Source organism: Mesorhizobium wenxiniae (genome assembly GCF_002284535.1).
Lineage (GTDB): Bacteria > Pseudomonadota > Alphaproteobacteria > Rhizobiales > Rhizobiaceae > Mesorhizobium > Mesorhizobium wenxiniae.
Map to the genome: position 1 here is coordinate 169,350 of NZ_NPKH01000039.1, position 56,944 is coordinate 226,293.

Annotated in this window: 52 protein-coding genes and 2 tRNA genes (2 of these 54 only partly in view); 22 read left to right on the forward strand and 32 right to left on the reverse strand. The window is 61.7% G+C overall.

The window, feature by feature from the left end:
* Positions 1-1,028: the 5' portion of a GMC family oxidoreductase gene (locus CIT31_RS31040; protein ID WP_095521664.1), read on the reverse strand. It extends 601 nt beyond the left edge of the window; 1,028 of the gene's 1,629 nt are visible here — the first part of the coding sequence; the start codon lies at positions 1,026-1,028; its stop codon lies beyond the left edge, outside the window.
* A gap of 213 nt (positions 1,029-1,241) precedes the next feature.
* On the opposite strand from CIT31_RS31040, the gene CIT31_RS31045 reads away from it, so the two are divergent.
* Together CIT31_RS31045 and CIT31_RS31050 are read left to right on the forward strand one after the other, a co-directional pair.
* Positions 1,242-1,919, forward strand: coding sequence for a FadR/GntR family transcriptional regulator (locus tag CIT31_RS31045; protein WP_029353619.1), 678 nt, complete (start codon positions 1,242-1,244; stop codon positions 1,917-1,919).
* A gap of 46 nt (positions 1,920-1,965) precedes the next feature.
* Positions 1,966-3,501: a GMC family oxidoreductase gene (locus tag CIT31_RS31050; RefSeq protein WP_206073438.1), complete on the forward strand. Its 1,536-nt coding sequence runs from the start codon at positions 1,966-1,968 to the stop codon at positions 3,499-3,501.
* 85 nt (positions 3,502-3,586) lie between these two features.
* On the opposite strand, the gene CIT31_RS31055 is transcribed toward CIT31_RS31050, so the two are convergent.
* The 6 genes from CIT31_RS31055 to CIT31_RS31080 form a co-directional block, all read right to left on the reverse strand.
* Complete coding sequence (locus CIT31_RS31055) at positions 3,587-4,414, reverse strand: inositol monophosphatase family protein (RefSeq protein ID WP_095521665.1); 828 nt, start codon at positions 4,412-4,414, stop codon at positions 3,587-3,589.
* Positions 4,404-5,294 carry a tRNA 2-thiocytidine(32) synthetase TtcA gene (gene ttcA / locus CIT31_RS31060; RefSeq protein ID WP_095521666.1) on the reverse strand — a complete coding sequence of 297 codons (891 nt, stop codon included), beginning with the start codon at positions 5,292-5,294 and terminating at the stop codon, positions 4,404-4,406. Before ttcA ends, CIT31_RS31055 begins: the two co-directional genes overlap by 11 nt.
* 240 nt (positions 5,295-5,534) lie before the next feature.
* Complete coding sequence (gene rpsD, locus CIT31_RS31065; protein WP_029353615.1) at positions 5,535-6,152, reverse strand: 30S ribosomal protein S4; 618 nt, start codon at positions 6,150-6,152, stop codon at positions 5,535-5,537.
* A 358-nt stretch (positions 6,153-6,510) separates the two neighbouring features.
* Positions 6,511-6,699: a DUF3008 family protein gene (locus CIT31_RS31070; RefSeq protein WP_095521667.1), complete on the reverse strand. Its 189-nt coding sequence runs from the start codon at positions 6,697-6,699 to the stop codon at positions 6,511-6,513.
* Between the two features lie 62 nt (positions 6,700-6,761).
* A complete protein-coding gene (murI, locus tag CIT31_RS31075; protein WP_095521668.1) occupies positions 6,762-7,574 on the reverse strand; it encodes a glutamate racemase in 813 nt (270 codons plus the stop codon).
* A 150-nt stretch (positions 7,575-7,724) separates the two neighbouring features.
* Positions 7,725-8,576, reverse strand: coding sequence for an RNA methyltransferase (locus CIT31_RS31080; protein WP_095521669.1), 852 nt, complete (start codon positions 8,574-8,576; stop codon positions 7,725-7,727).
* Between the two features lie 217 nt (positions 8,577-8,793).
* Between CIT31_RS31080 and CIT31_RS31085 the strand changes: the two genes are divergently transcribed.
* On the forward strand, positions 8,794-10,005 hold the full coding sequence (locus CIT31_RS31085) for an NADP-dependent isocitrate dehydrogenase (RefSeq protein WP_095521670.1): 1,212 nt from the start codon (positions 8,794-8,796) through the stop codon (positions 10,003-10,005).
* Between the two features lie 110 nt (positions 10,006-10,115).
* A complete protein-coding gene (locus tag CIT31_RS31090; RefSeq protein WP_095521874.1) occupies positions 10,116-10,742 on the forward strand; it encodes a glutathione S-transferase family protein in 627 nt (208 codons plus the stop codon).
* Between the two features lie 16 nt (positions 10,743-10,758).
* On the opposite strand, the gene CIT31_RS31095 is transcribed toward CIT31_RS31090, so the two are convergent.
* From CIT31_RS31095 to recA, 3 genes are all read right to left on the reverse strand, one after another.
* Positions 10,759-11,538, reverse strand: coding sequence for a PhzF family phenazine biosynthesis protein (locus CIT31_RS31095; RefSeq protein ID WP_095521671.1), 780 nt, complete (start codon positions 11,536-11,538; stop codon positions 10,759-10,761).
* A gap of 57 nt (positions 11,539-11,595) precedes the next feature.
* On the reverse strand, positions 11,596-14,262 hold the full coding sequence (gene alaS / locus CIT31_RS31100) for an alanine--tRNA ligase (protein WP_095521875.1): 2,667 nt from the start codon (positions 14,260-14,262) through the stop codon (positions 11,596-11,598).
* Between the two features lie 254 nt (positions 14,263-14,516).
* Positions 14,517-15,614, reverse strand: a complete 1,098-nt coding sequence (gene recA, locus CIT31_RS31105; protein WP_008875470.1) for a recombinase RecA — start codon at positions 15,612-15,614, stop codon at positions 14,517-14,519.
* A gap of 274 nt (positions 15,615-15,888) precedes the next feature.
* Between recA and CIT31_RS31110 the strand changes: the two genes are divergently transcribed.
* Positions 15,889-16,827 carry a carbohydrate kinase family protein gene (locus tag CIT31_RS31110; RefSeq protein ID WP_095521672.1) on the forward strand — a complete coding sequence of 313 codons (939 nt, stop codon included), beginning with the start codon at positions 15,889-15,891 and terminating at the stop codon, positions 16,825-16,827.
* Positions 16,828-16,846: 19 nt separating this feature from the next.
* Here CIT31_RS31110 and CIT31_RS31115 read toward each other — a convergent pair whose 3' ends face one another.
* Complete coding sequence (locus CIT31_RS31115; protein ID WP_029353596.1) at positions 16,847-17,170, reverse strand: TfoX/Sxy family protein; 324 nt, start codon at positions 17,168-17,170, stop codon at positions 16,847-16,849.
* Between the two features lie 94 nt (positions 17,171-17,264).
* Between CIT31_RS31115 and CIT31_RS31120 the strand changes: the two genes are divergently transcribed.
* Positions 17,265-17,762, forward strand: coding sequence for a GFA family protein (locus CIT31_RS31120; RefSeq protein WP_095521673.1), 498 nt, complete (start codon positions 17,265-17,267; stop codon positions 17,760-17,762).
* Between the two features lie 87 nt (positions 17,763-17,849).
* Here CIT31_RS31120 and sufA read toward each other — a convergent pair whose 3' ends face one another.
* The 8 genes from sufA to CIT31_RS31160 all read right to left on the reverse strand — a co-directional run bounded on the left by sufA (position 17,850) and on the right by CIT31_RS31160 (position 25,306).
* Positions 17,850-18,230 (reverse strand): Fe-S cluster assembly scaffold SufA, encoded by a 381-nt coding sequence (gene sufA / locus CIT31_RS31125; RefSeq protein ID WP_095521876.1) that lies wholly within the window; start codon positions 18,228-18,230, stop codon positions 17,850-17,852.
* 110 nt (positions 18,231-18,340) lie between these two features.
* On the reverse strand, positions 18,341-18,733 hold the full coding sequence (locus CIT31_RS31130; RefSeq protein WP_095521877.1) for an SUF system Fe-S cluster assembly protein: 393 nt from the start codon (positions 18,731-18,733) through the stop codon (positions 18,341-18,343).
* A gap of 5 nt (positions 18,734-18,738) precedes the next feature.
* Positions 18,739-19,980 (reverse strand): cysteine desulfurase, encoded by a 1,242-nt coding sequence (locus CIT31_RS31135; protein ID WP_095521674.1) that lies wholly within the window; start codon positions 19,978-19,980, stop codon positions 18,739-18,741.
* Positions 19,981-20,073: 93 nt separating this feature from the next.
* Entirely contained in the window at positions 20,074-21,342 is a 1,269-nt protein-coding gene (gene sufD / locus CIT31_RS31140) for a Fe-S cluster assembly protein SufD (protein ID WP_095521878.1), read from the reverse strand.
* A 40-nt stretch (positions 21,343-21,382) separates the two neighbouring features.
* Positions 21,383-22,138 (reverse strand): Fe-S cluster assembly ATPase SufC, encoded by a 756-nt coding sequence (sufC, locus tag CIT31_RS31145; protein WP_095521879.1) that lies wholly within the window; start codon positions 22,136-22,138, stop codon positions 21,383-21,385.
* Complete coding sequence (locus CIT31_RS31150; protein ID WP_095521675.1) at positions 22,138-22,419, reverse strand: hypothetical protein; 282 nt, start codon at positions 22,417-22,419, stop codon at positions 22,138-22,140. The genes sufC and CIT31_RS31150 overlap by 1 nt, the downstream gene beginning before the upstream one ends.
* Before the next feature lie 4 nt (positions 22,420-22,423).
* Positions 22,424-23,941: a Fe-S cluster assembly protein SufB gene (gene sufB / locus CIT31_RS31155; RefSeq protein WP_095521676.1), complete on the reverse strand. Its 1,518-nt coding sequence runs from the start codon at positions 23,939-23,941 to the stop codon at positions 22,424-22,426.
* Between the two features lie 186 nt (positions 23,942-24,127).
* Positions 24,128-25,306, reverse strand: a complete 1,179-nt coding sequence (locus CIT31_RS31160; protein WP_095521880.1) for a cysteine desulfurase family protein — start codon at positions 25,304-25,306, stop codon at positions 24,128-24,130.
* 258 nt (positions 25,307-25,564) lie between these two features.
* On the opposite strand from CIT31_RS31160, the gene CIT31_RS31165 reads away from it, so the two are divergent.
* Complete coding sequence (locus CIT31_RS31165) at positions 25,565-26,239, forward strand: alpha/beta hydrolase (RefSeq protein WP_065008118.1); 675 nt, start codon at positions 25,565-25,567, stop codon at positions 26,237-26,239.
* A 5-nt stretch (positions 26,240-26,244) separates the two neighbouring features.
* Positions 26,245-26,913: an FMN-binding negative transcriptional regulator gene (locus CIT31_RS31170; RefSeq protein WP_095521677.1), complete on the forward strand. Its 669-nt coding sequence runs from the start codon at positions 26,245-26,247 to the stop codon at positions 26,911-26,913.
* Between the two features lie 113 nt (positions 26,914-27,026).
* Here CIT31_RS31170 and CIT31_RS31175 read toward each other — a convergent pair whose 3' ends face one another.
* Entirely contained in the window at positions 27,027-27,359 is a 333-nt protein-coding gene (locus CIT31_RS31175) for a lipid-A-disaccharide synthase N-terminal domain-containing protein (RefSeq protein WP_029353575.1), read from the reverse strand.
* Positions 27,352-28,080 (reverse strand): glycosyltransferase family 2 protein, encoded by a 729-nt coding sequence (locus tag CIT31_RS31180; protein ID WP_095521881.1) that lies wholly within the window; start codon positions 28,078-28,080, stop codon positions 27,352-27,354. The genes CIT31_RS31175 and CIT31_RS31180 overlap by 8 nt, the downstream gene beginning before the upstream one ends.
* Before the next feature lie 321 nt (positions 28,081-28,401).
* Between CIT31_RS31180 and tyrS the strand changes: the two genes are divergently transcribed.
* Positions 28,402-29,655, forward strand: coding sequence for a tyrosine--tRNA ligase (gene tyrS / locus CIT31_RS31185; protein ID WP_095521678.1), 1,254 nt, complete (start codon positions 28,402-28,404; stop codon positions 29,653-29,655).
* Positions 29,656-29,668: 13 nt separating this feature from the next.
* Here the strand turns inward: tyrS and CIT31_RS31190 are convergent, their stop codons facing one another.
* Positions 29,669-33,052 (reverse strand): YhdP family protein, encoded by a 3,384-nt coding sequence (locus CIT31_RS31190; protein ID WP_095521679.1) that lies wholly within the window; start codon positions 33,050-33,052, stop codon positions 29,669-29,671.
* A gap of 95 nt (positions 33,053-33,147) precedes the next feature.
* Between CIT31_RS31190 and CIT31_RS31195 the strand changes: the two genes are divergently transcribed.
* The 8 genes from CIT31_RS31195 to CIT31_RS31235 all read left to right on the forward strand — a co-directional run bounded on the left by CIT31_RS31195 (position 33,148) and on the right by CIT31_RS31235 (position 41,773).
* Positions 33,148-33,615 carry a peroxiredoxin gene (locus CIT31_RS31195; protein ID WP_095521882.1) on the forward strand — a complete coding sequence of 156 codons (468 nt, stop codon included), beginning with the start codon at positions 33,148-33,150 and terminating at the stop codon, positions 33,613-33,615.
* 186 nt (positions 33,616-33,801) lie between these two features.
* Positions 33,802-35,076, forward strand: a complete 1,275-nt coding sequence (locus tag CIT31_RS31200) for a M23 family metallopeptidase (protein ID WP_095521680.1) — start codon at positions 33,802-33,804, stop codon at positions 35,074-35,076.
* Between the two features lie 187 nt (positions 35,077-35,263).
* On the forward strand, positions 35,264-36,430 hold the full coding sequence (locus tag CIT31_RS31205; RefSeq protein ID WP_095521681.1) for an ROK family transcriptional regulator: 1,167 nt from the start codon (positions 35,264-35,266) through the stop codon (positions 36,428-36,430).
* Positions 36,427-37,191 carry an ATP-binding cassette domain-containing protein gene (locus CIT31_RS31210; RefSeq protein ID WP_095521682.1) on the forward strand — a complete coding sequence of 255 codons (765 nt, stop codon included), beginning with the start codon at positions 36,427-36,429 and terminating at the stop codon, positions 37,189-37,191. The genes CIT31_RS31205 and CIT31_RS31210 overlap by 4 nt, the downstream gene beginning before the upstream one ends.
* Positions 37,192-37,230: 39 nt before the next feature.
* Positions 37,231-38,271, forward strand: a complete 1,041-nt coding sequence (locus CIT31_RS31215) for a sugar ABC transporter substrate-binding protein (RefSeq protein ID WP_095521683.1) — start codon at positions 37,231-37,233, stop codon at positions 38,269-38,271.
* 156 nt (positions 38,272-38,427) lie between these two features.
* Positions 38,428-39,423, forward strand: a complete 996-nt coding sequence (locus CIT31_RS31220; RefSeq protein WP_095521883.1) for an ABC transporter permease — start codon at positions 38,428-38,430, stop codon at positions 39,421-39,423.
* A 13-nt stretch (positions 39,424-39,436) separates the two neighbouring features.
* Positions 39,437-40,207, forward strand: coding sequence for an SDR family oxidoreductase (locus CIT31_RS31225; RefSeq protein WP_095521684.1), 771 nt, complete (start codon positions 39,437-39,439; stop codon positions 40,205-40,207).
* A gap of 450 nt (positions 40,208-40,657) precedes the next feature.
* Positions 40,658-41,773 (forward strand): hypothetical protein, encoded by a 1,116-nt coding sequence (locus CIT31_RS31235; RefSeq protein WP_095521686.1) that lies wholly within the window; start codon positions 40,658-40,660, stop codon positions 41,771-41,773.
* 35 nt (positions 41,774-41,808) lie between these two features.
* Here the strand turns inward: CIT31_RS31235 and nadE are convergent, their stop codons facing one another.
* From nadE to asnB, 4 genes are read right to left on the reverse strand one after another with little or no spacing between them, the layout of a single operon-like run.
* Positions 41,809-42,816: an NAD(+) synthase gene (gene nadE, locus CIT31_RS31240; protein ID WP_095521687.1), complete on the reverse strand. Its 1,008-nt coding sequence runs from the start codon at positions 42,814-42,816 to the stop codon at positions 41,809-41,811.
* Positions 42,813-44,360 carry a class I adenylate-forming enzyme family protein gene (locus CIT31_RS31245; RefSeq protein ID WP_095521688.1) on the reverse strand — a complete coding sequence of 516 codons (1,548 nt, stop codon included), beginning with the start codon at positions 44,358-44,360 and terminating at the stop codon, positions 42,813-42,815. The genes nadE and CIT31_RS31245 overlap by 4 nt, the downstream gene beginning before the upstream one ends.
* Positions 44,361-44,382: 22 nt before the next feature.
* A complete protein-coding gene (locus CIT31_RS31250; RefSeq protein ID WP_095521884.1) occupies positions 44,383-44,643 on the reverse strand; it encodes an acyl carrier protein in 261 nt (86 codons plus the stop codon).
* Positions 44,644-44,660: 17 nt separating this feature from the next.
* Complete coding sequence (asnB, locus tag CIT31_RS31255; protein ID WP_095521689.1) at positions 44,661-46,598, reverse strand: asparagine synthase (glutamine-hydrolyzing); 1,938 nt, start codon at positions 46,596-46,598, stop codon at positions 44,661-44,663.
* A 728-nt stretch (positions 46,599-47,326) separates the two neighbouring features.
* Here asnB and CIT31_RS31260 point away from each other — a divergent pair.
* Entirely contained in the window at positions 47,327-47,812 is a 486-nt protein-coding gene (locus CIT31_RS31260; RefSeq protein ID WP_095521690.1) for a pentapeptide repeat-containing protein, read from the forward strand.
* Between the two features lie 180 nt (positions 47,813-47,992).
* Here the strand turns inward: CIT31_RS31260 and CIT31_RS31265 are convergent.
* Positions 47,993-48,068 (reverse strand) — tRNA-Val (locus tag CIT31_RS31265).
* Between the two features lie 215 nt (positions 48,069-48,283).
* On the opposite strand from CIT31_RS31265, the gene CIT31_RS31270 reads away from it, so the two are divergent.
* A tRNA-Asp gene (locus CIT31_RS31270) sits at positions 48,284-48,360 on the forward strand.
* Positions 48,361-48,452: 92 nt separating this feature from the next.
* Here the strand turns inward: CIT31_RS31270 and CIT31_RS31275 are convergent.
* Together CIT31_RS31275 and CIT31_RS33995 are read right to left on the reverse strand one after the other, a co-directional pair.
* Complete coding sequence (locus CIT31_RS31275; protein WP_095521885.1) at positions 48,453-48,983, reverse strand: DUF1003 domain-containing protein; 531 nt, start codon at positions 48,981-48,983, stop codon at positions 48,453-48,455.
* 128 nt (positions 48,984-49,111) lie between these two features.
* Positions 49,112-49,723: an EF-hand domain-containing protein gene (locus CIT31_RS33995; protein ID WP_133116241.1), complete on the reverse strand. Its 612-nt coding sequence runs from the start codon at positions 49,721-49,723 to the stop codon at positions 49,112-49,114.
* Positions 49,724-50,152: 429 nt separating this feature from the next.
* Between CIT31_RS33995 and CIT31_RS31285 the strand changes: the two genes are divergently transcribed.
* A complete protein-coding gene (locus CIT31_RS31285) occupies positions 50,153-50,938 on the forward strand; it encodes an ion transporter (RefSeq protein WP_095521692.1) in 786 nt (261 codons plus the stop codon).
* A gap of 298 nt (positions 50,939-51,236) precedes the next feature.
* Here CIT31_RS31285 and rbsK read toward each other — a convergent pair whose 3' ends face one another.
* The 3 genes from rbsK to CIT31_RS31300 all read right to left on the reverse strand — a co-directional run bounded on the left by rbsK (position 51,237) and on the right by CIT31_RS31300 (position 53,809).
* On the reverse strand, positions 51,237-52,196 hold the full coding sequence (gene rbsK, locus CIT31_RS31290; RefSeq protein ID WP_095521693.1) for a ribokinase: 960 nt from the start codon (positions 52,194-52,196) through the stop codon (positions 51,237-51,239).
* Positions 52,197-52,200: 4 nt separating this feature from the next.
* The gene (locus tag CIT31_RS31295) at positions 52,201-52,653 is read right to left on the reverse strand and encodes an RbsD/FucU family protein (protein ID WP_095521694.1); all 453 of its coding nucleotides are present in this window, start codon (positions 52,651-52,653) and stop codon (positions 52,201-52,203) included.
* Positions 52,654-52,750: 97 nt separating this feature from the next.
* The gene (locus tag CIT31_RS31300; protein ID WP_095521695.1) at positions 52,751-53,809 is read right to left on the reverse strand and encodes an ABC transporter ATP-binding protein; all 1,059 of its coding nucleotides are present in this window, start codon (positions 53,807-53,809) and stop codon (positions 52,751-52,753) included.
* A gap of 294 nt (positions 53,810-54,103) precedes the next feature.
* Here CIT31_RS31300 and CIT31_RS31305 point away from each other — a divergent pair, with 294 nt between their 5' ends.
* Together CIT31_RS31305 and CIT31_RS31310 are read left to right on the forward strand one after the other, a co-directional pair.
* Positions 54,104-55,768: an ABC transporter substrate-binding protein gene (locus CIT31_RS31305; RefSeq protein ID WP_029353498.1), complete on the forward strand. Its 1,665-nt coding sequence runs from the start codon at positions 54,104-54,106 to the stop codon at positions 55,766-55,768.
* A 100-nt stretch (positions 55,769-55,868) separates the two neighbouring features.
* A protein-coding gene (locus tag CIT31_RS31310) for a carbohydrate ABC transporter permease (RefSeq protein WP_029353496.1) crosses the window boundary here: on the forward strand, positions 55,869-56,944 show its 5' portion. It continues 46 nt past the right edge of the window; 1,076 of the gene's 1,122 nt are visible here — the first part of the coding sequence; its start codon is at positions 55,869-55,871; its stop codon lies off the right edge, out of view.

The following is a 56,944-nucleotide window of genomic DNA, read 5'->3' on the forward strand; positions in this document are numbered from 1 at the left end:
ACGACCCCGCCGGGCACGTCTCCCGAAAAACCCTTGCCAGTGAGATAGGTCTTGACGAAATCCAGCCCGATACGGTCGGCCCGCATCATCTTCAGGAATGGTCCCGGCTGCTTGCGCCGGTACATCAAAATGACCGAAACATGGTCCTGCAGGTTCTTGCCGACCTGCGGCCGGTCGACTTTCGTCTCGATACCATGCGCGGCGAGCTCGCCGCCATCGCCGATCCCCGACAGCATCAGCAGCTGCGGCGTATTGATGACGCCGCCGGCAAGCAGGACCTCACGCCGCGCCAGCACCTGGTGGGTCGCGCCGCCTCTGGTGTAGGCGATGCCGGTCGCCCGCCCATCCTTCAGCAGGATCCTCGTCGCCATCGCGCCGGTCAGCACCTTGACATTGCTGCGGCGCATGGCGGGACGCAGATAGGCCGACGCCGTCGAGCAGCGGCGACCGTTTGCGATCGTCATCTGCAGGCGGCCAAAGCCTTCCTGCACGGCGCCGTTATAGTCGTCGGTCTGGGGGTATCCGGCATCCCGGCCGGCTGTGGCGAAGGCATCGATCAGTTCGTCCTTGTAGCGGCAGAACTGCGTGTTCAGTGGCCCGCTGCCGCCGCGATAGTCGCTCTCGCCCTTTTCCCAGCGCTCCTGCTTCTTGAAATAGGGCAGCACCTTGTCGAACGACCAATCGGTGAGCCCGCTGGCCGCCCAGCGATCATAGTCGCCACGATTGCCGCGCACATAGGCCATGGCGTTGGTGGAGGAGGAGCCGCCGATGACCTTGCCGCGCGCGCATTCGACCTTGCGTCCGCCGACATTGGCCTCGGGCTCGCAGAAATACATCCAGTCGTGACGGCGCTCGGTCAGGATCTTACCCCAGCCGAGCGGGATGTGGATCATTGGATCGCGATCCCAGTCCCCGGCTTCCAGGAGCAGCACGGAAACATCAGGATCTTCGCTCAGGCGGTTTGCAAGCACGCAGCCGGCTGACCCGGCTCCGACAATGACATAGTCGAATGTTTCTCCAAACGGCATGCACGGTCCTCGGGAGAAGGACGGCCCCGCCGAGATGTGAGCCGTCAAAAGAAACAACTGCGGCACTCAACCATCGCGCAACTGGAGTTGTCAACCACAGGGCGCAGATGTAGATTGGTTGAGTTGGTTGAGTGCCGTGTTCATCGATTCTGTGTCACAATATGATATCAGGACGCTGAGTCGACCGCCGCCGATCAGACAGGAGATTTGGTTTTGAGCGCATTCGAGCCGCAGATCGTATCATCGGATCTCGACGACATCATCGCAGCGGTCCGCCAGTTGCAGCAGGATGGCGGCAAGCTTCCTTCCGAGCGTGACCTAGCCGAACATCTGAACGTAAAGCGCCATCAGCTTCGCAAGGCGCTCGAGTTACTGCGCCAATCAGGTGATTTGAAACCGGCGCGCGCCAGGCGTGCGCCAACCGCCCTGCCCCGATACGGCGAAGAGCTCGTCAGGGTAACCAACCCTATCGAGGTTCTGGAGTTGCGCCTGCTCATGGAGCCGGGCCTCGCCCGGCTGGCATCGCTGCGCGCCTCCTCGTTCGAGACGGCCCGGATCATTGACGCGGCAACCACGCCGGAGAATGCCTCGTCGGGCGCGGTCGATTTCGCTTTTCATTCCGCCATCGTCGCTGCCGCCCGCAACCATCTTGCCGCCGAATTCTATAAGATGCTGCGTCAGGTCGGGGTCGATGCGCGGGTGAAGATCGCACGCACCGCAGCACCCACCTGCCCTAAGCGGATCGCCGAGCGCGACGGCGAACATCGTCTGATCGCCGAAGCGATCTCGAAACGCGACCCCGAAGCTGCCGAAGCGGCCATGCGCGCGCATTTGCTGTCCGTGCAAAGACGAATCACGGAACGGTCGAATGCCGGCGCGTTCGCGGCATGAGCGTTGCGCGTTCTAGCCAGCAAGCCTGCTCGCGGGGCCTTTCAGATTGATGCGTCATTTCGACGTGCTGGTCGTCGGCGCGGGATCCGCTGGCTCGGTGGTGGCTAGCCGGCTAAGCGAGGACAGCTCGTGCCGGGTCGGCTTGATCGAAGCCGGGACCATGCCGTCCGATCCCGATATCGCCGACCCGCTGAAATGGACGATGCTGCAGGGCCGCGCCTATGACTGGGCCTATCGGACGGTGCCGCAACCTTTTACCGCAAACCGCGTCCATGAATGGCCGCGCGGAAAGATCGTCGGCGGTTCGAGCTGCCTGCATGCCATGGCCTATGTGCGTGGCCATCCCGATGATTTCCAACCCTGGGCAGTGGCGGGCGGCGAGCGCTGGTCCTTTTCGGGCTTGTTGCCAGGCTTCGTCCGCAGCGAAGCTTTCACCGCCTTCGACGCGCCGTCGCGCGGCCGCAGCGGACCGCTGGACGTCTATCTGCCGGATGCGGAGGTCAGCCCCGTCGTCCGCGCTTATATGGCCGCTGGACAGGCCATGGGGGTCCCCGTCCTGACCGACCACAACAGCGGCGAGCTCGCCGGCACGAGCCCCAATTCGCTGAACATCCGCGCCGGCAAGCGCCTGAGCGTCGCCGACGCCTATCTGCCGCCGGAGGCCATGACGCGACCGAACCTCGCTCTCCTAACCGACCACGAGGTCGAGCACCTCGTGCTGGAAGGCCAGCGGGCCACGGGTGTGGCTGTCGTGTGCGACGGAGCGAGCATGACGATCTCCGCCGACAGGGTCGTTCTTTGCGCCGGCGCGGTGTCGTCGCCGCTCATCCTCATGCGGTCTGGCATCGGCGACCCGGATACGCTGAAGCGGGCGGGGATACGCTGCCTCGCCGACAGACGCGATGTCGGCCGCAATCTGCAGGATCATCTGCTGGCCCTTGGAAATGTCTACAGCACGAAAAGACCGCTGCCGCCGTCGCGCCTGCAGCACTCGGAATCGCTGATGTACCTGCACGGCAGCGATCCGACCCGTTCGACGGGAGGCCCCGATATTGTGCTCGCCTGCGTCGTTGCTCCATCAGCCGCGGGTGGCTTGAATGCACCATCCTATGGCTCGGCTTTCACCATTCTATGCGGCGTCACCCATCCGACCAGTCGTGGACACATCGCACCGGGCGGGCCGGGCCGAAACGATGCACCGATCATCGACCCGCATTATCTCGAAACCGAGCATGACCGGGCGGTTTTCCGGACGGCGCTGAAGGCGGCGCGAATGATTGGTCATCATGCAGCGCTGGACGAGTGGCGCGACGTGGAAGTTCTGCCTGGATCACCGGTGCAGTCGGACGACGACCTTGACGCTTTCATCGCCAGCGCCGCCTCCACACATCATCATCCTGCCGGTACCTGCCGGATGGGCGGGGATGCCGACGCCGTCGTCGACCCGGATTTGCGGCTCAACGGCTTCGACAACATCTTCATCCTCGACGCGTCGGTGATGCCGACGATCCCGAGCGGACCGATCAATGCCGCCATAGTCGCCATCGCGGAGACCTGGGCGTCAGCTCCACCTCGCGCATGACCCCGAAAATCGGATCGTATCGAGCGCAACTCGGGCAAATCGAGATCGGCCGGGCGTGGCCCGAACCGGATCGATGCCGGACGGCCTATTCCGCCCAGAGTTCGCGGCGCAGTTCGCGCCAGCTTTCTTCGTCCGGTGCGACAAGAAGGCCACCTCCGACATGCGAAGGCAGATAGGCGCTGCCGTCGAAACGCGCCGCGTAACCACCTGCCTCGGCATGGATCAGCACACCGGCCAGGTGATCCCACGGCATCAACTTGTTGTAGACAACGAAGTGGGCGTGGCCGCTCGCCAGCAGGCGGTATTCGTGAGCCGCGCAGCGATAGCCGAATTGCGACAAGGATTTCGTCTGGTTGCGCGCCAGCCGTGACCGGTCCGGCTCAGGCATATATTGCCAGGACACCGCGCCGGTCATTTGCGAGATCGGCGCAGGCTCGGCGACATGCACCTTCTCCAGAGTGCCATGCGCATGCCGTATGTGGCTGCCAGCACCCTTGGCGCCGATCAGCCAGTCCTTGCCGACGGGATCGTGAATGATGCCGCCGACGGTCTCGCCCTTCACGACGACGCCAAGCATAACGCCGAACAGCGGCACGCCCGAGGCGAAATTGAAGGTGCCGTCGACTGGATCGATGACGAAGGCAAGATCGGCTTCGCCGAGGCCCTGGAGCAGCGCCGGGTCGTCGGAGCAGGCTTCCTCGCCGACGATCATCGCCTGGGGGTAGCGCTCACGCAGCCTGACGGTGATGAGCCGCTCAGCATTCACGTCGGCCTCCGTCACCAGGTCGGCTGCCGAGGTCTTCTGGCGGACCTCGCCCTCATCCAGCCGTCGAAAGCGCGGCATGATCTCGGCAATGGCGGCGTCGGACAGAAGCTTGGCAAGCCAGTCGATCGCGGTATCGTCAAATGTCATCGGGAACGTCTTGCCGTGTAAGGGTTTCGTTGAGGGCGGCGAAATCGAAGAGTTTGCGATCGAGCAGATGCGAAGGCCGCACATTGGTCATGGCGTGGATCATCGTGTCCTTGCGGCCGGGCATGCGCTTTTCCAAGTCGTCGAGCATCGCCTTCATCGCAATGCGCTGTAAGCCGTCCTGGCTGCCGCACAGATCGCACGGGATGATCGGGAATTTCATGGCGCCGGCGAATTTTTCGAGATCGGCCTCGGCGCAATAGGCGAGCGGCCGCAGCACCATGACGTCGCCGTCGTCGTTGAGCAGTTTTGGCGGCATGGCGGCGAGGCGCCCGCCATGGAACAGATTCATGAAAAAGGTTTCGAGAATGTCCTCGCGGTGGTGGCCGAGCACCAAAGCCGAGCAGCCCTCCTCCCGCGCGATGCGGTAGAGATGGCCGCGCCTGAGCCGCGAGCACAGCGAACAATAGGTGCTGCCCTGGGGAAGCTTGTCGGTCACCACCGAATAGGTGTCCTGATATTCGATGCGGTGCGGAATGGCGTATGTGTTGAGATAATCGGGCAGAATGTGTTTCGGAAAATTCGGCTGGCCCTGGTCGAGATTGCAAGCCAACAGGTCGACCGGCAGCAGCCCGCGCCATTTGAGGTCGAGCAGCAAAGCGAGCAGGCCGTAGGAATCCTTGCCGCCGGACAAGGCGACGAGCCAGCGATCGCCTGATTTCACCATCGAAAAATCATCGATCGCCTGACGGGCGAGGCGCAGCAGCCGCTTGCGCAGCTTGTTGAACTCGACGGAGGACGGCACATCGGCAAACAGCGGATGAAAGCCGCCTGCGGCATCGGCGATCGGTCCGAGTGTTCTGGCGTCTGGCAGCATGTTCATGGCGCGTCGGCCCCAAAGTCCTTGTTGCTGCCCGGATTAACGCATCGGCCCGAAAACCGAAATCGATTTTCGAAAAGCATGATGCGCAAATAGAACGAACCAGAGCGTACTTTGTGCGTCCAAGCTAATGCACATCGCTCTAGCATGGCTGACAAAGAAAAGCTGGGCGGACCAAAACCGGACAAAGAAAAGGCCGCCTCGATGGGCGGCCTTCGATGCTGTCGCAGACGGCGCGTTCGATCAGCGCGAATAGAATTCGACGACCAGGTTCGGTTCCATCTGCACGGCGAAAGGAACATCCGATAGGCCGGGGATGCGACCGAAGGTCGCTGTCATCTTGTTGTGGTCGACCTCGATGTAGTCAGGCACGTCGCGCTCGGCCAAGCCCACTGATTCCAGGACGATCACCAGCTGCTTCGACTTTTCGCGCACTTCGATGACGTCGCCCGGCTTGCAGCGGTATGAGCCGATGTTGACGCGCTTGCCGTTGACATTAATGTGGCCGTGATTGACGAACTGGCGAGCGGCAAAAATGGTCGGCACGAACTTGGCGCGGTAGACGACCGCGTCGAGACGCGACTCGAGCAGGCCGATCAGGTTCTCCGAGGTGTCGCCCTTGCGGCGATCCGCCTCTTCATAGACCTTGCGGAACTGCTTTTCCGAAACGTCGCCGTAGTGACCCTTCAGCTTCTGCTTGGCACGAAGCTGCAGGCCGAAATCGGAAAGCTTGCCCTTGCGGCGCTGGCCGTGCTGGCCGGGACCGTATTCTCGCTTGTTGACCGGGGATTTCGGGCGGCCCCAGATGTTTTCGCCGAGACGGCGGTCGATCTTGTATTTCGCGGATTCGCGCTTGCTCATCGCATTCCCTTTCAAAACAACACACCCGGAACCTCATGGTCCGGGTGAAGGAAACGCGCCCTCCTCTGGCCCCCGTTTTCGAGACCTGACAGGGTTTTCCCACGCAACGCGGCGGAAAACCCACGGGACACGTCATTTTACACAAGACCTGGGAAAATAGAGCGCTTCCCAAACGTCTTGCGCACATAAAGAAACCACCGGGCGTTGCGGCCCGGTGTTGGTGGGCTGATTAAACGGAGATTTAACCGGTGTCAAGCTTGCGGCTGGCGGATAACCGACCAGCTGTGCGCTGTGTGCTGGACCGCGGCCATCCAACTGCGGAACCGGACCCGCCCTCCGTGCGGGTGCGGATGAGCGGCTAGTGCTTTGATTTCTTCTCGGGCAGGTCTTTACGCTTGGTCTCCGCGAATTCCTCGAGCTGCTTTTCGCTCATCGATTTGTACATTCCCTTCGAAGCGCCTTTGAGCTCACTCTTTTTGGTCTCGCCACGCTTGGCGGACAATGCCGCTCCTGCGGCTTTCTGCTGGGCTTTTGAAGTGGCTGGCATGATCGTTTCTCCCGTCTTCCAATGAGGGAAAAACGCACCGGTCCGGGTGATGTTCCCAGGTATCAGGAAATCGCCAGCCCAAACCCCTGCATCAGGCGGCGAGTCGGGAAATCAACCCGCTTCGACGTGAAGACAGCAAGGTCGGCGCCTTCCGGCAACGCCTCGCCGCGATTCCTGGCCTCGGTGCCCGCGAGCAGCGAGAGCGCCCGCCGTGCGATCGCCTCGGCGGGATCGAGCCAATCGACCGGCCAAGGTGCCGTTTTGCGCATGCGGTTGGCCAGAAACGGATAATGGGTGCAGGCAAGCACGACGATATCGGTCCGCAGCTCATCGTGTTCGACGAAGCACGGCGCGATCTCGGTTCGCACCGCTTCTTCATCGACAAAGCCATCTCGCATATAAACCTCGGCCAGCCCCGCCAGATTATCGCTGCCAACCAGGCGGACGTGGCATTTTTGCGCCCATTTGCCGATCAGGTCGCGCGTATACTGGCGTTTGACGGTGCCGGGCGTCGCCAGCACCGAAACCAACCCGGAGCGAGTGCGTTCCGCCGCCGGCTTGATCGCCGGCACCGTGCCGACGAAAGGGTGGCCGGGAAATCTCTCACGCAACGCATCGATGACCAGCGTCGAAGCGGTATTGCAGGCGATGACCGAGATGGCCGGCGAAAAACGGTCGAGCAGCTTGCCGAACAGCTCCAGTATATGCGCCCTCAGTGCCGGTTCCTCCCAAGCGCCATAAGGGAAAGCCGCATCGTCGGCGACATAGACGAAGCGGCGGTCGGGCATCAGCACGCGCGCTTCGCGCAAAACCGTCAGGCCGCCGATGCCGGAATCGAACATCAGGATCGGGCGGGCGCCTGAGGGGTCGGTCATTGTCATTTGAGTCGCGAGGGAAGGCTCGGATTACGAGAGAAGGCTGGGATTGCGAGAGAGGCTGGGGACCACGTCAGGAAGATGGTCACATTGGAAGGTCCATCATCCTAAAATGATGGACCACACCAAATAACATTCGGTTACTCGTGGTTAAGCCTGATCTTTGTCTGTCGCCTTCGCGGCGCGTGCGGCCGCCGCCGGAAGCCGCCTTGGATCATCGCCCGGCGATCCGTCGCCGCGCGGCATGGCCGGCGAAAACCTGTCCAGCGATGATATTATGCCGCGCAGCACCTTGAGTTCCGGCTCGGCGAAGCCGGCGCGCGTCAGCACCGCGCGCAGATTGTCGACCATCTTCGGCTTCTTCGGCGCCGGGCGGAAATAGCCGCGCGCTTCGAGCGCGCCTTCCAGATACGCGAACAGGCCGTGCAATTGTTCCTTAGTCGCCGGCATCATGTCGGGGCTGGAAAAATTGGTTTTCGTCTCATCTTCCAGGCCGGACTTCATCCATTCATAGGACATCAGCAGGGCCGCCTGGGCGATATTGAGCGAGGAGAAGGCGGGATCGACCGGGAAGGTGACGATCTCGTCGGCCAAGCCAACCTCGTCGTTGTAGAGCCCGAACCGCTCGCGGCCGAACAGGATGCCGGTGCGCTGTCCGGCTTGCTGGCGCGCCCTTAGCGCCCTGCCCGCCTCGACCGGTCCGCGCACCGGCTTGAAATTATCGCGTGCGCGCGCCGTGGTGGCGAAGACGAAATTCAGGTCGGCGACCGCCGAGGCCAAATCGTCAAATACCCTAGCGGCATCTATCACATGGTCGGCCCGGCTCGCGGCAGCGCGCGCCTTTGCGCTCGGCCAGCCGTCGCGCGGATTGACGAGGCGCAGCTCGGACAGACCGAAATTCGCCATGGCGCGCGCGACCATGCCGATATTCTCGCCGAGCTGCGGCTCGACCAGGATGATCGCCGGGCCTGCGGCAGGAGGGATGTCGTTGCTGGCTTGCATGGCTGTCAATGAACTGCTGTTTGCGGCATTTCAGCGTCCCCTGCCATATCCGGCCGCGAAAATGAAGCTTTCACAAAGAGTGGCCGATGGCGATGGTGAAGCACGCCCGCGCGGATCGCCGTTTGCGCGGCCAAAAATGCTTTGATATACGGGCCCATCCCGGCCGAAAGCCATGCGGGCAAGGCCGTTCCGATCCCAACAATGAGGCATTCTTTCCATGGCGAAGATCAAGGTGGCGAACCCGGTCGTCGAACTCGACGGCGACGAGATGACCCGCATCATCTGGCAGTTCATCAAGGACAAGCTGATCCACCCCTATCTCGATCTGAAGCTTGAATATTACGACCTCGGCGTCGAGCACCGCGACGCCACCAACGACCAGGTGACCATCGAGGCGGCCAATGCCATCAAGAAACACGGCGTCGGCGTGAAATGCGCGACGATCACGCCCGACGAGCAGCGCGTCGAAGAATTCAAGCTGAAGAAGATGTGGAAGTCGCCGAACGGCACGATCCGCAACATCCTCGGCGGCACCATCTTTCGCGAGCCGATCATCATGAAGAACGTGCCGCGGCTGGTGCCCGGCTGGACCAAGCCGATCATCGTCGGCCGTCATGCTTTCGGCGACCAGTACCGCGCCACCGACTTCCGCTTTCCCGGCAAGGGCAAGCTGACGATCAAGTTCGTCGGCGAGGACGGCAAGGTGATCGAGCATGACGTGTTCGATGCGCCGGCCGCCGGCGTCGCCATGGCAATGTACAACCTCGACGAGTCGATCCGCGAATTCGCCCGCGCCTCGCTGAATTACGGCCTGCTGCGCCATTATCCGGTCTACCTCTCGACCAAGAACACCATCCTCAAGGCCTATGACGGTCGGTTCAAGGACATTTTCCAGGAAGTCTACGAGGCTGAGTTCGAAGCCGAATTCAAGGCGAAAAAGATCTGGTACGAGCACCGGCTGATCGACGACATGGTCGCCTCCAGCCTGAAATGGTCGGGCGGCTATGTCTGGGCCTGCAAGAACTATGATGGCGACGTGCAGTCGGACACTGTGGCGCAAGGCTTCGGTTCGCTCGGCCTGATGACATCGGTGCTGATGACGCCGGATGGCAAGACGGTGGAGGCGGAGGCCGCACATGGCACCGTCACCCGTCACTATCGCCAGCATCAGAAGGGCGAGGAAACCTCGACCAATTCGATCGCGTCGATCTTCGCCTGGACACGCGGCCTCGCCCATCGCGCCAAGCTCGACGACAATGCCGAGTTGAAGCGTTTTGCCGAGACGCTGGAAAGGGTCTGCATCCAGACCGTCGAGGCCGGCTTCATGACCAAGGATCTGTCGCTGCTGATCGGTCCCGACCAGCCATGGCTTTCGACCACCGGCTTCCTCGACAAGATCGACGAGAACCTGCAGAAGGCGATGGCCTGACGCATGACCCTGAAAACCGGAATCATTTTCGGACAGGATCATGCGCAAAATCAAAGTGCTACAGCGTCCTTTGCGCGTATGAAAAGACGCGCGGCGCTGTAGTGAGCATCATGAGCAAACCGGTCGTCTACGGGGCGGACTATAGCGTCTACGTGCGCATCGTCCGCCTCGTGCTCGCGGAAAAAGGCATCGACTACGAACTTGTGCCGGTCGACATCTTTGCGGCGGACGGCACTTCGGGCTGGTATTTCGACCATCACCCGTTCGGCCGCATCCCTGCCTTCGAGCATGACGGGTTCCGCCTATACGAGACCAGCGCGATTGCCCGTTATGTCGACGGGGCCTTTGATGGCCCGGCGTTGCAACCGGTCGAAGTTCGGCCTCGCGCAACCATGAACCAGATCATCGGCCTGCTCGACGCCTATGCCTATCGGGCCATGGTCTGGGATGTCGCTGTCGAGCGGCTGGAGAAGACGGCGCCTGACGAGGCTTTGATCGCGGCCGGACTTCGGCAGGCGAGAACGACACTACGGGCGCTCTCATCGCTGAAAGCCGAGGGGCCATGGCTGTTGGGCGAGCAACTGACGCTCGCCGACCTGCATGCCGCGCCAATCATCGGCTATTTCGTCAAGGTCGCCGAAGGGCGGAAGCTGCTGGCCGAGTTTCCCGATATTCGGGCATGGTGGGACCGCATCGCTCAGCGTCCAAGCTTTTCCGGAACTAAAAAGGCAGGGTGAGGCGAATGGCAGCTGCTCATTCGGGAAGGTAGATTTCCGCCTTCATGAAGGTCTTCGCACGACCTGCGATCAGCACGCGATCTCCAGCCAGGTCACACAGCAAATGCCCGCCGCGCTGCGAACATTGGAATGCCGACAGATGCGTCTTGCCGAGTTTTTCAGACCAGTAAGGCACCAGTGTTGCATGAGTTGACCCAGTCACCGGATCCTCGGGAATGCCCGCTCCGGGCACGAAATAACGCGAGACGAAATCATGGGCTCGCCCAGGCGCGGTAATGACCAGGCCAAGAGGATGAAGGGTTCCGATCCTAAGCAGATCGGGAACGAATGACCGTACGGATGCCTCGTCGACAAGCTCGACAAACAGATTTTCGAAATTGCGGAAGCTCGAAACGGACCCCAGAGGAAATATCTCTTGCAGTGCCTGCATTAACTTCCCGCCGAGCGGCTGCGGCGGAAAACACGGCAGCTCGAGCTGGTAGGCACCTTCCCGTTGGGAAACCCGTAGCTCACCCACCCGCGTGGCAAAGGCCATGTCACCAGGCACATTGTGTTCCGCGGCCAACACATGGGCGGTCGCAAGAGTTGCATGGCCACAGAAGTCGGCTTCATGAACCGGCGTGAACCAGCGCAAATCCCAACTCTCGCCATTCGGCCGCGCAAACGCGGTTTCAGCAAGGTTGTTCTCGTTTGCGATAGCCTGAATCACATCGTCCGATAACCAGTCCTCCAAAATGAGAACGGCAGCAGGGTTGCCCTGGAAAGCCCGTTCGGCAAACGCGTCGACTTGATACATCGTCAACGTGGTCACATTATCCCCGCCGCCATTTCGGCCCGCCCTACTGGTACATGTTCACGCCGCTTCCAGCGCCGCTTTCACTGCAGCGATCGCGTTCTCGGCCTTCGAGGCATCCGGGCCGCCGGCCTGGGCCATATCGGGTCGACCGCCGCCGCCCTGCCCGCCCAATGCCGCGGATGCCACGCGGACCAGATCGACGGCGCTGAAGCGGCCGGTCAGGTCGTCGGTGACGCCGACCACGACGCTCGCCTTGTTGTCCTCGCCGGCGCCAACGAAGACGACGACGCCGGAGCCGAGCGACTTCTTGCCGGCATCGGCCAACGGCTTCAAATCCTTTGGCGCGACGCCCGATACCGCCTTGCCGAGAAAACCGACACCGGCAATGGTTTCGTTTTCCGCAGGCACGCCGGCTGGCGAGCGGTCGCCCAGCGCCAGCTTCTTGCGCGCCTCGGTCAGGTCCTTCTCAAGCTTCTTGCGCTCGTCAAGCAGCGCCTCGACGCGGGCCGGCACGTCGGCCGGCGAAATCTTCAGCGTGGCAGCGACCGCCTTCAGCCGCCTGTCCTGTTCGTCGAGATGCTTTCTGGCCGCCTCTCCGGTCAGCGCCTCGATGCGGCGTACGCCAGCGGCGACAGCGCCCTCCGACACCAGCCGGACCAGGCCGATATCGCCGGTGGCGCCGACATGGGTGCCGCCGCAGAGCTCGACCGAATAGGGCTTGCCGGCCTTGTCACCGGCAACCCCGGTGCCCATCGACACGACGCGGACCTCGTCGCCATATTTTTCGCCGAACAGCGCCATGGCGCCCTCGGCAATCGCGTCATCGACGCTCATCAGCCTCGTCGTCACCGGGCCGTTCTGCACGACGATCTCGTTGGCCATCGCCTCGACGCGTTCCAGTTCCTCGGCCGAAATCGGCTTGGGATGGGAAAAGTCGAAGCGCAGCCGTTCCGGCGCGACCAGCGAGCCCTTTTGCGCGACATGGGTGCCGAGCACCTCGCGCAGCGCCTCGTGGACAAGGTGGGTCGCCGAATGGTTTGAGCGTAGTCGCGTGCGCCTGATATGGTCGACCTTCAACTCGACCGCTTCACCCGTCTTGACGGTGCCCTTGGTGACCTTGCCGAAATGCACGAACAGGCCGTCGCCCTTCTTCTGCGTGTCGGTGACGTCGATAGCAAAACCTTCGCCCGAAATCACGCCGGTGTCGCCCATCTGGCCGCCGGACTCGCCATAGAACGGCGTCTGGTTGACGACTACGCCGACGGTTTCGCCGACAACGGCGCTCTCCACCGCGGCGCCATCCCTGACTAGCGCCTGAACGATGCCTTCTGCTTGCTCGGTGTCGTAGCCTAGAAACTCGGTCGCGCCCGCCTTCTCGCGCACCGCGAACCAGACGGTTTCGGTGGCCGCGTCGCCGGAGCCGGCCCAGCTCTTCCGCGCTTCGGCCTTCTGCCGCTCCATCGCCGCGTTAAATCCCTCAAGATCGACCGAAACCCCGCGCGGGCGCAGTGCGTCCTGAGTGAGGTCGAGCGGGAAGCCATAGGTGTCGTAGAGCTTGAACGCTGTCTCGCCGTCAAGCCGGTCGCCGCTGCCGAGCGTCTCGGTCGCGTCGGCAAGCAGGCCGAGGCCGCGCGCCAGCGTCTTTCGGAAGCGCGTTTCCTCGAGCTTCAGCGTCTCTGATATCAGCGGCTGGCCGCGCACCAGTTCGGGATAGGCCTGGCCCATCTCGCGCACCAGCGCCGGCACCAGTCGCCACATCAGCGGATCACGGGCGCCCAAAAGCTGCGCATGGCGCATGGCGCGGCGCATGATGCGACGCAGCACGTAGCCGCGGCCTTCGTTCGACGGCAGCACGCCGTCGGCGATGAGGAAGCTCGATGCGCGCAGGTGATCGGCAATGACGCGGTGGCTCGCCCGGTTCTTGCCTTCCGCCTTGACGCCGGTCGCCTCTTCCGAGGCACGGATCAGCGCCTTGAACAGGTCGATGTCGTAATTGTCGTGCTCACCCTGCAGGACGGCTGCGATGCGCTCCAACCCCATGCCGGTGTCGATGGACGGGCGCGGCAGTTCGATCCGCTCCGCCTTCGTCACCTGCTCGAACTGCATGAAGACGAGGTTCCAGATCTCGATGAAACGGTCGCCGTCCTCATCCGCGCTGCCGGGCGGGCCGCCCGGAATGTCGGCGCCATGGTCGTAGAAGATTTCCGAGCACGGGCCGCAGGGACCGGTATCGCCCATCGCCCAGAAATTGTCGCTGGTGGCGATCCGGATGATCCTGTCCTCCGGCAGCCCGGCGATCTTCTTCCAGAAGCCCGCAGCCGCGTCGTCGGTATGGTAGACGGTCACCAGAAGCCGGTCCTTGGCGATGCCGAACTCGCGGGTGATCAGGTTCCAGGCAAGCTCGATGGCGCGCTCCTTGAAATAATCGCCGAAGGAGAAATTGCCGAGCATCTCGAAGAAGGTGTGGTGACGGGCAGTGTAGCCGACATTGTCGAGATCGTTGTGCTTGCCGCCGGCGCGCACGCATTTCTGCGAGGTGGTGGCGCGCGAATAGGGACGGCTTTCCAACCCGGTGAAGACGTTCTTGAACTGCACCATGCCGGCGTTGGTGAACATCAGCGTCGGGTCGTTGCGCGGCACCAGCGGGCTCGATGCGACGACCTCGTGACCCTCTTTGCGGAAATAGTCGAGAAATGCCGACCTGATCTCGTTGACGCCACTCATGAATACTGCCTTTTCGAGAGAACCGCCGATTGCCGGCGGAAAACAGACATGGCCTTTTAGCGGTCGCACCGCACCCTGTCCAGAAACACGGAATTGCTCCAAACCGTAGCCCTTGCCGGCTGTTCTGAATGACCAGAGCTACCGGCAAAAACGCAAACCGCCGGCCCAAGGCCGGCGGCATAAACACATCGATACACCAACTCAATTCGGGATACGCGAACTCAAACGGGTAACTTTGACTGGCAGCCTGTATCCTACATCGCGCCCGCTTCGTCCTCGAAACCATCGTCTCCGCCTTCGGAACCGCCATTTTCGAGGAATTTCTCGGCGATCAGCCCGGCATTCTGCCTCAGCGCCAGCTCGATCTCGCGTGCCGTGTCGGGATTGTCGCGCAGGAACAGTTTTGCGTTCTCGCGGCCCTGGCCGAGACGCTGCGAATTATAGGAGAACCAGGCGCCCGACTTCTCGACCACGCCGGCCTTGACGCCGAGGTCGACCAGCTCGCCGGTCTTGGACACGCCCTCGCCATACATGATGTCGAACTCGACCACCTTGAAGGGCGGCGCCAGCTTGTTCTTGACCACCTTGACGCGGGTCTGGTTGCCGACGACCTCGTCGCGGTCCTTGACCGAGCCGATGCGGCGAATGTCGAGGCGCACCGAAGCATAGAATTTCAGCGCGTTGCCGCCGGTCGTGGTCTCGGGCGAACCGAACATCACGCCGATCTTCATGCGGATCTGGTTGATGAAGATGACCATGGTGTTGGAGCGCGAGATCGAGGCGGTCAGCTTGCGCAGCGCCTGGCTCATCAGGCGGGCCTGCAGGCCGGGCAGTGAATCGCCCATTTCGCCCTCGATTTCGGCGCGCGGCGTCAGCGCCGCGACCGAATCGACCACCAGCACGTCGATGGCGCCGGAACGCACCAGCGTGTCGCAGATCTCCAGCGCCTGTTCGCCGGTATCGGGCTGCGAAATCAGCAGATTTTCGAGGTCGACGCCGAGCTTGCGCGCATAGACCGGATCGAGCGCGTGCTCGGCATCGACAAAGGCGCAGATGCCGCCCTTCTTCTGGGCTTCGGCCACCGTGTGCAGCGCCAGCGTCGTCTTGCCCGAGCTTTCCGGCCCATAGATCTCGACGATGCGGCCGCGCGGCAGGCCGCCGACGCCAAGCGCGATGTCGAGGCCAAGCGAACCGGTCGGCACCGTTTCGATCTCGACGACCTGCTCGTTTGCGCCGAGCCGCATGATCGAGCCCTTGCCGAAGGCACGCTCGATTTGCGACAGCGCCGCATCCAGAGCCTTTGATTTATCCACTGCTTTGTCCTCTACAAGCCGCAAAGAATTCTGAGCCATGATACATCACCCCTTGGTCGTCAATGAAGGCCGGACAATCCGTAATCCTTATTAATTTGTACCTTTTTTGTTCTCGTCTGGCAAGGGGAGACAAACGTTTGAAAAACAAACAATATCCGGATTTGTTCTTTTTTTGTTTCGTGTTTTCACTCCAGGATGCATCCCGCTTCACCCGCAGGATCGTGCTGGCATCTTTCGAATCGCGCCTCCGGTTGCCGGGTTCCGCCGGACACCCTAGTCTTTGCCCGGCAACAGCAAAGGTCTCCTCCCAGGCATGATGAAGTCGCCGACAATCCTGGCCGTAGGCGGCGCCTATATAGATCGGCGCGGCCAGGTTTCGGGCGCCTTTGTGCCGGCGGCGTCGAATCCCGGCACGATGCGCGAGGCCGTCGGCGGCGCCGTCTTCAATGCTCTGCGCGGCGCCGTGCGGCGCGGCGTCTCCGGCTCGCTGCTTTCGGTGCGCGGCGGCGATGTTCTGGCCGACACGGTCTCGCGCGCCATCGCTGCGGCCGGCATTGCCGATCTATCCGTGGTGTTCCTCGATCGCACGACGCCGAGCAACACGACGATAATCCACGGCGACGGCGCGCTGATCGTCGGCCTTTCCGACATGGCGCTCTACGACCTGGCGCTTCCCAAGCAGATCCGCCGTGCCAAGGTGCGTGAGGCGATCAGCACCGCCGATGCGGTCCTGTGCGACGCCAACCTGCCGTCGACGGCGCTGGAGCGGCTGGTGGCGCTTGCCGCCGGCAAGCCGGTCTTCGCCCTCGCCGTCTCACCAGACAAGGCGGTGCGGTTCGCGCCGGTGCTTGGCAGCCTGGCGATGGTCTTCATGGACCGGCGCGAGGCCATCGCACTCGCCGATGTCGGTATCGACACGGCGGAGCGTGATATCATCGACCGCCTGAGGCGCGCCGGCCTCAAATATGGCGTGGTGAGGTCGGATGACGGTCCGGTGCTGGGTTTCGACGAGGCCGGCGCCTTCTCGATCCCGCCGCCAAGAAAAGTCACTGGCGTCGCCGCGGATGCGCTGGCGGGCGCAACGGTCGCCGCCCTGCTGCGCGGCCTGACGCTGCGCGCGGCGCTGCGTGACGGCGTTGCCGCGGCAATGCTTGCGATCGAAAGTGCCGAACTTGTGCCGGTCTTTACGGCAGCAGACTTTGCCGACGCGCTGGCCCTTGTGCCCGAGCCGCAGAAAATTGGCATGAGTTGATGACCAGTGGAGAGGCCGCCTATTTGCCGGCACGCAGCCCCGCCTCATAGGCCCGGCGCGCCCAGACCGCCATCTCGTCCGGATCGTCGAAGGCGCTGTCGGGAATGCTCCAATACGGCATGGACACGAGCTTGCCGTGCCGCGAGCCGGTGTAGGTCCATTGCCGGCAGCCGGCCGCTTCGAATTCGGGCGCGCTTTCCGAGTCGGCCTTCAGCATCAATTCGCCACGGATGACGATGGCGACGATGACGCCGTCGAAGTAGATGCCCTTGCCGCCGAACATCTTGCGAATGCTGACTGGGCCGAGGCCTTCGAAAAGTTCGGCAATGCGTTCATTGTCCATGCCGCGATCATGTCACCCCGGATTTCCCCTTGTCATCGCCGCAACCAAAACCATGCTGACAAGTTGAGAGCCAAATTCTTCGGAGTCCCTCATCATGCCGCTTTTGCTCAAAGGGTCCTGCCGGTGCGATGCCGTCCGCTTCGAGGTGGAAAGCCACACGCCGGTGCCGTTCATGCTTTGCTACTGCTCGATCTGCCGCAAGCAGCAGGGCGGCGGCGGCTTTGCCATCAATCTCGGTGCCGATTTCGATACGCTGAAAATCAAGGGCAAGCGCAACCTTGGCGTCTATCAAGCCGAGATCGAAGACGACGAGCATCCACAATGCGAGATCTCGTCAGGCGAGCGGAATTTCTGCAGGAAATGCGGATCGGCACTCTGGCTCTACGATCCGACGTGGCCGGAGCTGGTCCACCCATTTGCATCGGCGATCGACACAGACCTGCCGAAACCGCCTGAAAAGGTGCACCTCATGCTGAAATACAAAGCGAACTGGGTCGAGCCCGAGATCGGCGAGGGCGACAGGGTCTTCGATATCTATCCGGAAGAATCGATCGCCGGATGGCACAAACGAACGGGAATGTGGGTGGATTAGGTCCTTCCCGTTTACGGAGAGAAGATGCTCTGCCCCTCATCTGGCCCTTCGGGCCACCTTCTCCCCGTAAACGGGGACAAGGGAAGATCAGGCCGAAGCGCGCGCCTCGGCCAGTGCCTTCAGATCGGCCGGTTTCAACTCGACCGATTCGCCGCAGCCGCAGGCCGAGCTCTGGTTCGGGTTGCGGAAGGTGAAGCCGGTGCGCAGCGTCGTCTGCTCGAAATCCATCTCGGTGCCGAACAGGAAAAGTGCGGCCTCGGGGGCGACGTAAACATGGGCGCCGTCGCGCTCGACATGATCGTCCTTGGCATTCGGCTCGGTCACCAGGTCGACCGTATATTCCATGCCGGCGCAGCCGCCCTTCTTGATGCCAAGGCGAATGCCGTACGCACTCTCACGGGTCGCGACGATCTCGCGCACCCGGTCGGCGGCCTTTTCGGTCATCGTGATGACGGCAAAGCGTCCCATCTTGTCTTTCTCCATTGCGCGCAGGTTCAAGGCCTGCCGAATGATTCCTCACCTAAAATGGTGAAATTCTCTGCCTGGCGCAAGTGCACCAATCTTTGTCATATCCGGTGCTAGTACCAACCCACCGCGACCTGTGCCTCTTCCGACATGCGGTCGGGTGACCAGGGCGGATCGAAGGTCATGGTGACCTCGACGCCTGAAAGGCCCTCCACGGCGCCGACGGCATTTTCCACCCAGCCCGGCATTTCGCCGGCCACCGGACAGCCAGGCGCGGTCAGCGTCATGTCGATCTTGACCGAGCGGTCGTCCTCGATGTCGATCTTGTAGATCAGGCCAAGCTCGTAGATGTCGGCCGGGATTTCCGGGTCGTAGACCGTCTTCAGCGCCGAGACGATGTCGTCGGTCAGCCGCGCCAGTTCGTCGGCGGGAATGGCCGAGGCGGAAACCAGACCGTTGGCAGTCGTTTCCGAAGTGGTCTCAGCGGTGCGACCTGCATCATCCATGATAGTCATCCGAAGAATTTTCGCGCTTTTTCGAGCGCATCGGCCAAAGCGTCGACTTCGGCCCTGGTATTATACATGCCGAACGATGCCCTGCATGTGGAAGTTACGCCGAAGCGTTTCAACAGCGGCTGGGCGCAATGGGTGCCGGCGCGGACAGCAATACCCTGCCGGTCGATCACCATCGATACGTCATGCGCATGAATACCCTGCAGTTCGAAGGAGATGATGGCGCCCTTATCAGGCGCATCGCCGAAGATGCGCAGCGAATTGATGGCGCGCAGCCGCTCATGCGCATAGTCCTTCAAATCCGCCTCATGGGCGGCGATGCGCTCGCGACCGATCTTTTCCATGTATTCCAGCGCAGCGCCCAGCCCGATCGCCTGCACGATCGGCGGCGTGCCAGCCTCGAAACGGTGCGGCGGATCGTTGTAGGTGACGATGTCTTGCGTCACCTCCTCGATCATTTCGCCGCCGCCCATGAACGGGCGCATGCGCTCCAGCATGTCCTTCTTGCCATAGAGCACGCCGATGCCCGAAGGACCGTAGACCTTGTGGCCGGTGAAGACGAAGAAATCGCAATCGAGATCCTCGACGTCGATCGGCATATGCACGGCGCTCTGGCTGCCGTCGACCAGCACCGGAATGCCGCGTGCGTGCGCGATGCGGACGATCTCCTTGATCGGCGTCACCGTGCCCAGTGCATTCGACATGTGCGTGATGGCGACCAGTTTTGTGCGATCAGTCAGCCGCTTCTCGAACTCCTCGATGTGGAAGACGCCGAGATCGTCGACCGGCACCCAGACCAGGTTGGCGCCCTGCCGCTCGCGGATGAAATGCCACGGCACGATATTGGAATGGTGCTCCATGATCGAAAGCACGATCTCGTCGCCCTCGCCGATATTCGGCATGCCGAAGCCGTAGGCGACGGTGTTGATCGCCGCGGTGGTGTTCGAGGTGAAGACGATGTTGTCGGTGCTTGGCGCGTTGAGAAACCTCTGCACTATCTTCCGCGCGTTCTCATAGGCGTCGGTGGCGGCATTCGACAGGAAATGCAGCCCGCGATGAACGTTGGCATATTCCTGGGAATAAGCGTGCTGGATGGTGTCGAGCACGACCTGCGGCTTCTGCGCCGAGGCGCCGTTGTCGAGATAGACCAACGGCTTGCCGTAGACTTCCCGCGACAGGATCGGGAAGTCGCGGCGGATCGCCTCGACGTCGTAGGGGATGTTTTCGACTTTCTGGTCCATCACAACTTCATCGCCTCATTCCGTCCAACACCCTCGTCCGTCTCGGCGCTACGCGCCGATCCACCTTCTCCCACAAGGGGAGAAGGGAAGGCGCTAGCCGTGCGCCACGAACCAGCCGTCGAGCCTTGCCTCCAGCGCCTCGACAATCGCCTCGTCGTCCAGCTCCTCAATCACCTCGGCAACGAAGGCCTTGACCAGAAGGCCGCGCGCGGTCTTCTCGTCGATGCCGCGGGCCATCAGGTAGAACAGATGGCTATGGTCGATCTCGGTGACGGTCGCGCCATGGCCGCAGACGACATCGTCGGCGAAGATTTCGAGCTCAGGCTTGGTCGAGAACTCGCCGTCATCCGACAGAAGCAGCGTGTTGCAGGCCATCTTGGCGTTGGTCTTCTGCGCATATTGGTGGACGTTGATGCGCCCCTGGAAGATGCCGCGCGCCTTGCCGGTAACCACATTGCGGATTACTTCCGTCGAAGCCGTGTGCGGCACGGCATGGTCGAGCACCATGGTCACGTCCGTATGAGTGTCACCGGCAAGCAGGTTGATGCCGCGCAGCGTGAAATCGGCGCCTTCGCCTGTCGTCTTGACCACGATCTCCTGGCGCACCAGCTTGCCGCCGGCATTCATCACGAACAGCGTCAGCTTCGCATTCTTGCCGAGATGCGCCTTGAACTGGGCAAGATGCGTGGCCGTATCCGGCTGCTCCTGCACGATCAGCCACGTCACGTCGGCGCCCTCGCCAAGCAGAAGCTGGCTGACCGAGCTGACGAGTGCGGCGCCCTCGCCCGCCTGGCGCTCGACGATAACAGCCTTGGCGCCGGCGCCGACGCGGACGCCCAAGCGCACATGCGTCTGGCCGCCGGCCTGCAGGTTCTGCAGTTCGATCGGCTTGTCCAGTTCGGTGCCGTCGGAGATGTCGACAAAATAGCCGTCTGCAACGAAAGCGGTGTTCAGAGCGCCGATTGCATCGTCGGTGCCATACGGATCGAGCCCAGGTGCTGCGCTGCCGTCGGTCAGCTTCTCCGACAGGCGCTGCACCGCAACGCCATCAACCGTCGGCAGCTTCGTGCTCGAGACGCCGTTCAGGACTGGCAGAACGGCAGAGCCTTCAACGATCGGTGCGATCGCCTTGGCGGCAGCCGCGGGATCGAAGTCCGGCACCGAAGCCAGCAGGCGACGCAGGTCGGTGTAGTGCCAGGATTCGATGCGCCGCGTCGGCAGGCCGCTCTTGATCGCCTCGATGGCGTCGTCGCGCTTCAGCATCACCGTGCCGTCGCCGGGCAGCAGCGAGAGCCGGTCGCTGAAGGCGTCGATCAGCGCCGTTTCGGCTGGCGTTCGCTGGGGTGTCGTATGTATATTCATCAGTTTCGCCTTGCCTAGCTTTGTCTCGCCTTCTGGCATCTCACGCGGCTTGGCCGATCACGCCGGCATAGCCATTGGCCTCGAGATCGAGCGCCAGCGACTTGTCGCCCGATTTGATCACCTGGCCCCTGTAGAGCACGTGCACAGTATCCGGCTCGATGTGTTGGAGCAGGCGCTGGTAGTGGGTGATGATGACGATGGCGCGGTCGGGCGAGCGCAGCGCGTTGACGCCGTCCGAGACGATCTTCAGCGCATCGATGTCGAGACCTGAGTCTGTCTCGTCGAGCACGCACAGGTTCGGCTCCAGGAGTTTCATCTGCAAGATCTCGGCGCGCTTCTTCTCGCCGCCGGAAAAGCCGACATTGAGCGGCCGCTTCAGCATCGCCATGTCCATGTTGAGCGAGGCGGCGGCGTCCTTCACCCGCTTCAGGAATTCGGGGATCTTCAGCGGTTCCTCGCCGCGCGCCTTGCGCTGCTCGTTCATCGCCACCTTCAAAAATTCCATTGTCGCGACGCCCGGTATTTCCATCGGATACTGAAAGGCGAGAAAGATGCCTGATGTTGCGCGCTCGGCCGGATCCATTTCGAGGATCGACTGGCCGTTGTAGAGGATATCGCCTTCGGTGACCTCATAATCCTCGCGCCCGGCGAGGATGTAGGACAGCGTCGACTTTCCCGAGCCGTTCGGTCCCATGATCGCGGCGACCTCGCCGGCCTTCACCGTCAGGTTGAGGCCGCGGATAATCTCGGTGCCGTCGTCGACAATGCGGGCATGCAGGTTCTTGATCTCAAGCATCATTTTCTACTTTCGTGTTCTTGTTGTTTCTCGACGCTCGGTCCCTGACGGGATCTCCCTAAAAGCGCGCCCGCAAGATCGCCAGTAACGAACATCCAGCCAAAAATCCCAACCGCGCCTAGGCCCGCGATCGAACCACCAATATTCTTTACCGAACTCAAGCCAAACATTGCGCCTATCAGAGCCACCACGGCACCTCCAATAGCGAGCGTCAACGAGCGCATCAGAACGACTATCAAGCTCTCGATACGCTCGAAGAATTTCCAAGAGCGCCGTTCCATCTAATCAACCCACGCTGCCTTCCAGCGAGATCCCAATCAGCTTCTGCGCCTCGACGGCGAACTCCATCGGCAGCTGCTGGATGACGTCCTTGACGAAGCCGTTGACTATCAGCGCGATCGCCTCTTCTTCCGGGATGCCGCGCTGCATGACGTAGAATTTCTGGTCTTCGGAAATTTTCGACGTCGTCGCCTCATGCTCGAACTTCGCCGTCGCGTTCTTGGCTTCCATGTAGGGCACGGTGTGCGCGCCGCACTGATCACCGATCAGCAGCGAGTCACAGTTGGTGAAGTTGCGGGCGTTGGTCGCCTTGCGGTGCGCCGAAACCTGTCCGCGATAGGTGTTCTGCGAAAGGCCGGCGGCGATGCCCTTGGAGATGATGCGGCTCGACGTGTTCTTGCCGAGATGAATCATCTTGGTGCCGCTATCGACCTGCTGGTAGCCGTTTGACACGGCGATCGAATAGAACTCGCCGCTGGAATCGTCGCCGCGCAGGATGCAGCTCGGATATTTCCAGGTGATGGCCGAGCCGGTCTCGACCTGCGTCCACGATATCTTCGAACGATGGCCACGGCAGTCGCCGCGTTTGGTGACGAAATTGTAGATGCCGCCCTTGCCCTCGGCGTCGCCGGGGTACCAGTTCTGCACCGTCGAATATTTGATCTCGGCATCGTCGAGCGCGATCAATTCGACCACGGCGGCGTGAAGCTGGTTCTCGTCGCGCTGCGGCGCCGTGCAGCCTTCGAGATAGGAGACGTAAGCCCCCTCCTCGGCGATGATCAGCGTACGCTCGAACTGGCCGGTATTCTTCTCGTTCATGCGGAAATAGGTCGACAGTTCCATCGGGCAGCGCACGCCCTTGGGCACGAAGACGAAGGAGCCGTCTGTGAACACCGCCGAATTCAGTGTCGCGTAGAAATTGTCGGAGGTCGGCACGACCGAACCGAGATATTTCTTCACCAGTTCCGGGTGCTCGCGGATCGCTTCCGAGATCGAACAGAAAATGACGCCGGCCTGCGCCAGCTCCTTCTTGAAGGTGGTGACGACGGACACCGAATCGAACACCGCGTCGACGGCGACGCGGCCCGACTTGTAGACATTGTCGCTGGGTTCCTCGAGTTCCGACGCGTCGGTCTTCTGCACGCCGGCGAGGATTTCCTGTTCCTTCAGCGGAATGCCGAGCTTTTCGTAGACCCTCAAGAGCTCGGGATCGACGTCGCTCAGCGATGTCGGTCCCGGCGTGCTCTTGGGCGCCGCATAGTAGTAGAGGTCCTGGAAATCGATCTTCGGATAATGGACGCGCGCCCACTTCGGCTCGTCCAGCGTCACCCAGCGCCGATAGGCTTCCAGACGCCATTCCAGCATCCAGGACGGCTCGTCCTTCTTCGCCGAAATGAAGCGGATAATGTCTTCGCTCAGGCCCTTTGGGGCCTTGTCCATCGCGATTTCGGTCTGGAATCCGTATTTATACTGATCGACGTCGATCTTTCGGACCCGATCGATCGTGTCCTGCACAGCAGGCATATGCGTTCTCCATCCACGCCGGGGTCAAGGCCCGACAGTTTTCAAACTATGGCACCGCGAAACGAGTGCCCATGGGCAACCAAGGCGGCGTAAGTTCCATATAGTGCATCCCTGCCGGAAATTCACCCGGCCACCATGAAACGCACGGCTCTACCAGGCCCGAAGGCCTGCATCATTCTGCCGCACTCAGGCAGCTTTTTCCCTGCCCGCCGCTTCCTTACCGGCTTGCCGCGAGGCGATACCTGACAGTGCCTTGCGGAACAACTCGACATCCTCGGCACTCGTTGCGTGGCCGATGGACACGCGCAAAGCGCCAAGGCTATCACTGTACCCCATGGCTTTCAGGACATGGCTCGGGCCGACCTTGCCCGACGAACAGGCGGAACCGGCCGACAGCGCCACGCCGGCGAGGTCGAAGGCGATCTGCGCCGTCTCGGCCTTGGTGCCCGCAATAGCGAAGAATGTCGTATTGGCAAGCCTCGGCGCGCCGGTTCCGAAGATTTCCGCATCTGGCACCAGCGTTTTCACGATGGCCTCGATCTCGTCGCGGCGGCGACCGACCGCATCGATGCTCTTCAATCCGATCAGGGCTTCCAGCGCCGCCGCGCCAAAACCGGCGATCGCGGCTAGGTTTTCGGTGCCGCCACGGTGGCCCTTTTCCTGGCCACCGCCGGCGATCAAGGGTCTTGGCATCATCAGGTCCGAGGCGGCGATGATGGCGCCAGCGCCCTTGGGACCGCCGATCTTGTGCGAAGACAGAATCAGGTAGTCGGCGTAACCCGCTGACAAATCGAGCGGAATGCGGCCGGCGGCCTGCACGGCGTCGATGATCAGAATGCCGCCCGCCGCCTTGACGATTTCGGCGATGCGCTCGACCGGCTGGATGATGCCGGTCTCGTTATTGGCAGCGTGGATCGCCACCAGCGGCAGGCCGTCTGCCTTGTCATGACGGCCAAGTGCCGCCGCCAACGCGTCCAGCCTGACAATGCCGTCGGTGTCGACGTCGATGCGTGTCACCTGGGCTGCCGGAAAGCGCCCGCCATTCAGCACACAAGGATGATCGGCTTCGCAGACATAGAGCCGGCTCATGCGGATAGTGCCGCGCCCCATCTGCCAATCCGGCGTCAGCAGCGTCGAGGCGGCTTCCGTCGCACCGGAGGTGAACACGACATGCTCGGCGCTGGCGTTGACCAGCGTCGCCACATCGCGCCTTGCATTCTCGATCAGCCGCCGTGCGGCGCGACCCTCGGCATGGACCGATGCCGGGTTGGCGGCAGTATCGAGCGCGGCAATCATTGCCGTGCGCGCCGCGGCAAGCAGCGGCGCACTGGCATTGTAGTCGAGATAGGCGCGTCTTCCGGCCATTTTCGTTTCGATCGGTCCCTTCAAGAGCCATTCCGCGAGGATAGCGCGTTATTTCCTTGAAATTGCAAGGCAAGCCGTCCTATTTACGCGACTTGCGGCGCGGATGGCCGAACCACGATGTTTTGGCCACCCAGTTTTGAACAATTCTAAACTAGCTTCTAGAAAGACGCTCGCCCTGCGTCAAGGCCTGGGAAGACTGGGGGCCAGAGGAAAAGTTGTTCCGGGCGCCGCGCATTCATATGCCATGTGGAGTATTTTATGCCTGAGGTCATTTTCACCGGTCCGGCCGGCCGCCTGGAGGGTCGCTACCAGCCTTCCAAGGAAAAGAGCGCGCCGATTGCCATCATCCTGCACCCGCACCCCCAGTTCGGCGGCACGATGAACAACAAGATCGTCTATGACCTCTTCTACATGTTCCAGAAGCGGGATTTCACCACGCTTCGCTTTAATTTCCGCGGCATCGGCCGCAGCCAGGGCGAATTCGACCACGGCACCGGCGAATTGTCGGATGCGGCCGCGGCACTTGATTGGGTGCAGTCGCTGCATCCTGATTCCAAGAGCTGCTGGGTCGCCGGCTATTCGTTTGGCGCCTGGATCGGCATGCAGCTTCTGATGCGCCGGCCGGAGATCGAAGGCTTCATCTCGATCGCGCCGCAGCCCAACACCTATGATTTCTCGTTCCTGGCCCCCTGCCCGTCGTCCGGCCTCATCATCCATGGCGACGCCGACAAGGTCGCGCCGCCAAAGGATGTGCAGGGGTTGGTCGACAAATTGCACACGCAAAAGGGCATCACCATCACCCAGAAGACCTTGCCCGGGGCCAACCATTTCTTCTCCAACGACGCGGACCTCCTGCTCCAGGAATGCGCGGACTATCTCGATCGCCGGCTGGCCGGCGAGTTATCCGACCCGCGGCCGAAACGGTTGAGATAACAGCGATGTACCAGCCCCCGCATTTCCAGGAAACGCGGCAGGACGTGCTGCACGGGCTGATCCGGGCGCATCCGCTTGGCCTGCTGATTTCAAATGGAGCCGAGGGGCCGGTCGCGAACGCGATCCCGTTCCTGCTCGACGCCCCCTCCCTGCGCAACGCAGAGGCGCCGCCGAACGGCAGGCTGCGCGCCCATCTGGCGAGAGCCAATCCGCAATGGCGCCTGCTGGCCGACAACCCGGCATCGCCTGTGCTGGTCGTCTTCCAGGGCACCGAGGCCTATGTGACGCCGTCCTGGTACGAGACCAAGCGCGAGACCGGGAAGGTCGTGCCGACCTGGAACTACGCCATTGTCCAGGTGCGCGGTGCAGTTAGAGTGATCGAGGACCAGGATTGGCTGGCCCGACAGATTTCCGATCTGACGGTAGCACAGGAAGCCGCTCGCAAAGCACCTTGGGCGGTGACCGACGCACCAGCCAGCTTCATCCAGTCGCAGATCAAGGGCATTGTCGGGCTGGAAATCGAGATCACGGACATGCAAGGCAAGTGGAAGGTCAGCCAGAACCGGCCAATAGCCGACCGTAGCGGTGTCGCCGAGGGGCTCGAGAGCGAGGGCTCGAACTCGCCCGACATGGTCCGGCTTGTACGATCCTACGGCGGACTGGACGACAGGTAGCACCGACCTTGTGCAAGGTCGCAGCCCGGAACTCCCAGGGATTTGCTGCGGCCAGGAAGGCATCGGTGTCGACCTTGCCGGCTTGCGCCACGTCGCGCTGACAGGCAGGTCGCTCAATCGACCTTCGTCATCGCCGCCTTGCGCTCGTTGGCGATCAGCCACAGGTTGCGGATGTAGATGAACAGTCCCAGGGCCTGGCCGGCGATGAACACCGGATCCTGCCGCTGGATGGCGTAGATCAGCAGCAGGCTGCCGCCGAACAGCGAAAAGAACCAGAAAGCGATCGGCACGACGCTGCGCTTGGCTTTTTCCGATGCGACCCACTGCACGACGAAGCGCATGCTGAAAAAGAACTGGGCGACAAAGCCGAGCAGAATCCACGTATCGAACTGCTTGACGAAGACGTCGTGAAGCCAGGTCGCCAGTTCCTGAAGCACGTTAGCCATGCCGGATTTCCACTGTTTTTGGCATTCTGCGGCGCCGGCGGCGCAGCCACCAAACACCGGCGAGATCAAGTACCCCTTGCAGGCCGCGATCGAAAATTCCGTAATTAGACTTGCCGTGGCGGCGAGAGCGGTCGACGACGTCGCAATGCACGACGCGATACCCCTCCTGGATGACGAAGGCCGGAACAAAGCGGTGCGTGCCGTCGAAGAACGGTAATTTCCTAAGGATATCGGTATGGATCGCCTTCAGGCCGCAGCCCGTGTCGCGGGTCTCGTCATGCAGGACGGCCTTTCTCAGCCAGTTGGCGAAACGGGACGCCAGTTGCTTGATCTTGCTGTCGCGACGCTTCAGGCGCTGCCCTTGCGCAACACCGAAACCGGGACCGGCCTGCCGCAGCGCATCGACCAGCACCGGAATATATTTGGGATCGTTCTGGCCGTCGCCGTCAATCATGGCGACGATATCGCCGCGGGCCGCCCACGCGCCCGAACGCACAGAGAGAGACTGGCCGGCGGATTTCTCATGCCGGAGGTGGCGAAGCGGAAACGGGCGAAGCACTGCCTGGGCGGCAAGCACCGAGGTGGTCTCATCGGTCGAACCATCATTGACGACGATCACCTCGAAGTCGCGCCCGACCATTGCCGCCCCGATCTCGTCAAGCAGAAGCGGCAGGTTCGCCGCCTCGTTCCGGCAGGGAATGACGATGGATATCTCCGGCATTTCGGGTCGGGCTCTGTCATAGGATATGGCATCCGATTCGATGCCGTGCGGTGCCGTCCAGCGGGTCGTGTGTGGCAAGAATCCGCTGGCGCGGCGCCTCATTACGCCAGCCCAAACGATGAAGCAAGGATTCAGCCGGAAGGCGAGCTTGCGCCGTTTCACGACCCCGTGATTGCGTTCGCACCGAACCGGTCATGTAAAACGCGACCGGACGCAAAACCGGATTCCCCTTTTGCTGACCGCGCTTGGATGCTAAACGCCCCGCGTTCACGCATACCACGCCCGATCCGCTTCGGTTGGGCGCTTTCGGGAAAGAAAAAAATGTCCGCCTTAAAATCCGATTTCCTGCGCATTATGAGCGAGCGCGGTTTCATCCACCAGATTTCGGATGATGCCGGCCTCGACCAGCTTTTCGCCAAGGAAACGGTGACCGCCTACGTCGGTTACGACGCCACGGCGACCAGCCTGCATATCGGCAATCTGATTTCCGCGACCATGCTCTACTGGCTGCAGGAAACCGGCCATCGGCCGATCGCGCTGATGGGCGGCGGCACCTCGATGATCGGCGACCCTTCCTTCCGCGACGATCAGCGCAAGCTTTTGACGCCTGAGGCCATCGCGACCAACATCGATGGTATCAAGCGTATCTTCGGCCGCATTCTGCGTTTCGGGGACGGTGCGGGCGACGCGATCATGGTCAACAATGCGGACTGGCTGATGAAGCTCAACTATGTCGAATTCCTGCGCGATGTCGGCCGGCATTTTTCGGTCAACCGCATGCTGACCTTCGACAGCGTCAAGCTGAGGCTCGAGCGCGAACAATCGCTGTCGTTCCTCGAATTCAACTATATGATCCTGCAGGGCTACGATTTCGTCGAGCTCAGCCGGCGATATGGCTGCCGTCTGCAGATGGGCGGATCGGACCAGTGGGGCAACATCATCAACGGCGTCGATCTCGGGCACCGCATGGGTACGCCGCAGCTTTATGCCCTGACCACACCGCTGCTGACGACGTCGTCAGGCGCCAAGATGGGCAAATCGGCCAAAGGCGCGGTCTGGCTGAACGGCGATCTCTATTCGCCCTATGATTTCTGGCAGTACTGGCGCAACTCCGAGGACGCCGACGTCGCGCGCTTCCTCAAGATTTTCACCCGCCTGCCGCTCACCGAGATCGCGCGGCTCGCCGCGCTTGGCGGCTCGGAGATCAACGAGGCCAAGAAGGTCCTGGCCACGGAAACGACGGCCATCGTGCACGGCCGCGAGGCAGCCGAAGAAGCCGAGGAAACCGCGCGCAAGACGTTTGAAGAAGGCGCGCTGGCCGAAACGCTGCCGACCGTGGAGGTCGGCAAGGCCGATCTGCAAAGCGGAGTCGGCATATTGTCGCTGTTCGTCACCGCCGGGCTTGCCGCGTCCAACGGCGAGGCGCGGCGACATATCCAGGGCGGCGCCGTGCGGCTGAACGACCAATCAGTGTCCGACGATCGCCGGTTGGTCACACTTCAGGATCTCGGCCCGGAGCAAGTCGTAAAACTGTCGCTCGGCAAGAAAAAACACGTTCTGGTGCGGCCGGTCTGACCAGCCGGCCGCCTCACCGGTACTCGAAGATCGACCTGAATATTCCGGGCGCGATCACCGACAGCGGGTTGACGTCCAGTTTCGGCTTGTTGGCATCGCCCCTGAGCCGGTAGGTCACGCCGATCAGGCCGCGATCGCGGCCATTGCCGAGCAGCGCGCCGAAGAGCGGCAGTTCGCCGAAGATGCGGTTGAGGCCATAGACCGGCATGAACGTGCCGGTCATGTCCATGTTATTGTTCTGGTCATAGAGCGTGCCCTGGAAAGTGGTGCCGATACGCGGGCCGCGCAGCACGCCATTGGCCAGCTTGAGATAACCGGCGCCCTTTTCGATCTCGGAAAAGCCGCGCTCGAACTTCACTCTCGACGTGTCGATGTTGGCTTTGACAGCTTCGTTGAGGCTGCGGCTGTCGCCCGCCGGCGTCGTCGATACGAGCGAGGCGAGTTTCGGCTCGTTGACCACGAAGAAGTTGTGCGAGTCGACCTGGCCCCTCATCGGCCCATCGCTTGCCCCGGTGAGCGCCAGCGTGATCGAACCGCCCTCCATATGCCCGTAGATGTTGAGGAACCGCAGGATGGCGCCGGCATCGGCCGACGTCACGTTGAGGGCGCGCCTGCCGGCGCCGGTCGTATTGCTGATGCTTATGGCAGCACCCGAACTTGCCGTGGCGCTCACCTTGAGCCCGTTCACCCTGGAGCCGGCGGCGCTGTAGTCGAGCTTCAGGTTCGACAGTCTCTCGTTGTGGAAGCCGGTCAGGGAATTGACATCGGCACTCACCGAAATCGCGTCGGACCCCGTGGCCTTGGTGGCGGTGTCGACATCGGACGTGAATTGCTTGATCAGCGAGCGCGCGTCCAGCGCGTTGCCGCTGATGTCGACCGCGTAGCCCTTGCCCGATCGTTTCACTGACACGGCAACGTTGTCTCCCCGGTTCAACGTGACCTTGCTGAACCGCGCCGAGGACAGGGCGCCGTTGACCAGCACCACGCCGCCGTCGATTGAAAAAGTCTTTCCATCCAGGTCGAAGTCGGACAGCGTCGTGGTGTCGTCGGACTTGGCCATGGCAAATGTGACATTGGCTGGAATGCCGGGTCCCTTGCTCCAGCCTGCCCAGGGAATATCCAGCCTGGCATTGGTCAGATCCGCCGAAACAGTCTGGTCGCCCGTGCCGCTCTTGTCGATCGCAACCTTGATGGTTCCGGAAAGCAGCGGCGACAGGCCAGGCATGGCGGCTGCACGCATCTTGTCGTCGAGCACCAGCGCCACTTTCCGGCTGCGTGGCGGTCCGCCATCCCTGAGCGGCTCGATCAGGTCGAGTTCGGCTGGAATGCCGTTGAGCAGCGCCTTGGCTGATATCACGGCCTTCTCGGGTTCGACCGTGATCGAACCATCGGCGTCCGTCACCGTCTGGTCTTCGAACGGCCTGCCCAGCGACAGGTCTTTGTAATCGAGCGTCACCAGCCAATCGAGTTTCGAGCTGTCGACGCCGGACTGCAGCGGAATGTCCGCCTTGACGTGGCCGGTCACCGTGCCGGACAGTTCGTCCGGCAGCAGGCCGACATGGCGCATGGCATTGATCGGCTCGTAGGAGGCGAGTTCGGCGATTGCCGACGCCTCCCCGGCGACGTCGATATCGAGCGCGCCGATCACCGGCGGGCGGTTCGCCGCTTTGATCTTCAACGTACCGTTGCTTGCCGCCACCGTGCGGCCGCTGGCCATATAAACGTTGCCCGAGGACAAAGCGACGTCAACGTCATTGCCGTAGAATTCGACAACACCGACGGCATCGCGTATCGGCGGAATGTGACCGGCCGTATCGAAGCGCGATCCTTCGATCTGGAAACGGCCGAACACTTCATCTGATGAAAGCGGTATCCCGTTGCCCAGGCGCCCGGGCACGACCTGGAACTGCAGGCTCGCGTCGACGACGCGGCCGCCGAACAGGTTCTTCAGCACCCAAAGGCGAGCATTTCGCGCGGAAAACCAGGGCCACAACTGCTTGACATGCGAGACCGGCATGTCGTGGACATTGAAGGCAACAGATATGCCAGGCACCTTTCCCCTAGCGAACTCGACCGAAGCCGTGCCCAGCGCCTCGCTGGCGGCGCCGGACCTGATCCCGATCTGCTCGGCCACGAGCTTGCGGCTCCTGGTCTGGTAGACGCCGGCGACGCGGGCGATGAAATCGAGCGCGGGTTCGGACGATTCCGAAGGCGACAGCGTCGAGCCGTCGCTGGTCAGGTCGTAGCGGTAGGATGGCTCCTCGCCCGCTGTCCCTGTCGCAGGCTTCGGTCCGATCGAACCGGCGAAATTGAAAATCGAGCGACCGGTTTTCAACAGCAGCTTATCGACCTGGATCTTGTTCGAACCGGCGACAAGCGTGGCATCGAGATCGATGTCTGCTGGAAGCGAGCCGCGGGAGCCAAAATCTAGCACGGAACCGGCGAACGACAACGAGGCCGCCAGCCGCGACGCATTCTCGCCGGATCCTTCCGATCCCGCCAGCTTCAAGGCAATCGCGCCCAGCGTCCCGCCTGGCGCTGCCGCAGCCCCGTTAACCTCCGCTATCTCGACGCTGGCATCCAAAGCCGTCACGCGCCGCGTCGTCGTATCCCGGGTCGCTGAGGCGGTGATCGTGAGTGCCCTGCCGTCGACCTCCGCGTCGGACGAAAACTCCATGCCGCCCGGCCCCGACTGCCCAACGGTGGCATCTGTGATCCTGACCAGTTTGACCGACCCGGCCTCGGGCAGAACGACGTCGACATTGCGGAGGTCGATCCGGCGCATCGAATCCTCGCGCACCGCATCGAGCGCGTGGTTGACGCTGGCAAAGACCGTGCCGGCCAGTCTTTCCGGGTCGATGAGGCCGTCTTCATTGCGCAGCGCCGCCGTCCAGTCGCCACCCGACGGCAGCGCCGCCATAACGATGCGCGCATCGGAAATCCTGGCGCTGGTAAGCCGCACCTCGCCCGAAAGCAGCGGTATCAGCCTTATGCCGAAGCGGACACGCCCAGCATCGGCCATCGGTTTGCCGTCGGCGGTCTTGAGGCTGACGTCGCTGACCTGTAGCGCGATGAAGCTCGATCCGTCGAGCGTGAGACGGGCCGGTCCGACCGCAACATCGACATCGACGCCGGCCAATTTCTCGATGGCCGTTTCCGCTTCGGCCCGCAGCCGCTCGGCGCCGAAACCGGACATGCCGATCGCATACACAGCGGCGGTGGCCAGCAGCACAAGCACCACAAGGCCGGCAAACAGCCGCGCAAGAATACGAACGCCGCGGCCGATCGACGCCTGGCCGAGCGGCGGTACGCGGCACGCGGACGGGAAGGCACCCAGGTCGGTGATCTCATCACGCCTGAATCTGATCTTCTCGTGCTGCGGCTGCTCCTGATCCACACAATTTTCCGTTGAACGAACTCGACCGTGGACGAATCCCGGTGCGACAATATATCGATGAGGCTTCGCGCGTAACCTTAAACAAGGGCACCGATATGGCGGATCTCGACCTCGGCGACCTTGCGCCGCAGTTCGACCTTCCCCGCGACGGCGGCGGCTCGCTCAGCCTCGCGTCATTGCTGGGGAAGCCGGTCGTGCTTTACTTCTATCCACAAGACGACACCACAGGCTGTACCAATGAGGCGATCGGCTTTTCGCAGTTGAAGCCGGAGTTCGAAAAGCTCGGCGCCGCCGTCATCGGCCTGTCGCCGGACAGCGTCCGAAAACACGACAAATTCAAATCAAAATATGACCTGACCGTCGACCTCGTCGCCGACGAGGAGCGCAAGGTGATCGAAGCCTATCATCTGTGGGTCGAGAAGAAGCTCTATGGCCGCCGTTATATGGGCGTAGAGCGCGCAACGTTCCTGATCGGCAGCGACGGACGGATTGCCAAGATATGGCGGAACGTACGAGTTAAAGGCCATGCCGAGGCGGTGCTGGAGGCCGTCCGCGCGCTCTGATAGCGACGTTGGCTGTGGGCTGAGAGCCCCATGTGAGGCATGAAGCGCTGAGCCTGCGCCTCATGCCCTCATGCCAATCCAGCTGCAACCCATGGGCTGCAAGGAGCTGGGCGCCAGCAACCGACCGTTAACCTTAATGATGTGTAGTCAGGCTTGTCGTTGGTATCGTAATGAAAGCTTGGTCCCGTGAACGTAGCCAGTCAGTCAACGGTCTTCGGCAGGCGCAAGGAGCCCCACACGGTCATTATCGCCCGGGGCAACGAGGTCAGGCATTTCACGATACGTCCATGGGTTGCCGCATTTTGCGGCTCCGCGCTGGCGGCGATGGCCATAGGCTACCTGCTGGCGACCTCCTATCTCGTGCTGCGCGACGACCTGATCGGCGCGACCACGGCACGGCAGGCCCGCATGCAGCAGGCCTATGAGGACCGCATCTCCGCGCTGCGCGCCCAGGTCGACCGGATCACCAGCCGTCAGCTTCTCGACCAGCAGCTCATGGAAACCAAAGTTGGCGAACTGCTGGAACGACAGACCCAGCTCAGCCTGCGCCATGGCCGCCTCGGCCCACTCCTCGAACGCGGCGAGAGCGAAGTCGGAACGCCACCTGCCGCAGGCACTGCTGCGTCCGCAAAGCCGGAAAAACGCGCCGACGTAGCCGACGCCCAGCCGCGGTCCTATTCGGTTGCCAGCGTCGCCGGCGATACCAGGCCGTTCTCCCTGTGGTCGACCCGCTCCGATCCGCTGCCGAGCGATACGGCGGCCGATCGTGCCGACAAGCTGTTCGTATCGATCAGGGAGTCGCTCAAGGCCATAGAGAGCCAGCAGCTCACCCGCATCACCACGCTTGCCGACAACGCCTACAGAAACGCCGATGCAATCTCTCAGGCGCTCGAGGCGGCTGGCCTGCCGGTCGACAGCGATTTCGGCATGAGCGATACCGGCGGTCCGCTGATACCACTCGACAGTTCGATGACGTTCGACAGCAAGGTAAGGGAACTCGACGAGGCGCTGGACGCGCTCGATCGTCTGAAGACGGAGGCGCGACGGCTGCCGCTCGCCAATCCCGCCCCCGGTCGCTCGGTCACCAGCCCGTTCGGCGTGCGCACCGATCCGCTCCTCGGCACCGCCGCGCTGCATTCGGGGATGGATTTCAGGGCGCCGACCGGAATGCCTGCCAAGGTGACGGCGCCCGGCGTCGTCGTCAAGGCCGGCTGGAACGGCGGCTATGGCCGCATGGTCGAGGTCGACCATGGCAATGGCTTTGCGACGCGCTATGGGCATCTCAGCAAAATCAACGTGACCGTCGGCAAGAGACTCAATGCCGGCGACGTCATCGGTAAGACCGGCAGCAGCGGCCGCTCGACCGGCCCGCATCTGCATTACGAGATCCGCCACAATGGCGAAGCCATCGACCCGCTGCGCTTCCTAAGGGTCGGCAAGAAGGTCGCGCAGTATCTCTGAAGCCCGCATCTTCTTCATTAAGACAGATCTGGCCGTTTTCCATCTGATAGCGGCCTCTGCTCCTGCTCCGTGTCGCTGGTGAACCCGGGACCGACGCATCATGCGCGGAAGTCATTTATTATTTTTGAATTCCATTTGACTGAATAAATATTCGGTGCGAACCTCATGTATCCTAGGGACGCAAGACATGGCACTGCGGGGTACCAATCAGGAATTCGGGCGGCCTTACAACAGGCGCATCGTCCTCGAATCCATCCGCCTTCACGGTCCGATCGCCCGCGGCGACATTGCCAGGCGGGTCGGGCTCACCGTCCAAACGGTATCGACCATCGTTCGCGAACTGGAAGAACACGGCTACGTTCTGTCCATGCGCGAAGAGCCGCGGGGACGCGGGCTGCCTCCGGCGACCCTGCGGATCAACCCGGAGGGCGGCTATGCCGTCGGCATCCATGTCACCCCGCTAGGTGTCAATGCGGCGCTGATCAATCTGAGCGGAGACGTGATCGAGAGCACCTACCGTGAGGCCCCCAACGCAACGCCCGACCATGCCTTCGATCTGATCGGCGCGATGGTGCTTGAATTGACCCGACTGCGGCCTGGCGGTCGCGTTCTCGGCATCGGCATGGCGCTGCCCGGCCCTTTCGGCGTGGAGTCGATGAGCTTTATCGGCCCGACGACGATGACCGGCTGGAAGGACGTGGCGCTTCGAGAACGGCTGGAGGCATCGACCGGGCTGCCCGCGTTTTTTGAGACCGACATGGCGGCCGCGGCAATGGGTGAGCGCCTGTATGGCCTCGGGACGGGATATTCCGAATACTACTATCTCTATTTTGGTGTCGGTCTTGGCGGCGTCATGGTTCATGACGGAAGCGCGCTGCGCGGCGCCTGGGGAAATGCCGGCGAAATCGGACACATTCCTGTCGTGCCGGGTGGCGAGCCGTGCCCCTGCGGCAACCGCGGCTGCCTCGAAAGATACCTCTCGCTCGAGGCGCTGCGGCGCCGGAACATCAGCGACGCCGATTGGGTTGATGAAGTCGGGCCGATCTTTCGCAACGCCATCACCATCATCGAGAACCTGTTCGATCCCGAAACCATCATCCTCGGCGGACTGGCGTCCACCGATTTACTTGAACGGCTGGCCGGTTCGGTTGCGAACCTTCCCAACTCGATCTCGGCGCGAAAGGACCGCACGGCGCCGCGTGTCACCGTCGCACGCGGCGGCCAGCATGCGGTGTTGCGCGGTGCCGCAGCGCTTGCCGTCTCAGGGGTGCTTTCGCCGCGCTTCGGCCAGATATTCACCGCCGAGCGCGAACGCGGGCGAGATATCCTGCAAGGCAAGGGGATCGCGGCATGAGTGAACCTCTGCTGGTGCTCGACAACGTCGCCAAGAACTATGGCGCGATCGACGCGCTCAAGGGCATCAGCTTCTCGATCGGCAAGGGCGAGGTGGTGGCGCTTTTGGGTGACAATGGCGCCGGCAAATCGACACTGGTCAAGATCATCGCCGGCGGGCTGGAGCCGACCTCCGGTCGCATGCTGTTCGAGGGCAAGGAATTCCTCGCCAAATCTCCCGCCGAGGCCAAGGCCGCCGGGATCGAGACCGTCTACCAGGACCTCTCGCTTTGCACCAATGTCGACGTGGTGGCCAACTTCTTCATGGGCCGCGAGATCACCAAGAAATTTCTTGGCGTTCCCGTGCTCGACGAACCCGCCATGGAGCAGGTGGTCGAAAAGGCGCTGGCCAGCGCCGGCACGCGCATCCCTTCGCTCAGAACCAATGTCGAGCACCTCTCAGGCGGCCAGCGGCAGGCCATCGAGCTCAACCGGTTCGTGCATTTTGGCGGCAAGCTCGTGCTTCTCGACGAGCCGTTCGCTGCACTCGGTGTCGAGCAGACACGGCGCGGTCTCGACATGATCCGCCAGGTGGCCAGCCAAGGTATCGGCGTCGTCATCATCACCCATATCATGCAACAGGCCTTCCAGGTCGCCGACCGGATCGTGGTGATCCGGCAAGGTGTCGTGGCAGGCGATGTCGCGCGCAACAAAACGAGTCCCGACGCGGTGATCAACATGATCACCGGAGAGACGCTTGCCGGTGCCGGACCGGCAGGCTGAGGGGCAAATGAGGGGTCCGGCGCAAGAGGAGCGAACGACATGAAGAAAATACTTCTTTCCGTCTTCGGTATCCTGGCACTGGCCTTTGCCACGCTCACGCCGGCATTCGCCCAGTCCAAGGGCACCGTCTACTACCTGGTGCCGACATTGCTCGACGAATTCCAGACCGGCTCGGTGAGCGCTCTGGAGATGTTCCTGAAGCAGGTCGGCTACGAGATGAAGACGCTGAACGCCGATAACAAGACCGACGCTCAGCAATCGCAAATGAACGACGTTATCGCGCTCAAGCCATCGGCGATCATTCTTGCCGCCGTCGATTTCAATGCGCTGAAGCCGTCTATCGAGGCCGCCCGCGCCGCCGGTATCCCGGTGGTCGAGTTCGATCGGCAGATCACCTCGACACCGTCCGACTTCACGTCGGTGGCGGGAACGGTCGAGATAGGCCAGATTGCCGCCGATCAGGCCGAGAAGCTCTTGAAGGCGAAGCACGGATCGGTGAAAGGCAAGATCCTCCAGGTGCTCGGCGATCCCGGCGACCCCTACACGCTCGACATCCAGAAGGGTTTCGAGGAGAAGATGAAGGCGTTCCCGGACGTCAAGATCATCTCGGTTCCGGCCATGCAATGGGAAGCCAGCAATGCCGGCACCATCGTTGCCGACCAGATGCTCGCCAACCCGGATATCGACCTGATCTTCAGCCACGCCGCGCATCTCTCGGTCGCTGCCGTCGCCTCGCTCGAGGCCGCGGGCAAGAAACCGGGCGACGTTATGCTAATGAGCTCGAATGGCGCGCCGGTCGGCCTTGACCTGATCCGCAAGGGCTGGCTCAACGTCGAGGTCGAGCAGCCGCTCTACGCTCAGGCCGCCGCCGTCGCCATGTTTATGGACAAGGTCGTCAACAAGCAGGAGATCAAGCCGGGAGAGTACGACGTGCTCGGCCTGAAGTCGACCGTGACCAAGGAAGCCTGGGGGCCGAACATCAAGATCCCCGGCGCTGCGATCACCAAGGAAAATGTCGATAACCCGGCCTTCTGGGGCAATATGAAGCCGCCTTCGGACACGGTGAAGCCGGTCGAATAGCAAAGTCGCCTTGGGCTTCGGGCCACGCTGGCCCGGAGCCCACCACTGCAGCCCGGCGCGTCCGAACGGAGGCGCGAGGAACGCTGCAGCAATTTCAATCCGCGCGGTTCCCGAAAACCGAATTGGTTTCGGATCATGCGCCAGCTGGATCAGCACATGAATCCCCGCACGCGCCACGCCCTCGAGTTCGCCCTCGATAACCTCGTCTGGTTCATGCTGGTCTTCGTGCTGGTGGTCTTCTCCATCTTCATTCCGAACTACTTCCAACTGGGCATCTTCGCCAACATCGTAGAGGCGTCGAGCGTGCTTGGCGTCATGTCGATCGGCCTGGCGCTGGTCATCATCACCGGACATATGGACCTGTCGGTCGAATCCGTGGCGGCGCTCAGTGCCATGGCGGTCGGTATCCTGTTCTGCTCGGCGGGCATCGGCCTTGGCGTTCAATTACAGCCGGAATGGCTGATGGTTCCGGTTTCGCTGCTGCTTGCCCTAGTTGTCGGCGGCATCATAGGCTCCATCAACGGCTATTTGGTCGTGAAGGTGAAGATGAGTGCCTTCATCATCACGCTCGCGTCCTACATCTGGGTGCGCGGCCTTGTGCTGGTCATTTCCGGCGGCCGCTCTGCGCAAGACCTTGCGCCGGCGATCCGCTGGTTCGGCATTCAGCGCCTCCTTGGCCTGCCCCTCACCGCCTGGATCGCCATTTCGTGTTTCGTAGTCTTCTCGCTGATCATGGCCAAGACACCTTTCGGAAGGCATCTCGTCATGATCGGCGGCAACGAGACTGCAACCTTCCGAGCCGGCATCCGCGTCAACCGCAACCTTGTTGTTGCCTTTGTTCTCGCTGGCGCCATCGCCGGCCTTGCCGGCTGGCTGCTGGCGATCCGCACCTCGGGCGCCACCGCCAATCTCGGCGTCGGCCTGCTGTTCAACGCGTTCGCCGCCGTCGTCATCGGCGGTGTCAGCCTGAAGGGCGGCGTCGGCACCCTGCCCGGCGTCTATGCCGGCGTGCTTTTGCTGTCGGCCATCAACACGGCGATCAACCTCATGGGCCTTCCGGCCAACTTCACCCAGGTGATCCACGGCCTGCTCGTGCTTGCCGCCGTGCTGCTCGACGCTTTCAAGCAAACCATTCGCCAAAGACTGGCATGAGAAGGGGGCTGGCATGACCGGGCGTCTCAAAGACAAGGTCGCGCTGATCGTCGGCAGTGCGCACGGCATCGGTAAGGGCATCGCACAGCGCTTTGCCGAAGAGGACGCGAAGCTGGTCCTGGCCGATACCGAGGTCGAGGCCGGGCAAGCGGCCGCGGACGAGTTCGGCGCTGTCTTCATCCGCACCGACATCTCGCAGCTGGCCGATGCGGAGGCCGCCGTTGCGCTGGCGCTCGACCATCACGGCCGTCTCGACATCATGGTCCAGAATGCCGGCATCTATCCCTGGCAGTTGCTGGAGAACACCAGTCCGGAGGACTGGGACCGCGTCATGGCGGTCAATTTGCGCGGCACCTTCAATGCCGCCCGTGCCGCACTCGTTCCGATGAAAGCGCAGCACTTTGGCCGCATGCTGTTCACCTCCTCCATCACCGGCCCACACGTCACCAGCCCTGGTCACGGCCACTATTCGGCGACCAAGGCCGGTATCAACGGCCTGATCCGTTCGGCCGCTCTCGAATTCTCGGGCTATGGCATCACCGTCAACGGCGTCGAGCCCGGCAATATCCTCACCGAAGCAATCCAGCTGCATCGCGGCGCCGCCTATATAAAGAACATGGAGGACTCCATACCGCTCGGCCGCCTCGGCAGCCCGCGCGACGTGGCCAATGCTTTCCTGTTCCTGGCCTCCGACGACGCCAGCTACATCACCGGCACGACTATAATCGTCGACGGCGGGCAGCTGCTGCCCGAAGGCAAGGATTTCCGGCTCCTTCCGCCATGATCCTCGTTTTCGGCACCGGTTTTTTCCTGCACCGGGCGGCAGATCATGCAGCACTTGCCATGGTTCGTCTCAAGAACGGCGGCGCGGGCAAGGATCGTAGCCAAGCAACTTGGCTTCGCGCCGGAAGCTGCAGGCTGAGGCCTCGCCAGACGTGCCGCGGCGCCGAGGAAACAAGGCGTGAGTCGCGTCGATAAAACTCGATTCGCTACCAATACTTTAACATCGGTTTACCCGAAGTTGGTAACAGCAACGACGCTCGTTTTCATAATCAAGCAAAGGACCTACCTTGCCGCAGCATTTCAGCTCTCCTTTCGGCCATCGGAGCGATTGCAACTGGGCGAGATCGCACCGCCACGAACACCTGACGGTCGCCGCGATGGCCGATGGGAAGCCTGGCGTCGCCATGGTCCGGACACGCGGTGGACGGGACTCCGGTGGCGGGAGCCGGGCTTGAGCGTCATTCGCGCCCTGGAAGGTGCCGATCTTCCGGCAGTCGCAGGCATGTTTCAACGCGTGCTGCGCAAAAAGCGGACCGAAGCGCCGGCCTCGCTCATCGAATATATGAGACGGTTTTATCTGGAGGCGCCCGGTTGCGGAGGCGATCTCCGGTCGCTAGTCCATGTCAACGACGCCGGCCACGTCTCCGGGTTTGTCGGCATTCACGCATTGCCGATGCAGTTCAACGGCCGGCAATTACACGCCGCCATTTGCAGCTCGCTCATGGTCGAGGATCATGAGCGCGATCCGATGGCCGGAGCCCGGTTGTTAAAAGCTTACCTGGATGGTCCGCAGGACATCTCTTTCAGCGAGACGGCCAACGACATCTCCGCAAGGTTGTGGACACGGCTGCGTGGCGTGGTCCTGCCGCAATACAGTCTCGACTGGGTACGCGTGATGCGGCCGTCGAGCTTTGTGCTCAGCCTTTCCGCCAGTCGCTTGAAGCTTGCCCGAATGCTCAATCCGTTTGCGCATGCCATCGACCGATTTTATTGCAGGCGAATGAAGTCCAGCGAACGACGCTGGTCCGGTGTGGCGCCGGACGGGGCAGGCCATGGCGCCCTCCGGACGTCGGAAATCGACAGCGGCACATTTGCCAAGCTCGTCGAACCGTTGACCGCCCAGTTCGTCCTGCGCCCGGAGTGGGCGGAAGGCCAGCTCGATCACATCCTGGCCGATGCGGCACAAAAGCCGGATATGGGCGAGCTTGTCTTCGTTTCCGTGACATCGCCAGTCGGCACCAATGTCGGCGCATTCGCCTATCACGCACGGAAAGATGAAATCGGTCGCGTGCTGCAGATCCTCGCCCTTCCCGGCCAGGCGGGTTCGGTGATCGACTGCCTGATCGATCATGCCGCCGAACGCGGCGTCAGCGGCCTGCGGGGACGGATTCAACCCGCACTTCTAGAAGCAATGCTTGGGCGGCGCATAGCTTTCCTAACTGTTGCCTCGACCGTGGTGCATTCACGCGATCCAGAGCTTTTGGATGCCATGAAGAACTCGCAAGCTTTCCTGAACGGGCTTGCGGGTGAGCAGTGGAGCCGGCTGATCGGCGGGCGCTTCACCTGAAGTGCGGTTTAGGACATGGCCCGATTCGAAGCAGGTCAGGTACCGACTTCCTCGACCTCATCAACGAGTTGCGGGCGCAGGTGCAGATAGCGCGTGGCTTTTCGCTTGGCGGTGATATCGGCCCAGACGCGTTCCACTTGTGAGGCGTCTAATCCCGCCGCCTGGCCGACCACTTCGGCCGCCACGCCTTTGTTGAGGCCGAAAAGGCAAATATCCATCCGATCATAGGGAAGCGAGAAGTAGAACTCCTCCTGCGTCTGCGCCAGCGAGTAGGTATCGGTGGTCGGCGGCCGTTTGCGGATTTCCTCTGGAACGCCGAGATAGGCCGCCAGCGCATAGACCTGCGTTTTATAGAGATGTGCGATCGGCTTGACGTCAGCCGCGCCGTCACCGTTCTTGACGAAGAAACCCTGATCGTATTCCAGCCGGTTCGGCGTTCCAAGAACGGCGAAGTTCAAGCGATCGGCATGATAATATTCGATCTGTTTGCGGGTGCGCTGTTTCATGTTGGTGGCGGCGACGACACCGAGATAGACCGGCAGCGGCATTCTTATTTTCGTCTGCTTGCCCTTGGGATCCTGCACCACCAGCGACGAAATATTGTAGCCTTCGCCCTCAAGCGCGTTCGCGATCACGATCTTCGAGGCCCAGCCTTCGCCATATTCCGGGACCAGTTCGCGGATGAAGGCGTCGCGACGCTCATAGCAGCCCATGGCGCGCAGAGCCGGCCCGATATCCTCCACAATGGCCTCGACACCGAAATTGTCGGCGACAAGGCGGCCGAGCCGCAGACTTTCCGGATCGGAATCGTTTTCCGGCATGAACAGACACAATACATTCTGAGGCCCGACGGCTCGCGCGGCCAACGCCACCGAAACGCTTGAATCGATCCCACCCGAAAGACCGAGCGTGAGACCCCGCTTGCGAATACCACGCAACTGCTGGCGCAAAGCGGTGACGATCCTGTCCGTTTCGGCGGCGGGGTCGATCGCCAGGGCCTGCGCCAGAATGGTCTGGGCGTCGTCGCTGGGGCGAACACTCATTGCGCGACCTCCATCATCTCTGCAGCAAGCCGGCGGCTGACCTTGCCCGTATCCGTTTTTGGTAATTCCGAGCGGAACTCGATGACCTTGGGGACCATGAAATCCTCAAGATGACGTGCGCAGTGGCGCATGACATCCTTTTCGCTTAGCTTCGGGTCCGAGCGTATCACGAGTGCGCCGATCGCATGCCCAAGCACCGGATCCGGCACACCGACGACAACGGCCTCCGCGATGCCCGGATGGGCGTGAAGCACGGCCTCCACCTCCTTCGGGGCCACCTTCTCCCCCCGCGTCTTTATGATGTCGTCCTTGCGCCCGACGAAATAGAGAAAGCCATCCTCATCGGTCCTGAACAGATCGCCGGTATAGAGAACCTTCTCCCAAGGGTTTGGGCCAGGCCGCAGGGCCCGTTCGGTTGCTGCTTCGTTGCGCCAGTAACCCTGCATGACGTGCGGTCCGCGAATGACCAGTTCACCCGCTACGCCTGGCGGCACGCGTTGCCCCTGGTCGTCGACGACAAAGGCTTCGGTGTTCGGGATGGCTACGCCGACCGACCCCGGCCGGCGATCGAGCTCCTCGGGCGGCAGGTAGGTGCAGCGCTTGCATTCCGTCAGGCCATACATCGAATAGAGTCTGACACCGGGAAAAAGGAAACGCAGACGTTCTATGTGCGCCTGCGGCAGGGCCGCTGCCGTATTCGAAATATAGCGAAGGCTGGGCAGGAAGCCCGGCGTCAGGTCACGCATCTGCAGGACCATCGCCGCCATAGTTGGCACGAGCGGAAGACCGGTGACGCCCTCCTCGCGGATACGTTCAAAGACTGCTTGAGGAAAAGCGAAGGACTTTTCGAGCACCAGCGTGGCGCCGAGCCTGACGGCCATCAGCAACTGATAGAGGCCATAGTCGAAGGCAAGGGGAAGAACATTCAAAATGATGTCGTCTGGCGAGTTGCGCAGATAGGTGGTGATCGAGTCCGCGGCCGCGTCGCAATTGCGGTGCGTCATCATCACGCCCTTGGGCCGGCCCGTTGAGCCTGAGGTGTAGATGAGCATAGCCAGATCGACGTCGATGCCGCCGTGGTCGATCTCACTGGCTTCGAGCGTCAGGAAGTCCGCTAGGGATGCAGCCCCTGCCGGGCATGGGCCATCGGTACCAGCGGTGGAAGCCACGAAGATGCCGGTCGTGCCGCTCGATCCGCACGCCTCGGCGACCACGGGCATCAGTTTTGCCTGCGTGAGGATCGCGGCAGCGTCGCAATCGGCGATGATGTAGGCGAGCTTTTCAGCCTTGGTGGATGAGTTGATCGGACTGAAAGTCGCTCCTGCCTTGAGAACGGCGAAAATCGAAACCGCGGCCTCCCAGCAATTGTCCATGAAGATCAGGACCCGGTCGTTGCGCCTGACGCCATTCACAAAAAGGGCGGCGGCCAGGCGACTCGCAAGATCGTCCAGTTCTTCGAAGCTCAGCCTTTTGTCTTTGGTGATCAATGCCGTTTTGGCGGGATGGGCAGCGACCTTCGCGGCCAGGAAATGTTCGATCCGCATGGACGCTCCTCGCCGCGGGCACCTACGCTGCCCGCGCCTTTGCTCTCGCACTGATGAAGGATGAGAGACGTTCAATCGAATCCAGATTGGCCGGCACGACGTCGGAATCGACGATCGCTATGCCGAAATCGTCTTCGATGAATGCCACCAATTCCAGCACGGCAGTCGAGTCGATGATGTCGTTCTCGATCAGCGAGTCTGTATCTGCAAGCTGGTATGACGTGTCGCCGAACAGGAAGTTGTCGACGATAAAAGTTCTGACCTTGTCCTTGATTGTAACCATTTTCTTTCCTTCCATTCTCAGGCTGCTCGTGCCGCACCGACCTCTTGGCCGGTGAAATTTCTCTGCCACAGCTGCGTCGACAAAATGCCGACGAAGGCCGCGTTGTCGCGAAACCCAGATACTGGCTGCGTGCGGCATTTCTCATGAAGGTTTGCCACCGCCTTGGCGTTGAATAGTCCGCCGGCAGCGATGCTCGCTTCGCTCAAGCAGTCGCGTACGTAATCCAGTTCTCCGGCTCCAACAAAGGAGCTGGCGTCCGGGGCTCGGTAAGGTTGTTTGGTGCGCTCCCAGATCGGCGTCGGAAGCAGGTGCTTGGCTGCCTTGCGAAGTATGTGCTTTTCCACCAATCCCTTCAGCTTCATCTCCGGCGGTAGTCTTGCCGCGAATGCCACCAAACGAGGATCGAGGAAAGGGAAACGTCCTTCGATTCCATGCGCCATCGCCATGCGATCGCCTTGGCTGGAGAGTATATAACCCGGCAGGAGGAAGCGGGTATCGAGATATTGTCCCTGATGCAGTGGATGCCACAGGGAAAATGCTTGGGGCAGCTGGCTGACCAGGTCCTCAGCCGCGTCATAGCCCTTCAACGTCGCACGCAGGTCGCCGGAAAAGAAAATCTTCGCCGCCGCCGTGGTCTTGAAGCGCGGCCGATGCGAGAACAGCGGATCGTCGAGCGCAGTGTTACCGGCGCCGAAGAACGCAGCCAGGTACTCCACTGACTGCTGCTGCAGACCCGGCAGATAGGGATAAAGCCTGCGGAACAGCTGTGGCCTCATGCGCGATGCCGGCTGCCGCCCGCAGAACCGGCGAACACGCGCTTCCTTGAAGACATCGTAGCCTGCGAAGACCTCGTCGGCGCCCTCGCCAGTCAGCACCACTTTCAGGCCAGCCTGTCGAACGAGGCCGGATAATTTATAGAGGGGGGCCGGGGCCGTGCGGATGATCGGCCGCTCGGCAAAGCGGATGACTTCAGGGAAGACACCGGCGATATCGCCGGCACGGCAGGCAATGGTTCGATGATGGGTGCCAAGTGCTGAAGCCATCTCGGTCTGGAAGGCGCTTTCGTCGTGCTCGGCGCTGTCGAACGTCACGGAAAATGTCTGCAGCTTGCGAGGAGTCATGCCGGCGGCAAGCGCCGAGACAAGGGACGAATCGAGCCCGCCCGAAAGATAAGAACCGACCGGCACGTCCGCGCGCATGCGAAGCCTCACCGCATCGGTCAAAAGGGCCTGCAGCTCCTCGGCCGCATCGCCCTCGTTCGTGACCGTCGACGGCGCATCCCGATGCGGATAGTCGAGGTGCCAATAGCGTTTGACCGTGACTTGCCCCTGTGTCGCGATCATCACGCTTGCCGGCTCCAGCTCATGGATATTGCGGAAAGCCGTGCGGGGAGCGATCGGCGCCCATAGCGTAAATATCTGGTCGAGTGCAATCGGATCGATTTCGGCTGAGACGCCGGGGACCTTCATGAGGGCTTTGATCTCCGATGCGAAGTAAAGCACGCCGTCCTTGTTCGTGTAGAACAGCGGCCGGACACCCATCCGGTCTCGTGCAAGCACCATACGCCGACGCCTGTTATCCCATATCGCGAAGGCGAAATCGCCGTTCAGAAGCGGCAGGCAGTCTTCGCCCATCTCGTCATACAGGTGCAGGATGACCTCTGTGTCGCTCGACGTACGAAAGCGCCGGCCCTTGGCTATCAGCCCTTCGCGCAGTTCCAGGTAGTTGAAAATCTCGCCGTTGAACGCAATGGTCAAGTTGCCCGATACATCGAACATCGGCTGCTGGCCATCACCGATCCCGATCACGGACAGCCGCGCATGCCCGAGCCCAGCGTCGGGTGTTACAAATTTCCCTTGCTCATCCGGCCCGCGATGGGCGATCGCAGCTATCATGCGCGCAAGCAAAGCTTCCGCATCCCGGATCGAACCTAAATAGCCCCCGAATCCGCACATTACCTAAGACTCATATATCAGCGAGGTACGAAACATAACGTCAATAGTTTGCTCAAGCGTTAACCGGATAACCTCGACTACCACATGGTTAACAATAATTAAAAAACAAAGGTACTTTTTTAGATTTATTATCTCGTCCAGACGGAGAAGTATATTTCAACGCTAAACGCAACTGTTGTTCGAGCAACGCGGCGCAGTCGCGTTGCCGCCCGTGGCCGGCTCAGTCGTCCGTCACAGATCGCTTGTTCGCTCGATGGATTTTGCAATCCCGAGCCGCCCCGATCTAGCCCGACAAACGTGCGGAAACCAAAAGCGCTCAGTTTGCCCCGAAGTCAGCGAGCGCCCGTCGATCTGCTCACGTGCAATCTCGGACGCGCTGATATCGAATGGACCGGCGGAGATGTGCGGGGGGGAAACGAGGGGTATTTCCGCCGGCTCAACTGAAACCCGGAGGAGTCATTCAGGGTTCAGTGCTGCCTGATGCCATCCGGCCCTGATCTGTTCCGCGTTTAGAGCCCGCAACAACCCTGAGGTCGTGTTTGGTAGCCGGTCCCCGTGATACCATTCGGCGGCATGGCCTGTGGTCTATCGCGTGTACCGACCGGGCGCGCCGCCCGAACTTCTAGGCATCGTTGACAGATGGCGTGCCATTAGGAACGACGCCAAGACGCTGGGCGATCTGCGGCATTACAACCGCGGGTCGCATTTTTCCAAATAGAGCCGCAAACATGTTGGGAGGGCGAATAAAACAACGGATAGTTTCCACTGTGCTGGCCGTTGGCCTGGGCACTTCTTACTCGACTGCGTTCGATTTGGATGCGGTCGAGCGTCTCAGGTCCAAGGCAATATGCGCAGACTGCGACCTATCGGGCGCAAGCATGACGGGGAGCTATCTGCCGGGCGCGATCCTGACCAATGCGAACCTGACGGGCGTCGACCTCAAAGAATCAAACATGAATGGTGCGGACCTTAGCCGTGCGAATTTTTCCGGCGCGGAACTATCTGGCGCCAGCCTAAATTACGCGAACTTGTCTGGCGCGAATCTGTCGAATGCGAACCTGTCGAAGGCGAGCCTTTCTGGCGCAAACCTCTCAAATGCGAGCCTGTCAGGAGCGGTCTTGACTGGCGCAAGCCTAAGGGGCGCGCGCCTTGCGCAAGTGCAGCTGTCGGGCGCAAACCTGGAGGGGGCAAATTTGCATTTGGTGCTAACTTAGATGCGGCGCTGCTTGTGGACGCCAAACTTTGCAACACAACAATGCCGGACGGCCTCATAGATAACAGAGGCTGCTAAGTGTTTAGTCCCGGCATTTGAGGGAGAGCGCCGTTTTGAATTGCCTCCGAGTTCAATGAACCCGGAGGTAACTTCGTCTTCTGGGCGGAACTTATTGATTTTATGGTGGGCGATGACGGGCTCGAACCGCCGACATCTTCGGTGTAAACGAAGCGCTCTACCAACTGAGCTAATCGCCCGCTCCGGGCCGGACCTTTAAGCAGTTAGGACGGGGTTCGCAAGGCCAAATGAGCGCACGATGCCCTTACCGTTGATCGTTTTCGGCAACAAAATTCGGCTTGTCAAAAAACCTTCTCCTGTTTGCTGTTATGCTGTCGCGCTCCGCTTGACACCCGGTGGCTTACGCCTTATCCACCGCCCCAACGACGAACACGGCTGACCGTGCTCGTCTTGCGCGGGTGTAGCTCAGTTGGTTAGAGTGCCGGCCTGTCACGCCGGAGGTCGCGGGTTCGAGCCCCGTCACTCGCGCCATTTTCAATCACTTAGCTGATTGGAAATGAAAAAAAGTCTGAATGCCGGACCGGCAATTCGGATACTGGTGTCGAACTGGCACTCGATAAATCCTAGCGCTCGGTCTGATTATCAGAGACCCGTTCGATTTGGCTCATCACCGCTTGAGGATCGACGTTCTGAGCTAGCTGGGGCAGTTCGTCATCTGCTGGCGTCGGTACCTTCAAACGCTCCGTCAGAGCGGACATCATTTCGATCAGTCGCGTGGTTTCATGCTCGTTGAGCAGGCTGATTTGCAGATTCAGCTCAGCGCGGCGCTCGCTGAGCTCAGCCATTCTGTTCTGGTTGATCAGTACAAAGGTAGACAGGAAGATCGCCTCAACCGAGGCTACCATTGCCAATATCACGAAACTTGGGTCCCAGGGTGGAATAGCCCGGATCGCCCCAAGGTTCAGCGCAACCCAGACGATCAGGATTGCAAGGTGCAGATACACGAATGCCATGCTCCCCGCGAAACGGGAAATGACGCCGGCAATTCGATCTTGAAACGCCCGATGCTGCTCCTGCTCTCGTCGATGGTCAACCAGAGCCTGAATGTTGTTGTGGAGGACCGACTGCATGTCGGCGGATTGTGGCGCGGCCATGGACATCAAGGCCCGACTTGAAGCGCTAGAGGCGCCGGGGTTTTCCCGACAAACTTGCCAACGAGACCAGCCATTTCCGAATTCCTTTCCCGAATTTTCGTCCAGGAACGCGCAAGACTTGCAGTGATTTATTCACCCGTTTCGTCGGCACCTCCGTGGAAGAAGGATCGGATTTCCTCCCTGTCGACGCTGTCATCGCCGTTCTCGTCGACGGCGTTGAATATCTGCCCGATGAAATCCTGAACTTCGGTTTGAGAAAGCGCACCATCGCCGTCGGCGTCCACTATGGCGAACATCATTCGCATCCGTGCGCCATGCATCATCCCGCCTCCCATTCGGCGCCCGTCATGCGGACCTCTGCGGAAATCGCGATGCCAACGGTCGCCACCTCGTCGTTCTGCTCGGGGCCGGCGATGCTCCTGCATTCTCTCCTCCAGCATCTCGGTCATCATCTGACGCATCATATTGCGCATGGAGTCTTCGGTTGGCCCGCTCACTCCTGGCGCTGGCTCTGAGGTGCGATCCTGTGCAGGTGCGGCGGGCGCAGGTGAGCTCGTCTGGGATACTGCCGGGGAAGCCAGCATAGCCAACGCCGCGGCAACTGCTGTGGTCTTGCTTGCTAATGTCATCGTATTCTCCTTGGAGAATGGTGGACCGAACGTGTCGGCATCCAAGCCAAACCCGCTGCTCCCCGCATGGTTCCTGACGAGTTGGTAGATGATCGCTGTGTGCCGGTTCATCGTTCGCGCTGCCGTAGAAAAATGCGGTCCTACAGCGACGTAGCGCAGCGATTCGCTTTAACAGCGGGCCAGATGGCTATTTCCGACCGGGCTGTTTGGGCCTTGTGGCGGTTACGTTCGAGCCCGTGGGCTCTCGATCCCTGGCGAGTAACGCCTCACACCGGCGGCTTATCCACCGCCCCAACGACGAACGCGGCTGACACGTTCTCGTCTATGCGCGGGCGTAGCTCAGTGGTTAGAGTGCCGGCCTGTCACGCTGGAGTCGCGGATGGCCTTGGATCCTCAATACAAAAGTTCCGACTTTCGGTTTCCTGAGAGTTTCAACTTTTTGTATTTGTTGCATTCCAAGCCTGTCATATGCGTTTGAGCATTGGATTTTCCCGAACCCGGTTCCCACTTTTGGTCCGATGCTCTAACGGAGAAGAAGCCTTGGACGCCCTGAAATCGCTCATCGAATCGCGCCATTTCGACCTCACGATCATGGTCCTGATCCTGATCAACGCCGTCACGCTGGGCCTCGAAACCTCGCCCGATGCGATTGCTGTTTTTGGCCCGCTTCTAACAGCCATCGACCCCGCGATCCTCGCGGTCTTCGTGCTCGAACTCGCGATCCGGGTGGTCGTCTACAGGACGAATTTCTTCCGCGATCCATGGCGCATCTTCGACCTTTTCGTCGTCGGTTTCGCGCTCATCCCCGCGACCGGTTCGCTCTCCGTGCTGCGGGCGCTGCGCATCCTGCGGGTCCTGCGCCTGATCAGCATCGTTCCGTCGCTGCGCCGTGTCGTCACCGGCTTCATCACCGCCCTGCCCGGCATGGGCTCGATCATGCTGTTGCTCGGGCTGGTGTTCTACGTCTTTGCGGTGATGGCGACGAAGCTCTACGGCTCGTCCTTTCCCGAACTGTTCGGCGGCATACCGGAATCGCTCTTCACGCTTTTCCAGGTCATGACTCTCGAAGGCTGGTCGGACGGCGTGGTGCGCCCGGTCATGGCGGTCTATCCGACCGCCTGGCTGTTCTTCATCCCCTTCATCATCGCGACCTCGTTCACCGTGCTCAATCTGTTCATCGGCGTGATCGTTTCGGCGATGGAGGCCGAGCATGAAGCCGTAGAATCGGCCGACAGGGCAACGCTGCACAGCGATCAGGCCATCATCCTCGCGGAGTTACAGGCGCTGCGGGCAGAGGTTCGCGAATTGTCCGGCGTTCGCGGCTAGATCGCCTCATTCGGCGCGACAGGTACTTCCCCGCGAACATTGCAGAACACAGCCATTCCTATCCGTCGGCGGCCTCTGATGGTGTAGTGCCGTGAAAAAGCCCGCCGCTCCATTTGCGAAGCGGCGGCCCCCCCAGATTACCCCCGATTGCCAGGTCAAGGTGCCCCCCGGCATTGCTGACCGTGCAATTGCGGCGCCAGACCCAGTGATCCATTACGGGACACCTATGCCAATGACGCAAGATAGGTTTGCCGATTCATATTAACTGTGGCTAATATGTCACCGTGGTCGGAACGGACTAGAGTCGAGAGCGCCGGCGAGGCTGGGCGGCCTCACCCCTTGCGAGCAATGCCTCGACCTCTTGTAGCGTCGGCATCGACGGCGCCGTGCCGGGCCGGGTGACCGAAATGCCGGCGACGGCGCAGGCGAAGCGGACCGCTTGCAGCGGTTCCACCTCTCTCGCAAGTGCTGCGGCCAAGCCGCCATTGAAGGCGTCGCCTGCTCCGGTGGTCTCGACCACAGCGCCGGCATTGATCGCGCCGACATAGTCGGAGCGGCTGGCCGTTTGCAACAGCGCGCCTTTGTCGCCGAGTGTTACAATGACCGCGCCGACGCCCTTTTCGAGCAGGCTGTCGGCGGCGCGGCGGGCGTCGTCGATGGAAGACACCTTGATACCGGTCAGTTCCTCGGCCTCGGTCTCGTTCGGCGTGACATAGTCGCAGAGCGTATAGATGCGGTCAGGAAGCTTTGCCGCCGGCGCCGGGTTGAGGATGGTCGTCACGCCTGCCCCGCGCGCGATCTCTAACGCTCGCATCGCCGCCTCGATCGGCTGCTCGAGCTGGGTGACGAAGACGCCCGCCGAGCGGATCAGGCCGGCGTTAGCCTCGATGTCGTCGGGCGAAATCAGCATGGCCGCACCCGGACTGACGATGATGGCGTTGTTGCCGGTGCTCTCCTCGACGAAGATATAGGCCGCACCCGTATAACTCTCCGGCGTGTCGATGACGGCGCTCTTCACCCCGGCCTGCGCCCAGGTCTGCCTGGCCATATCGGCAAAGGGATCGATGCCGAGGCGCGTCAGGAAAGTGATGTCGGCACCGAGACGGCCGGCCGCAACCGCCTGGTTGGAGCCCTTGCCGCCGGGGCCAAGCGTGAAGGAAGTTCCAAGGAGCGTCTCGCCCATGCGCGGCTGGCGGGCGGCGCGGTAGGCAGTGTCGGCGACGAAGACGCCCAGTATGACGACAGGCTTGCCTGGCATCTCCTTACTCCGCATCCGGCGGAACGACGCCCTTGCGGAAGGCGAAACAGCCATAGAAGCGGCGCTCGCCGGTCTGGATGACGCAATAGGCCTTTTTGGCACGTTCGTAGAAGGCGTAGCGTTCGACCGAGATCATAGGCCATGGCTTGCCCTCAGCAGCATCGATCTCTTTTTGCACTTCTTGCTGCACTGCGGGAATCTCGTCCGGCTTGCCGACGATCTCCATGCGGGCGGCCGCATCGTCGACGAAACTGTCCAGCGGATAGAGCGACAGCACCGCCTTGACCACGTCCGCGGCCGGCGCATCGATGCGCAGCAGTCGGCCGAGGACGGTCTGGCGGGCCACCGAATCGGAGGGGAAATTGGTGTCGGCGATGATCAAATCGTCGCCGTGGCCCATCGCCCGCAGCGCCTGGAGCACATCGGCATTGAGCAGCGGATTGATCCCTTTGAGCATGGCATTCCTCCCGAACGGGCTTTTTGATGTGAAACCTAGCGCGTGATCCCGAAGAGTGATGTCGGTTTCGGATAAGATCATGCGCAAATTCAAAGTGTTAGAGACGACGGCCGGTCTCTGCGTCGAAGAGGTGGACCTGGTCCAGCCGTGGTTTCAGGTGAAGCGTGTCGCCCGGCTTGAAGTCGTGGCGCTCACGGAACAGCGCCACCATCTCGCCCTCGCCGAAACGCAGAAACACCAGCGTTTCGGAACCGGTCGGCTCAACCACGGAAATCTTTGCCGGCACGCCGTCGGGGTGAATTTCGAGATGCTCGGGCCGTACGCCGTAGACTACCTTGCGGCCATCCTCCACGGCGCTGTTCGCGGCGATAGGGAACGGCGTCCCGGCGATCTCGACGACAGGCTTGTCGCCCTTGCGCACCACGCCCTTGAGCAGGTTCATCGAGGGCGAGCCGATGAAGCCGGCGACGAACAGATTGGCCGGCCGGTCGAACAGTTCCAGTGGCGCGCCGACCTGCTCGATGCGGCCGTCGCGCATCACGACGATCTTGTCGGCCATGGTCATGGCTTCGATCTGGTCGTGCGTGACATAGATGGTGGTGGTCTTCAGCCGCTGGTGCAGTTCCTTGATCTCGGTGCGCATCTGCACACGCAGCTTCGCGTCGAGATTGGAGAGCGGCTCGTCGAACAGGAACACCTGCGGGTTGCGCACGATGGCGCGGCCCATGGCGACGCGCTGGCGCTGCCCGCCCGAGAGCTGGCGCGGATAGCGCTTGAGATAGGGATTGAGGTCGAGGATATCGGCGGCGCGCTTGACCCGCTCGGCGACCACAGCCGGATCGGTCTTCCGCAGCTTCAGCGCAAAGGCCATGTTCTGCTCGACCGTCTTGTGCGGATAGAGTGCGTAATTCTGGAACACCATGGCGATGTCGCGCTTGGCCGGCGGCAGATGATTGACGACACGGTCGCCGATGGCGATTGTGCCGCCTGAAACGGTCTCCAGCCCCGCCACCATCCTGAGCAGCGTGGACTTGCCGCACCCCGAAGGACCGACCAGCACCACGAACTGCCCGTCGGCGATGTCAACGCTGACATCGTGCAGGACCTTGACGGTTCCGAACGCCTTGGCCACATTGCTGATCGCGACTTGAGCCATGGGCCCCCCTTTCGTTGCGGTGAAGCTAAACAACGCAAACGGCGAGGGCAAGTCAGTCTTTTATAGATAAAAAACCCCATCCTCGTTGACACGGCACTTGGTTGTGAGAATAGTGAAAGGGCTCGGGTTATGACCCTGTTCCGGGCGCGCCGGCACACTAGTTCGGACCACGGAAATCGAAGTGTCGCGGGAGGAAAACTTGGGCCCTATTTCTAGGAGTCGCTGTTGTTGGGGAACACGTCCAGCGCTCCAAACACCCGAAACAATCACCATTGAGATTCTGGGAGGAACGAAATGAAAGTCAGCCTTTACAACCAATTTATGCGCGCGGGAGCCACTCGCCGCGATGTCCTCAAGGGCGCAGCCAGCATGGCCGCGATCGCCGCGGCATCCGGCGCCGGGCTTGGCGCGCTGACGCGCCCGGCTTCCGCCGCAAGCGAGCTGCGTGCGCAGATCCTGCAGATCCCCGGTGTCGGCAAGGGCCAGCCGACCGATGCCGACTTCCAGCAGGTCGGCGAGCTTTGCCTGGAGGCGACCAAGGCCAGCGTCAAGGAAGGCGAATTCGCCGGTGTCCAGCTCACCTTCATGGGCCTCAACAACCAGAACCTGCACAATGTGCTGTTTCGCGGCTTCCTGAAGCCGTGGGAGACCTATACCGGCGCCAAGATCAACTGGATCGACCTGGCGCAGGCGGACTACAACGCCCGCCTGCAGCAGTCGATCGCCACCGGCACCGTCGATTTCGACATCATCGAGATGGGCGCGCCGTTCGAAGGCGACGTCTGCGGCAAGGGCCTCACTTCCGAGATGCCGGACTGGGTCAAGGACCAGATCGACATGAAGGACGTCGTGGCCTATCTGCAGCCACCGGTAGGCACGTGGGACGGCAAGCAGTACCGCGTGACCGTCGATGGCGACGCGCACAACTTCAACTACCGCACCGACGTGTTTGCCGATGCCGACCTCGCCAAGGCATGGAAGGACGGCGGCGGTGGCGGTGAATGGGGCGTGCCGAAGACCTGGCAGCAGGTGCAGGCGGTGACCAAGTTCCTCAAGGGCAAGCAGTTCCAGGGCCAGGATGTCTTCGGCTATCTCGACGCGCCCAAGGCGTGGGGCGGCTTCGGCTTCTACTTCCTCGGCAGCCGCGCCAGCGCCTATGCCAAGCATCCTGACGACAAGGCCTGGCTGTTCGATGCCGATACGATGAAGCCGCGCATCAACAATCCGGCCTGGGTGCGGGCGATCCAGGACGTGATCGACGCGCTGCCTTCCGAGCCCGCCGACCAGATCAACGCCGACCCGAATACCACCGCCTTCCAGCAATTCCTGGCCGGCACCGGTTCGATGGTCACCTGGTGGGGCGACGTCGGCTCCAACGTCAAGACCAACGACTCGTCGGTCGTTGGCGACGTCACCGGCTTCTCGATCCTGCCAGGCTCGGACGACGTCTACAATTCCAAGACCGGCCAGTGGGACAAGCTCGCCAGCGGCCCGAATTATTCGCCGAACTGCGCCTATCTCGGCTGGGGCGTCTACGTCATGGCACGGGTCGACAGCGACGAAAAGAAGAAGAAGGCGGCGTGGTCTGCCGCTGCCCATCTCGGCGGCAAGGACCTGTCGCTCTGGTGCGCGGCATACCCGTCCGGCTTCCAACCCTACCGCAACTCGCATTTCGACATTCCGGAATGGGTGGCGGCCGGTTACGACGAGGCTTTCATCACCTCGTATCTGAAGTCGGAGGCCGACAGCTACAACCATCCGAACGCCGCGATCGAGCCGCGCATCCCCGGCATCTTCCAGTATTACAGCGCCGCCGAGGACATCCTGGCCAACACATTCGCCGGCAAGATGACGGCGCAGGAAGGCGCCGACGCCATCGCAGCCGCCTGGGAGAAGCTGACCGACCAGATCGGCCGCGAAAACCAGATCAAGCTCTACAAGGCCTCGCTTGGCATGTAGGTTGAGATTGTAGGAACCGTGGTCCGGCGACGCAAAGCCGCCGGACCACATCTTGACCGGCGAGCCGGTCATAAAAGCCTTCAGTGAACGGACGAGACGCGTGGCTGACCAGACTTTGCCCACCGATGCGTGGCCGGCAAACGCCGCTCCATCCGATCTGATATCGCCGGGCCGTAAGCGGCTCGGCCGGGCGTTGATGGCCGCTGCGACGCTCGGCCTGCTGGCAGTGATCGCAGTTCAGATCCTCTACAAGACAGAAGTCGACACGATCGGCTTCGAGACCTGGAGGCCGGTCGTCTATGCCTATGTGCTGTGGGGTATAGCACTCGGCGTCGGCCAGGTGCTGACGCGCGGCGAAGACGGCCAGCGCGCGCTGTTCCTGCTGCCGGCGCTGCTGTTCACCATCGCGATGGTGATCTTCCCGACGCTGTTCGGCTTCTACATCGCGCTGACCGACTGGAACCTCAGTTCCTTCTCCGGCCGGAAATTCAACGGGCTCGACAATTTCTGGCAGATGCTGGCGGATCCCTACTACCGCAATGCGCTGTTCAACATGGTGCTCTACGTGCTCGCGGTACTGGTCGAATATGTCATCGCCTTCGGCCTCGCCCTGCTGCTCAACGCACAGATCAGGGCGCGCAAATTCTTCCGTGTCGTCTTCCTCATGCCGTTGATGCTGTCGCCGGTCGCGGTGTCGTGGATGATCGGCAAGTCGCTGATGGAATACCGGTTCGGGCCGGCCGCTGCGCTGGCGCGCCAACTCGGCTGGGAAAACCCCGCCTTCTTTTCAAACCCGATCACCGCCCGCATCTCGATCATGGTGCTGGATGCCTGGACCTTCATCCCGTTCATGATGATCATGCTGCTCGCCGGCCTTCAGGCGATGTCGCGCGAGGTTCTTGAGGCGGCCAGGGTTGACGGTGCCAATGCCTGGCAGACCTTCTGGCAGGTCACGTTCCCGCTAATGCTGCCGGTGTCGGTGACGGCGATCATCCTGCGCATCATCTTCAAACTGAAGCTTGCCGACATCATCATCACCGTCACCTCGGGCGGCCCGGGCGGCGCGACCGATTCCGTGTCGAGCTTCATCTATCGCGAGTATCGCGACCGCTCGAATGTCGGCTACGGCACCATGCTGGCGATGGCCTACCTCATCATCATCATCGTGTTCGTGAC

What these genes read in the sequence shown, in the direction of transcription:
- CIT31_RS31055 (WP_095521665.1), bottom strand. Translation starts at nt 4,414, where the DNA reads ATGACATTTGACGATACCGCGATCGACTGGCTTGCCAAGCTTCTGTCC.
- ttcA (WP_095521666.1), bottom strand. Translation starts at nt 5,294, where the DNA reads ATGAACATGCTGCCAGACGCCAGAACACTCGGACCGATCGCCGATGCC.
- rpsD (WP_029353615.1), bottom strand. Translation starts at nt 6,152, where the DNA reads ATGAGCAAGCGCGAATCCGCGAAATACAAGATCGACCGCCGTCTCGGC.
- CIT31_RS31070 (WP_095521667.1), bottom strand. Translation starts at nt 6,699, where the DNA reads ATGCCAGCCACTTCAAAAGCCCAGCAGAAAGCCGCAGGAGCGGCATTG.
- murI (WP_095521668.1), bottom strand. Translation starts at nt 7,574, where the DNA reads ATGACCGACCCCTCAGGCGCCCGCCCGATCCTGATGTTCGATTCCGGC.
- CIT31_RS31080 (WP_095521669.1), bottom strand. Translation starts at nt 8,576, where the DNA reads ATGCAAGCCAGCAACGACATCCCTCCTGCCGCAGGCCCGGCGATCATC.
- CIT31_RS31085 (WP_095521670.1), top strand. Translation starts at nt 8,794, where the DNA reads ATGGCGAAGATCAAGGTGGCGAACCCGGTCGTCGAACTCGACGGCGAC.
- CIT31_RS31090 (WP_095521874.1), top strand. Translation starts at nt 10,116, where the DNA reads ATGAGCAAACCGGTCGTCTACGGGGCGGACTATAGCGTCTACGTGCGC.
- CIT31_RS31095 (WP_095521671.1), bottom strand. Translation starts at nt 11,538, where the DNA reads ATGTATCAAGTCGACGCGTTTGCCGAACGGGCTTTCCAGGGCAACCCT.
- alaS (WP_095521875.1), bottom strand. Translation starts at nt 14,262, where the DNA reads ATGAGTGGCGTCAACGAGATCAGGTCGGCATTTCTCGACTATTTCCGC.
- recA (WP_008875470.1), bottom strand. Translation starts at nt 15,614, where the DNA reads ATGGCTCAGAATTCTTTGCGGCTTGTAGAGGACAAAGCAGTGGATAAA.
- CIT31_RS31110 (WP_095521672.1), top strand. Translation starts at nt 15,889, where the DNA reads ATGATGAAGTCGCCGACAATCCTGGCCGTAGGCGGCGCCTATATAGAT.
- CIT31_RS31115 (WP_029353596.1), bottom strand. Translation starts at nt 17,170, where the DNA reads ATGGACAATGAACGCATTGCCGAACTTTTCGAAGGCCTCGGCCCAGTC.
- CIT31_RS31120 (WP_095521673.1), top strand. Translation starts at nt 17,265, where the DNA reads ATGCCGCTTTTGCTCAAAGGGTCCTGCCGGTGCGATGCCGTCCGCTTC.
- sufA (WP_095521876.1), bottom strand. Translation starts at nt 18,230, where the DNA reads ATGGGACGCTTTGCCGTCATCACGATGACCGAAAAGGCCGCCGACCGG.
- CIT31_RS31130 (WP_095521877.1), bottom strand. Translation starts at nt 18,733, where the DNA reads ATGGATGATGCAGGTCGCACCGCTGAGACCACTTCGGAAACGACTGCC.
- CIT31_RS31135 (WP_095521674.1), bottom strand. Translation starts at nt 19,980, where the DNA reads ATGGACCAGAAAGTCGAAAACATCCCCTACGACGTCGAGGCGATCCGC.
- sufD (WP_095521878.1), bottom strand. Translation starts at nt 21,342, where the DNA reads ATGAATATACATACGACACCCCAGCGAACGCCAGCCGAAACGGCGCTG.
- sufC (WP_095521879.1), bottom strand. Translation starts at nt 22,138, where the DNA reads ATGCTTGAGATCAAGAACCTGCATGCCCGCATTGTCGACGACGGCACC.
- CIT31_RS31150 (WP_095521675.1), bottom strand. Translation starts at nt 22,419, where the DNA reads ATGGAACGGCGCTCTTGGAAATTCTTCGAGCGTATCGAGAGCTTGATA.
- sufB (WP_095521676.1), bottom strand. Translation starts at nt 23,941, where the DNA reads ATGCCTGCTGTGCAGGACACGATCGATCGGGTCCGAAAGATCGACGTC.
- CIT31_RS31160 (WP_095521880.1), bottom strand. Translation starts at nt 25,306, where the DNA reads ATGGCCGGAAGACGCGCCTATCTCGACTACAATGCCAGTGCGCCGCTG.
- CIT31_RS31165 (WP_065008118.1), top strand. Translation starts at nt 25,565, where the DNA reads ATGCCTGAGGTCATTTTCACCGGTCCGGCCGGCCGCCTGGAGGGTCGC.
- CIT31_RS31170 (WP_095521677.1), top strand. Translation starts at nt 26,245, where the DNA reads ATGTACCAGCCCCCGCATTTCCAGGAAACGCGGCAGGACGTGCTGCAC.
- CIT31_RS31175 (WP_029353575.1), bottom strand. Translation starts at nt 27,359, where the DNA reads ATGGCTAACGTGCTTCAGGAACTGGCGACCTGGCTTCACGACGTCTTC.
- CIT31_RS31180 (WP_095521881.1), bottom strand. Translation starts at nt 28,080, where the DNA reads ATGCCGGAGATATCCATCGTCATTCCCTGCCGGAACGAGGCGGCGAAC.
- tyrS (WP_095521678.1), top strand. Translation starts at nt 28,402, where the DNA reads ATGTCCGCCTTAAAATCCGATTTCCTGCGCATTATGAGCGAGCGCGGT.
- CIT31_RS31195 (WP_095521882.1), top strand. Translation starts at nt 33,148, where the DNA reads ATGGCGGATCTCGACCTCGGCGACCTTGCGCCGCAGTTCGACCTTCCC.
- CIT31_RS31205 (WP_095521681.1), top strand. Translation starts at nt 35,264, where the DNA reads ATGGCACTGCGGGGTACCAATCAGGAATTCGGGCGGCCTTACAACAGG.
- CIT31_RS31210 (WP_095521682.1), top strand. Translation starts at nt 36,427, where the DNA reads ATGAGTGAACCTCTGCTGGTGCTCGACAACGTCGCCAAGAACTATGGC.
- CIT31_RS31215 (WP_095521683.1), top strand. Translation starts at nt 37,231, where the DNA reads ATGAAGAAAATACTTCTTTCCGTCTTCGGTATCCTGGCACTGGCCTTT.
- CIT31_RS31220 (WP_095521883.1), top strand. Translation starts at nt 38,428, where the DNA reads ATGAATCCCCGCACGCGCCACGCCCTCGAGTTCGCCCTCGATAACCTC.
- CIT31_RS31225 (WP_095521684.1), top strand. Translation starts at nt 39,437, where the DNA reads ATGACCGGGCGTCTCAAAGACAAGGTCGCGCTGATCGTCGGCAGTGCG.
- nadE (WP_095521687.1), bottom strand. Translation starts at nt 42,816, where the DNA reads ATGAGTGTTCGCCCCAGCGACGACGCCCAGACCATTCTGGCGCAGGCC.
- CIT31_RS31245 (WP_095521688.1), bottom strand. Translation starts at nt 44,360, where the DNA reads ATGCGGATCGAACATTTCCTGGCCGCGAAGGTCGCTGCCCATCCCGCC.
- CIT31_RS31250 (WP_095521884.1), bottom strand. Translation starts at nt 44,643, where the DNA reads ATGGTTACAATCAAGGACAAGGTCAGAACTTTTATCGTCGACAACTTC.
- asnB (WP_095521689.1), bottom strand. Translation starts at nt 46,598, where the DNA reads ATGTGCGGATTCGGGGGCTATTTAGGTTCGATCCGGGATGCGGAAGCT.
- CIT31_RS31260 (WP_095521690.1), top strand. Translation starts at nt 47,327, where the DNA reads ATGTTGGGAGGGCGAATAAAACAACGGATAGTTTCCACTGTGCTGGCC.
- CIT31_RS31275 (WP_095521885.1), bottom strand. Translation starts at nt 48,983, where the DNA reads ATGGCCGCGCCACAATCCGCCGACATGCAGTCGGTCCTCCACAACAAC.
- CIT31_RS33995 (WP_133116241.1), bottom strand. Translation starts at nt 49,723, where the DNA reads ATGAACCGGCACACAGCGATCATCTACCAACTCGTCAGGAACCATGCG.
- rbsK (WP_095521693.1), bottom strand. Translation starts at nt 52,196, where the DNA reads ATGCCAGGCAAGCCTGTCGTCATACTGGGCGTCTTCGTCGCCGACACT.
- CIT31_RS31295 (WP_095521694.1), bottom strand. Translation starts at nt 52,653, where the DNA reads ATGCTCAAAGGGATCAATCCGCTGCTCAATGCCGATGTGCTCCAGGCG.
- CIT31_RS31300 (WP_095521695.1), bottom strand. Translation starts at nt 53,809, where the DNA reads ATGGCTCAAGTCGCGATCAGCAATGTGGCCAAGGCGTTCGGAACCGTC.
- CIT31_RS31305 (WP_029353498.1), top strand. Translation starts at nt 54,104, where the DNA reads ATGAAAGTCAGCCTTTACAACCAATTTATGCGCGCGGGAGCCACTCGC.